Here is a 57,671-nt window from a genome sequence, read left to right as displayed (position 1 = left end):
TGGGGTCCTTTGACGCCATCAAAGAGATTTTCCTTTAACTTCTATTTTTTTAAATCTTTGAGATAGGCCGTTGTCCTCAAAAAAGGAACATACATCAGATCGCTTGTGATGATGTGATCGACCAGCCAGTTTCGCATCTGCCGGATCACTTCATAGTTCAGGTTGTCCTTATCCTCTGTGACCTGACGGCGCAGACTGATGGTGTTTTTAATGAACTTTCGATGTTCCTTTGCATGGGTATCAATCTCCGGATAACCCGCTTTCCTGAGGTACTCCTCTTCTTTGCTGAAAAAATAACGGCTGTATTCGTTTATCTCTGCAACCATATTTGAACACTCTTTGGCGTCCTTATTCTTCAGTTTCAAGTCGATCAAAACATTCAAAAGCGCAAACATTTTTTTCTGAAGCTCATCTATCTCAGGGATATCAACGCTGAGTTTCTCATCCCACTCTATTTTATCTAACTTTTCCATAGGGTTCTCCTGTTCGTCGAATTAATCATCATTATTTTTGCAAAGAAAAAGGGTTAAAATCAGCGCGATCGAAATCATCACAGCAACGGCAACGGTCATTTTCAACCCGCTATCCCCAAACCGTGGATAAACCACAAAGGGAACAAACCACAGGTAAAGAAAAATGTGAAGAGCCCCTATGCCCACGAACCTCAGGACAACTCTTTTTTTCATTGTCAAAGTCGCTCCAGAAGCCTGTTGTGAATATTATCAAACCCGCCATTTGACATAATAAGCATTAAATCACCCGTAACACCCATTTTAACAAGAAAATCCACAAGGGTGTCGGTATCGTCAAACAGCAAGGCCTGTGTACCCCGTTCACAAATATCTGCAACCAGTTTTTCAGGAGAAAGCCTTTCTTCAACGGGGATTTTTCCCATGGCAGAAGGTCGGCAAATACAGACCAGGTCAGCGTCGTCAAAGGCCTGTGGATAAATGGTTTGAAAAACCTTACGCATGCTTGAATTGGTTCTGGGTTCGAACACGGCAATAATCCGGCCCTGGGTGTAAAACGGACGGACGGCCCGCAGGGTTTCCCTGACAGCCGTCGGGTGATGGGCAAAATCATCCATAACGGTGATACCACGTTTAACCCCCCTCACCTCCTGGCGTCTTTTAACACCTGAAAAGCTGACAAGGGCCCGGGCCAGCACATCAACAGGAATGTTGATCTGTCGTGCAACAGCAATCACGGCAAGGGCATTCATCACATTGTGATCTCCCATGAGGGGGATGGCAAACCGAAGAATCTTTCCCTCTGGGTCCTTGATTCTGAAAACGCTCGTTCCTTGCTCAACCTTAAGGTCAATACACTGCCACTCGCCTGGGCCATGGCCATAGCGCTGGATCCGGTTATTTGCATGGGCAAGAATCTCCTTGAGGTTCATGTCGTCCCCCCAGGCAATGGTCATGCTTTCAGGTAAAAGCCCCTTGACAAAGGCGGCGAAGATCTGCCTGACATGGTCCAGGTCCCTGAAGATATCTGCATGGTCAAACTCAACCCCGGTCATAATGGTAAAACAGGGGGCATAATGCATGAATTTCGGTCCCTTATCAAAAAAGGCTGTATCATATTCATCCCCCTCGATAACGATATAATCACCCCCACCAATTCGGTAATTACTGTTGAAATCAGTCACGATTCCACCGATCATGAACGAAGGGTCAAGCCCTGCCTGATTCAGGACATGGGCCATGAGGGACGAGGTGGTGGTTTTGCCGTGGGTGCCGGTCACAAGGATGATCTTTTTATCTTTGGCAACAAAATAATTCAATGCCTGGGGCATGGAGCAAAACGCAATTCCCCTCTCCATTGCAGCAACAGCCTCTGGATTGGATCTGAAAACCGCATTTCCCACAATCACAAGATCGGTTTCCGGGTCAAGGTTGGCCCCATCAAACCCCTTTAAAAGGGTCACCCCCTTTGCCTCAAGGAAATCACTCATGGGCGGATAAACATTATGGTCCGAACCTGTCACCTCATATCCCAGATCTTTGAGCATGCAGGCAAGTGCCCCCATGCCCGTACCACAGGCGGCGATCATGTGAATCTTTCTTACCGTTGCCGGGATAAAATTATTTTCAAGCCCCATATCAGACAAGACCTGCCATGACATCGGCAGCAGCAGCTATTGTTGCATCGATTTCATCGTTGGTGTGGGCAGCAGAGACAAACAGCGCCTCAAACTGGGACGGAGCAAGATAGATCCCCCTATCACGCATCCCCGTGTAAAATTTTGAGAAATTCACAAGGTCACTTGTTTTGGCCTCATCAAAATTGGTGACCGTTGCCCGGGTGAAAAACATGCCTGCCATGGACCCGACATGGCTTGCGGTGAAATCAATCCCAGCCTTTTCAGCAGCCGTCCGCAAACCTGTCACAAGCCGCTCTGTTTTGGCATCCAGGGACTCGTAGAAGCCTGTTTTCTTAAGCGCTTCCAGGGTTGCAATTCCTGCGGCCATGGCCAATGGGTTGCCGGAAAGCGTGCCTGCCTGGTAAACAGGTCCCGCAGGAGCAATTTGGTCCATGATTTCCCGGCGACCGCCATAGGCGCCTACCGGAAGACCGCCACCGATGATCTTTCCAAAACAGGTCAGGTCCGGTGTGATTCCAAACAATCCCTGGCCAGACCCTTTGGCCACCCTGAACCCTGTCATCACCTCATCAAAAATCAGCAACGCACCATGCTTTGTACAAAGCGTTCGAAGGGTTTCATGGAACCCCTTGACCGGTGGTACCATTCCCATATTTCCGGCAACCGGTTCCACAATAATTGCGGCAACCCGATCTCCCTTTTCCGCCATGACACGCTTGACCGCTTCACCATCGTTATAGGTAATGCTGAGGGTATGGGCACTCACAGACTCTGGAATTCCAGGACTTCCGGGTATATTGAGGGTTGCAACACCAGAACCTGCCGCAACAAGCAGCGTGTCGGCATGGCCATGGTAACCTCCGTCAAACTTAATGATGATATCCCGGCCCGTGTACCCCCTGGCAAGCCTTACAGCACTCATGGTGGCCTCGGTTCCAGAGTTGACCATTCTTACTTTTTCAACCGATGGAACAGCCTCAACAACAAGCTGGGATAGCCTGGTTTCAAGAGCCGTTGGTGCACCAAAGCTGGTTCCAGAAGCCAACGCCTCGATCAAAGCCTTGACAACATCAGGATGTCGGTGGCCAAGGATCATCGGTCCCCAGGAACCCACGTAATCAATATAGACATTGCCGTCGGCATCAATTATTTTACTGCCCTCGGCCTTTTGGATAAACAAAGGGCTTCCCCCCACTGACCCGCATGCCCTGACAGGTGAATTAACGCCGCCGGGAATAAACTTGGCAGCCTCTTTGAAGAGCGCTTCAGACCTGGTTGTTTCCATGGTATTTTGTCCTTAAAGTATAGTTTATAAACGTTAAAACAACCCTTATATTTACCAAACAGCCGATTTCAGGTCAATCTGTTTATTTTTTTTAAAAAAGATTTGACAGATGAAACTTTTGCTGGTAGTTTCGCCTTGTTTCTTGCTTCGGCAGGGCCGTTAGCTCAATTGGTAGAGCAACTGACTCTTAATCAGTAGGTCCGCGGTTCGATCCCGCGACGGCCCACCATTTAACAACAAGGCTCCCAGTGATTTTCACTGGGGGCCTTTTTTGTTTCTGTGTAAGACGCCTACCTGGGCACCCCAATTATATAGTATTGGCAACACCATAAGGTTTGTGATAATTAGCGAAATCAGCTTATTTGTTACGCCTTAATCATCTGCGATCCTTGAGATGTAGGGACAACTTGATTATAGCGTAACCTTGAGTCGTACAATCGTCAAAGCCTCAGCACTCTGACCTGGCCCTGATAGCCAGTTCTTTTTAACGGAATAAAAAAGAGGGGGGATAATGAGTTCTTTTTCACAGCCTCAAAAAAAGATGATCATAAAAGAAATTTTGCCCTATTCAAATTTGATAACCCTGGAAAAAGGAGAGGCACTTAAAATCAGGGACGAGTCTTCCCACGATTTATATTATATCGATTCAGGGAAAATGGATATTTCATATACACTGGATGGTACAAAAGTAATCGTTGCCGTGCTGGGGGAACAAGAGTTTTTTGGGGAAATTGGTTTTTTTGACGGGGTCTCCCGGGTAAGAAATATCACCGCCACAAAAAACACTCTGATAAAGGTTTTTTCCAGGGACCTGGTCACAAAAATGCAGCAGGAAAACTCAGACCTCTATGGCCGCTTTATCACCTTTCTTGCTGCAGCAGTGTGTAAAAAATTTCGCCGGATACTGGGAGAGACGGAACCCTTAAAAGCCTATGCCACCTCCCTTTCAACCGGGGCACAACAGTTTGTAGAATCACAGCCATTGCCCCCTGATTTTTTTAATATACAAGAGGGCAGGCACAGCAACTTACTTGTCGAAGAACTCAAAGCCAAGCTGTTCAATATCTCTCTACGGCTGCAAAAGGATGAATCAGACCAGATACCTGATGAGACCCTGTCTGAATTTAACTCAGTTATGGATACATTCTTTGATGCACTGGCCATTTTTAACACATCGTTGAAAACCTCTAAATATGAAAAACAGGTATGGGGCTACCTGTTTAAAGAAACTTTTCCATATTTCATGCGAGGGGCACTTGCGGAAAGAGCATATTTCAAACCCAATGGGTATGCAGGTGATTTCCAAATGATTGAAATGATGTACCGGAATAAACCCTGTGGGGATGGAAAAATCGGGAAATTAGTAGATGCCTGGCTGTTAAATCGTCCGCCTTGTGCAGCTGTTCGCGGTCGCAGACACTTTTTGGCCCAGAAGCTACTGGAATTCAGTGAGCAATATTTCTCAAACCTGGAAAAAATAAATATAATGAACCTTGCCTGCGGGCCCAGCAGAGAGCTGTTTGATTTCATCAAATCGTTTGACCGAAATGAAAGAATCAATGCCTTCTGTCTGGACATCGATCCTGAGGCATTACGTTATACCGACGAGCTGTCAAAAGAATTTAAGCACCAGGCATCCATCAATCTTTTAAAGGACAACCTGATCAAATGGGCATTGGGAACTTCTACCCAGACAATCGAACCGCAGAATATTATATATTCCGGTGGATTGTTTGACTACCTGAATGATGACCTTTTTTTGATGCTGGTCAATCGCTGCTATGAAAACTTAAACCCAGGTGGTATATTAATGGTCGGCAATTTCAGGGACAATCCCGACAGACTCTTTATGGATCACCTGCTTGAATGGCAACTGATCTATAGAGAAGCCGAGGATCTGTCCGTACTTTTTGAAAAAAGCCTGTTCAAACGAAAAGCTGAAATAATGGCTGAAGATAAAGTTGGCATACAATTATTTGCGGTGGTTTTCAAAGATTAATACCTGGGAAATGAATGACACCTGAGCACCAAGGAGATTTTGAACAGGAAATACAGCGACTGTTCCATAAAAGGTTGTATCTGCTTTTCTGGGTAGCTATTGTTTTTTTTCCACTTTTTTCGGTTCTTGATTATGTTGTGGTCAAAAATCATTTTCGGCTGTTTTTCACCATACGGATCGCTACCGCCCTGTTTTTTTTAATACTGGTTGGTATACTGTCCACACCAAAGTGGAAAAGATATCCTTTCCCTATTGCCGTCACAGGGTTGATCTTCAGTGGAGCCGCTATCTCCATTATGGTTGTTAAAACCGGCGGGTATGTTTCCTTTTATTATGTCGGCATGATATGCCTTTTGGTTGCTTTTACATCCATCCTGCCCTTAAACCTATATCAATCCATTGGTTCCTGTGTACTGATGAACCTGACCTATATTATACCTGTATTGATATTTGGTCAGTCTGGACCTGGGGATGGCCTGATATTTTTCAATAACAACTTTTTCTTTATCTTCTTTATGGCCGTCAGTGTTGTGAAAAGTTATAAAGATTATGAGTCCCGGCGAGAAGAGTTCCGTCTTCGAAAAGACCTGAATTACTATGCCGGTAACCTTGAACTGGAAGTCCAGCGGAGGATAAAAAAGCAGGAAGAATCTGAACTCAAATACAAGGAATTGTATGAGAACATCATGGACAGTCTTGTTGTCATGGATACAAGCGGCAAGGTCCTTATTGCGAACCCCAAATTTTACCAGCTTATTGGAGAAAAAAAGCAGACCAAACAAGGCCTTAGTTTTTTAGATTTTGTCCACCCGGCGGACCTGCAAAATGTCCGGGATGTATTGCTCAGTAAACTGCCCATCCAGACAGAAATAAAACAATTCCATTTCAGAATAATAAACAATGAAAATCATATTTTCGATATTGAATGCAGCGCGAAAAAATTACAAAAAAAAGATGGAATTATTGGATTTCAGCTTGTTTTAAGAGATGTGACTGTCAGAAAAAAATTGGAAAAAGATCTGATCGGCTCTTTTAAAACCCTTAAAAACACCAGGGCTGCAACAATCATGGGGCTGGCAAAATTGACCGAGTACCGGGATCATGAAACCGGAAACCACTTAGAAAGAATCCAGAAATATGCCAGGCTGTTAGCAGAAGAATTGAGTAAAAAGCCTGATTTTCAAAACGATATAAGCCCAAAATACGTAGAGGATATCACCCTGTCTTCCATTCTCCATGATATCGGGAAAGTCGGTATCCCGGATTCAATTCTTCTTAAACCCGGAAGGCTGACCTCTGACGAATTTGAAATTATAAAACAGCATTGCCGATACGGAGGGGATGCCCTTAAAACGGTTGAGACCAAGATTGATGGAGAATCCTTTCTTACCCTTGGCCGGGAAATCGCCTATTTTCATCATGAAAAATGGGACGGCACAGGCTATCCCAGCGGAAAGAAAAACTTGCAAATCCCTTTGTCAGCAAGAATAATCTCTGTGTGCGATGTCTATGACGCATTAACTTCGAAACGTATTTATAAAGAAGCATACTCCCACGACACTGCTGTTCAAATCATACAAAAAAAGAAGGGTAAACATTTTGATCCAAGGGTAATCGATGTTTTTATCGAAAAAGCCCATAAGTTTGACCGGATCAGAAAACAAGTTAACCTGTTTCCGACCCATAAACCAGCTACCAAAAGTATAAAGTCCTGGGCAAAAAATTCTTGATTTCCCATCTTGAAATCCCGAATGGGAATAAAATGGCTACTGTTGCAAACAAATCCGTAATCAAGGAATCCATGTCAAAATAGGCAGTTAATTTCTCTCCAGGTCCTGTCCAATACTCCATGATTGTCGACACATGGACAGGACCACTTCATCTATGAACGTGTTAAAAATATCATTGTTCTCACTTATGATCATTGCTTGACAAACAGACTGCTCTTCAAGTATAAAAAAGAACGATCGTTCGTTTTTTATGTGTTGTCCTGGGTGTTGTTTTAATTTCCGAGCCCCTTACCATCGGAACCCCCGGGAAACGTTTACAACGCACCGGCCCGATGGCCCGAAGCGCAACCCAAGGAGGCAGTTTCCATGAACACCCGACATTACCCGTCCTGGCCCAAAAGGCTTCCCAAAACCCTGATCTGTCCTGAGGTTCCTTTGTATGATTATCTCGAGGTCTCGGCCAGACGCTACCCTGACCACACGGCCATCAATTACTATGGTAACAAAATTTCCTATGCCCAGCTCTGGTCGGAATCCTGCTGCCTGGCCGGAGCCCTTGTTGCCATGGGGGTAAAAAAAGGGGACCGGGTGGCCATATACATGCAGAACTCTCCCCAGTTCATCATCTCCTTTTTCGGCATTCTCAGGGCCAATGCCGTGGTGGTCCCCCTGAATCCCATGCTCATGTCCCGGGAACTGGCCATTCTTTTAGGTGATTGCGGTGCCCGGGTGGTCCTGGCAGGCCAGGAACTATGTCCCCAGATCAACGAGGTTCGGGATCTTTTGGACCTGTCCCAGGTGATTGCTGTATCCTATGGGGACTACCTTCCCCAGGAACCCTGCCTGCCAGTCCCGGATTTCATGACCCAGACATTGAACCTTGGGGAAGGCATGGTCAGCTGGCAAAAAATTATGGCAAACCCATCTGCGCCACCTGCCCCGGATATTTCCCCGGACAATGTCTGCCTCATACCGTACACGGCAGGTTCCACGGGCATTCCCAAGGGCTGCATGCACACCCACAAAACAGTGGGTGCCAACACAATCAGTTCCTTTCACTGGATGAACTTCACGGCCTCCACGGTTTCACTATGTGTGCTGCCCCTCTTCCATGTCACAGGTCTGATCAACTCGCTGCTTGCACCGATGTTTGGCGGAGGCACCCTGGTGCTCCTGACCCGATGGGACCGGACCGCGGCCCTGGATGCCATTGAAACCCTGGGGTGCAATTGTGTGGTGGCCATCTCCACCATGATTGTGGACCTTCTGGCTGCACCGGATGTAAACAGCCGTGATCTGAGTTCCCTAGGGGCCGTGGCCGGGGGCGGTGCTCCCCTTCCCGCCGCAGTGGGCGAAAAACTCAAGGCCCTCACCGGACTGACCTATGTCGAAGGTTACGGCATGACCGAAACCATCTCCCAGACCCATTTTAATCCGCCGGACCGGGCAAAACTCGGCAGCATCGGAGTACCTGATTTTGGTGTGGATGCGCGGATTATCGATGTTGACGACAACGGGGAACTTCCCCCGGGAAAGGAAGGTGAACTGATCATCAACGGACCCGAAGTGTTCAAGGGATACTGGAACAAACCCCGTGAGACAGAAGAGTCTTTTCTGGAACTTGACGGCAAACAATTTTTCCGCACCGGAGATATCTGCCGCATGGACGAGGAGGGCTATTTTTTCATCGTGGATCGATGCAAGCGAATGATCAATGCTGCCGGGTTCAAGGTATGGCCCGCAGAGGTGGAAAGCCTTCTCTATGGCCATCCAGATGTCCTGGAGGCATGCGTGGTCGGGGTTCCGGATCCGGTGCGTGTTGAAAACGTCAAGGCCTTTATCGTTCCCCAAAAGGGCCGGAAAAAGACCATCTCCACCCAGGAGATCATGGCCTGGGCAAAGGAGAGGATGTCCGCCTATAAATATCCCCGCATCATTGACTTTGTTGATTCACTGCCCAAGAGCGGGGCAGGCAAGATCCTCTGGAGAGAATTGCAGGAAAAAGAACAGCGATAACAGGTCGTTGTTGCTGAAGATAATGGGGCCGCTTGCATTGTGATACCAGCAATACCCCAGGGAATCCAAAAAATCAAAGGGCTCAGCCAAATCCGGCTGAGCCCTTATGTTCAATGGTGCCTGGGACGAGAATCGAACTCGTACAGAGATAATCTCCGAGGGATTTTAAGTCCCTTGTGTCTACCTATTCCACCACCCAGGCAAAACTGTATCTTAATATAGTATCTCCAAAGAATTTGCAAGGAGAAATCCAGTTGACTTTTATCATTCCACCTGAATCAATTTTGATATTTTTTTCGTTAATTGTTTCGTGCATTGATTCTTTGGATGCAATATGATTATATTCAAAAGGTTGCTGGCGTAAAAAAAATAGGGCCTGCGAAAATCAAGCGGTCTCCATTGTTTCAAATTTACGTGGAGGAGCAATGCAATATTACGATCCCCCCGCCACACAAAAAACATTCCTCTGGGTTGTTCTTTTTATACTATTTGTTCCACCACCTGATCTGTCAGGATTTGAAACAAATTTTTCAAAGGAAGAGAAAGTCATCATTTCCAATGGACTGGGACTGACCGCAATCACCACATGGGGCATTTTAAACTGGGATTATTTTAAAAACGATCCCCACAGGGCAGACGAAGGATGGTTTGAAGAAGATAGTAAGCATGGCGGAGCTGACAAGCTTGGCCACTTTTATTTTTCTTACACCTTCGCCCATCTCCTATCCGCATTCTATGAGAATAGCGGCTATAATACCAGACAAGGGGCCCTTTTAGGCTCTCTGTCTTCTTTTGCCATGGTTTCCTGGATGGAAATCGGAGACTCGTTCAGCAGCTACGGATTTTCCCATGAAGATTGCATCATGAATTTGATCGGTACCACAACCGCATATTTTTTCTATACCCGTCCAGAGTTATCAGAAAAAATCGATTTCAGGATTGAGTACCTGCCTGAATTTGATCAAGCCGATTTTACCACGGACTATGAGCACCAGCGAATGATTATGGCCGTTAAATTTAATGGATTTGACTTTGCCCGGAACAATCGCTTGAAATATTTAGAACTCCACCTGGGATATTACACACGGGGATACCCGGACAGAAAAGACAGGGAGCGATCAGTGTACCTGGGAATAGGCATGAACATACCCAGGCTTTTTAAACAATTCTCTATGCCAAGGGCAGCAAAACTGTTCAACTACGTTCAGATGCCCTGGACCTATGTCAAGATCGACAAGGATCTGAACAAATGAGTGCCTGCCAGAGGTAGTGCACGGTATGAGCGACCTCCATGTCGGGAATTGTCCGGGCCAACCCGTGGGTCAACTGCATGATGCAGGCTGGACAACCCGTTGCAAGCCTTGTCGGCACCTTGTCCATGGCGGCAATATTGTTCGTTTTTTTGTCCAGAATCTGCCGGGAGACGTCTGTATGGCTCAGCCCATAGGTGCCGCCAAGGCCGCAGCAACTACCGGCATCGGGCATTTCGGCATAATGGTCACAAACGGCCTTTAAAAGGGCCCTTGGCTGGGTTGTAACCCCCTGCCCCCGTCCCAGGTGACAGGGATCATGGTAGGTCAGGGTATGGGGTATTTTATGCTTTATCTTTGATTTTATCGTATCGATTCCGATCCAGTCTGCCAGGTACTGGCTGATGTCCATTGTGCGGCAGGACAGAGCTTTAGCCTGTTTTTCAAAGGGTGTTTGCAAAAGGATCCTTGGGTAGTGCTGTTTCAGCATCAACCCGCCGGATGAACAGATAGTGACGATGGGGTAGTCCATGAATTCTGAATCTGAAAGCACCTGAACATTATTGACAACAAGGGTTTCAAGGGATCTTAAATCCCCATGGGCCTGGACCGGCGCGCCGCAGCATCCCTGGTGTGACAGGACAATCACCCCCACGTCAAGGGCGTTGAGAAGTTCCACTGTTTTCCGGGGGATGTCATCAAAGATGTAATTGCCGGCACACCCCACAAACAACACCACCTTTTGCCGTTTGTCCGCCCCATAGACCCTGTCCTGACTGCCAATAAACGGTCGTTTGGCAAGGGGCGGCAGGGTTGGATAGTTCAGCCGGGCAAGTTTAAGGCGCAACCCGCTGTTTTCTGGAAGAGCGGCCGTGCAGACCGACTGGACAGCCCGGGCACCGGCAGCCCCCAGGTCTTGATATTTTCTGTCGGTTCCCAGGGCCTTGAACGCCAGGGCCTTTACTTTTGGAAGGCCTCGAAGAGAAGCCACATAGGCCCGGCTTTTGAGAACGACCTCGACCATGTCCACGTGGCCTGCACAATTTTCAACACAGGCCATGCACAGCAGGCAATTGTCAAACGATGACTGGACCCTGTCGGTCAGCTCAAGGTCTCCGTCTGCCAGGGCCTTGGCCAGGGCCAGGCGCCCCCTTGCAACACTTCGCTCAACCCCTTCAACACCATAAACTGGACAAACCATGCGGCACTCGCCACAGGCGGCACATTTCAAATATTCCCTGTTTATGGTTTCAATAAACGCTTGCTGGATTTTTTTTTTCATCTGTTTAAAGGACAATCCCTCTAATCCAACCCATAGGCTGAATTCCAAACTTTTTCTGGAAAGACTTTGCCTGGATTGAGCAGCCCCTTGGGATCGACCATTTGTTTGAGCTTCATTGCAAAGTTAAGGGTGGCGTCATCCAGGTTAAGCCCCAGATACTCTTTTTTGGCAGTGCCAATGCCGTGTTCTGCGGCAATCCTGCCACCCAGTTTCACCGTTTCAGAAAAGATCAGACCCTTGACCGTCCGGGCCCGTTCAGCGGTCAAGGGTGCCTCTTGTTCAGATGCGCTCAAATGGATATTACCGTCGGCATAATGGCCAAAACACAAAATCCGCAGATTCTCCTTTTGGGCCAGATCCTGGAGTTTTTCCAGCATCAGGGGAATGGATGCCGGGGGAACGGAAATATCTTCTTCCAGCCATTTGGGGCACAACCCCATGATGGCTCCGTGGATCGAGCGTCTTACCTGCCACAGGCTCTCACGTTCTTTGGCCGTCTGGGCCAGGCGGAAACTGAGCATGTTGGATTCTCTGCAAATATCAAGAATCGTCTGTGCATCCTTTTCCACAACCTGGGCTGATCCATCGACCTCGATCAACAGCATGGCTTTAGTTGACCCATGGATCTGATGTTCGCATCCGTGGAGCGGGTCCACGTCCAGGACCGCCTTTAAACAGGCTGCGTCGATGAACTCCAGGGTACAGGGAACAACCCCGCTTTTTAACACCTGTGGGACCACCCGGCCCGCATCCTGAATGCTGCCAAAACAGACGGCCAGGGTTTTAACAGTCTCAGGCAGGGTCACAAGTTTGACAATGGCCTGGGTAATGATACCAAAGGTGCCTTCTGACCCCACAAACAGCTCAGTCATGGAATAGCCTGCAACGTCCTTGATGCATTTGGAACCCAGCTTGATCAAATCGCCATTGGGCAACACGACCTCAAGTCCCAGCACATATTGTTTGGTGACCCCGTATTTTGCGGCCCGCATACCCCCTGCGTTTTCAGCGATATTGCCACCAATGGTGGAAAACGCCTGGCTTGCAGGGTCGGGCGGATAAAACAGCCCGGCCTTGGCCGCAGCTGCCTGGAGAAGGGCGGTTACCACCCCGGTTTCCACCACGGCACACAGGTTGTCGGTGTCAAGCTCGATGATTTTATTCATCCGTTCAAGCACCATGACAATGCCGCCGTGGGCCGGAACAGCACCCCCGGTAAGACCTGACCCTGCCCCCCTTGGCACTACAGGTATTCCATGTTCATGGGCATAGGCCATGACAGCGCACACCTGATCTGTACACAGGGGGAAAACCACGGCATCGGGCAATGCCCGCTGTTTACTTGCATCAAACGAATAGGTCCACAAATCTTCCAGGGAGAACAGACAATTATCCCTGCCCAAAAGAGCCGTCAGGTCACGCTCTAACTCTGTTTGCCGACATTGTTTCATCCCATGCCCCCATCCAGCTCCAGAACCGGTTCTATTTTATTCTTTATCATCTCTATTCTTTACCATCACCGGGCGTCCTGGCCAAAATCAAACCCGGGCACGGCAAGTCGTTGCTGCACAAAGTGAAGCCCCAGGCTCAAGGTACCCACCAGCACAAGGTAGATCAGCGCCACAAGAATGTAAGTCTGAATGGGGGCAAAATTCTGGCTGGATAAAATCTTGGCCCGACTCATGAGGTCCGGTACAGCAATGAGAAAAACAATGGCCGTGTATTTTACCATGGCAATAAATTCATTGGACCAGGCCGGTATCACAAGGCGCAATGCCTGGGGAAGGATAATATGCCGGATGCCCTGGAGTTTACTCATGCCGATCCCCCTTGCCGCCCTCATCTGACCCTTTGAAACGGCCTGAATGGCCCCACGGAAATATTCACACTGGTAGGCGGCACTGTTGCATCCAAGGGTAAGAAAGGCCGCTGTCATGCGGGAAAAAGAGATGCCCAGCTCGGGCAATCCATAGTAAACCACAAAGAGCTGTACCAAAAGGGGTGTTCCCCGGAAAAGGGTCAGGTAGGCCGAACAAAATGGCTGCAACAGCTTACCACCATAGACCCGCACAAGGGAGAGGGGCAGTCCGATAAGAATACCGATAAGCAGGGCACCGGCCGTAAGTTTCAGGGTAATCACGGTTCCCTGGAGCATTTCAGGCAGGGCCATGGCGGCATATGCCAAAAATTCGTTCATTGGGCTTGCCCTGGATTGATCAGCGACAAAAACGCCCGGGTTCGCTCGGAATCGGGATTGTTGAACAGCTGATCCGGGGTGCCCTGCTCTTCAATATGTCCATTTTCCATGAAGATCACCCGGTCCGCAACCTCCCTTGCAAACCCCATCTCATGGGAGACAATCACCATGGTCATGCCATCGGCTGCCAGCCGCTGCATCACGGTCAGCACCTCTCCCGTGAGTTCAGGGTCCAGGGCCGAGGTGGGCTCGTCAAACAGCATGACCTTGGGGTTCATGCCAAGGGCCCTGGCAATGCCCACCCGCTGTTTTTGCCCGCCGGACAGCTGGGCCGGGTATTTGTCCTGGTGGTCTGCCATGCCCACCCGGGCAAGCTCTTCCATGGCCTTTTGTCGAGCATCTCCAGCGGGAACGCCCAGCACCTTGACCATGCCGATGGCCACATTGTTGATCACGCTCAGGTGGTTGAACAGATTAAACTCCTGGAAAACCATTCCCATCTGCTGGCGGACCCTGTCCTCATCAACATTGGGGGCGGTAATCTCTTCTTCCTCCAGAAAAATCTGACCGGAATCGGGCCGGTGCAAGAGGTTGAGACACTGGAGCATGGTACTCTTGCCAGTACCGCTGCTGCCGATAACCACAATCACTTCTGAAGGGGCGACGTCAAAGCTGACGCCCTTGATCACCGCCATTTTACCAAAGGATTTGTGCAGATTTTTTATGCGTAGTACTGGTTTAATCATTGGTTGTTTGTTTCCGTTTTGTATTCCCCATCGATTTTTGGGAGGCAGTCCTGTATCTGTCAGAAGCTGACGGCAAACCGTTGTTCAATCGCCTCAAGCACCTTGCTCAACACAAGGGTCAAAAGGATGTAAAAAAGGGCAGCCGTGCCAAAAGCCAGCAACGGCTCCATGGTGCTGGCGCTTGCATACTGGGCCCTTCGCAAAAGCTCAGGCACCCCAATGACAAACACCAGGGACGAATCCTTTAACACCAGGGAGACTTCATTAATAAGTGAGGGGATGGCTATTCTCATGGCCTGGGGCATAATGATGCAACGAATGGCCTTGGCCCGGCCCATGCCGATGCCCCGGGCTGCCGTCATCTGACCCTGGGGCACGGATAAAATGGCCCCCCTGAAGATTTCCGTCTGGTAGGCGCCGCTTGCAAACCCAAGGGCCAGGGCCCCTGACATGAACGGTGAGAGATCAACGAATTCTGAAACGACAAAATAGAGAATAAAAATAATCACAACCACAGGGATTGCCCGCACCACAATGCTGTAGCTTGTGGCAATCGTCCTTGCGGTAACACCACCATACACCCTTAGAACAGCCATGATTGCACCGATGCAGCAACCCATGAAAAGCGCAATAAGAGTTACACACAGGGTAACCCCCAGGCCCGGCAGCAGAAACTGCATCATTTTAAAAAAAGATTCCATGGTTGGCAGGTTACAGCAGCTTATACTTGTCCATCAGTTTTTTCAATGATCCGTCCGCCTTGAGGGCTTCAATGGCCTTGTTGATTTCGGACAAAAGCGCGGTGTTGCCCTTGGTTACAGCAAGACTCTGGCCTGCAGAAACGGTTTCCGTTGTGATCAGGGCAATCTTGAGGCTGTTCTTCTCGGCAAGGGAAATGGCAGGATCAGCAATGATGTGCAGCACATCCACACGGCCAGCCTTGACGTCCATGGCTGCGTTGTCCACCCGTTCGTAGGAAAAATAATTCTCAGCGGCAAGCTTCCCTGTTTTGACCAGGTTATCCTGGATCCATTTCTCCTGGATCGTCCCGGTCTGAGAGGCGACCTTATATCCTGCAATGTCATAAACAGACTTAATCTGAATGTCGGAATCAGCCTTTACCAGGAGTGCGTCTTTGATGTCATGGTAGGTGATGGAAAAATCCACCTTTTTCCTGCGCTCATCACTTGCCTGCATGGCGGCAATGACCACATCAATTTTTTTGTTCTGCAATCCTGCGATCAGGGTATCAAACCCCATGTCAACAATCTTGACCTTTTTACCAATCTTGTCGCCAATGGCACGGACCAGATCCATATCAAAACCGACAAATGCCCCAGTGGCATCGGTGAACTCATAGGGCGGATAATCCGCCGAGGTTCCCACCACAATGGTATCACCTGCGTTGGCAACACTTGTCATGCACAGCCCCAGCATCAACAAAAAACCAAAAATCTGCTTCATTTTCAATCTCCTTTAAATTTTAGTTCAAGTAAAAGCAACAACACCCAAAGCCTGATGCCAAAACTCACCTTTCTTCAGGCCAGCACCCGGTCAAACGCCGCCAGGAACAACAGATTATCCTCCCTTGTTCCCAGGGACATTCTAAAATACTGGGACACCCCAAAGGCCGTTCCCGGACGGACAATCAACCCCTTGGGCAGCAGCAGCTTGAATATATCCTGCCCGTTTTTATTCAAATCTTCTGGAATTTTCACAAACAGAAAGTTTCCCTGGGATTCAGGCACTTCAAAGCCGCGCTTGCAAAGCTCGGTGCGCATGAACTCCCGCTCTTTGACCACAAGGGCTACATGGTTTGCCGCAAATGTCTGTTCATCAAGCATATATTCTGCGGCAACAAGGGCCTGGGTATTGACATTGAAGGGCAGCTTGACATTGTTCACAAGCTCAATAACCCCGGGATCTGCAACCAGGTATCCAATGCGGAACCCCGCCAGACCATAGGCCTTGGAAAAGGTTCTCAGGCCCATGACCCTGGGATCTTTGCCCAGGTAATCCTCGGTGCGTACTGCCTGGTCATCCGTGACAAACTCGGCATAGGCCTCGTCCAGAACCACGATAATATTTTGGGGAAGCCGGGCCAGAAAGGCGTCCAACTCACGCTTTTTCAGGATATCCCCCGTGGGGTTTGACGGAGAGCAGAGCCAGACAAGCTTGACCCCGCTGTTTTTGTCACACGCCTCGAGCACGGCATCCAGATCAATCCGATAATTATTAAGGGGTAGACAGATTTCAGTTGCGCCCATGAGCCGTGTGGCCACACTGTAGGCATCAAAAATAGGCGTTGGAATAATGGCCGTGTCTCCGTGGTTTAAAAAGATCTGGGCGATCAGCCGAATTCCCTCTTCCGCACCATTGGCAAAGATCAGATTCTCTTCCCCAACCCCGAGCTTAATTGCCGTCTTTGCCCGCAAACGACGGCACAGGGCATCAGGATAGCGGTTGCCCGTGGTCACGGCCTTTGCAAGGGCCTGACCAAGCCCCGAAGGCAGATCAAACGGGCATTCATTGGATGAAAGCTTGATCACCTTGCCAAGTCCATAGGCCTCCTGAACCTCTAAAATGGGTTTACCCGGAATATAGGGAAGCATGTCTGCGACATTTTCCCTGGCAAGGTCTTTAAAATCAAATAATTGTTCCATGGCCACCATTTTTACAACCCCTTAAATTTTTACAGTTTTCCACCAGCATCAAAGATAAAGAGTTAAATATACACTTATTTGGGAGGTGATGTCCACAATATTTTATATGACCCACATGTCCTGGCAGACACAACGAAACTTGAACCTTGAACCTTCAACAGCAGAGGCGACCGGGAGGAGATTTTGCCCGTAGCGGATTAAACGGCAGCGGTCAGCATGGACGCTGAAGGAGCTGCCGTTTCCCTCGGAGCAGCCCAGGACGGGCTGCGAGACTGAGCGAAGGGCAAAACCTCCTTTCGGTCGCCGGAATGATACGAATTTCGTATACCCCCATGGCCGAAGCATGGTATCTGATCAGGCCGTGCCATTTATACCAGGTTACCGGAGGCATCAAAGGCCAGGGGAGAGGATTCAGAGGTTATGGTTATATCTGGATTGTTGACCAGGCCGACAAGACACCCCTCTGAAACCCTCATATGATCAAGGTGAAGCGTGTTTTGAATATGAACGATGCGCACATCTTCAGGGGTATAAGGGCCAATGGTCATCAGGGCTGCAACAACCGCCTCTTTTTCCGTGGCCAGGGTCATGGGTATCCGGCAGTCTTCAGGGCAGGAAGCAGTGATGGCATTGATGGCAGTGGCCTGCATGTCAATCATTTCAACAAGCCTGGGTGTGGTGACATGGACCATGCCAAGACCCGAGGCATTCCCCTTTGTGGCCCGGGTAAGGCTTCTGGCAAAAATGCGTGTGATTTTCGGCCAGGGTCGGTTGGCACTCCACACACAACTGCCCCTGCCGCCCACCACGTTGGGGTCCATGCCCGCACCACTGATATCCTTTCCCATTTCATCCACGATCAAAAGATCAATCTCATCCAGAGGAAGCCGGGGTAACAGGCTGCGTGCCTTTTTCAGCAAATCTATTTCCATCGCTTCGATCTTTGCCGGAATCGCCATCTGAATGTCACAGGTCTGGTGGTCCTGATTTTCCACCAGGGCCACACCAAACAAAAATTTTGTTTTTGTCAAAAGCCTGCGACCGGCCGTAATGATCATATCGTAAAAATCTCTTCCAACGGCTGTCTGGTGATAAAAATCAGCCCCCTTCTGGTTACCAAGTCCGATGACGAGCATTTTAATAATCCCGCTCTCAACGGGTCCGGTAAAATCCGTGTGGGGCTTTACCCGGTTGATCAGCACAATGCCGTCGGCCCCGTGGGCCAGCCGGTCTATATACAGGGGAATTCCATCCGCCTCACCCATTGACACCACATCCATGGTCACCTCCACAGGGGCACCGACACTTTCCCTGGTGATGCCCAGCTGGGCAAGCACTGCCACCTGGCCCTGGGCCGTTGCCCCTCCGTGGGAACCCATGGCCGAGGTGATAAAGGGCCGGGCACCGGCATCCTTTAACTTTGCCACAACAGCCCGGACAATTTCAGGCAGGTTTGACAACCCGCGACTGCCCACACCCACGGCTATCCGGGCCCCAGGTGCCAGGGCAAGGGTCCCTTTTATCCGTTGCCACTGCCCGTCCACAGCCCGTGTCACATCAATGCCAGGGGGAACGTCAAACCCCTGGCGAATCTGGTACATGCCGGGAAACTTAATCCCTTTCGGAACCGGTATCTTAACCACTGTTTCTCCCCATAAATCTTTATATGCACACTTGAAAACAACCGCTTTTACTGATAGATATGCAGAAACGATAACCCCTGGAACAAGGAGAAGGCAATGAAATTAATTGTCATGGCAAATGGTGAGGAGGTTGACCGTTAGCCAGCCCATGGTCGAGCAGACCTCCCTGCCACCAGTAACGGCAATATACACCGCCTTTCTCTGCGTCCTGTTTGGCGCCAATGCCGTTGCCATCAAAATCAGCCTGGTGGGACTTGGTATCTATACCACGGCCGCCCTGAGGTTCTCTATAGCGACCCTTGTCATCTGGGCATGGGCCTTTTCGACCCAAAAGCCCCTGAAAATAACAGCCATTCAATTCTTAAAGCTGGTTCCCTCCGGCGTCATCTTTTTCTGCCAGCTCGCTCTCTTTTACACAGGACTGAGCAAGACAACCGCCTCCCACGGCACCCTGATCTCCAACGCCCTTCCCTTTATTATCATGGTGCTTGCCCATTTTTTTATTCCAGGCGAGACCATTACCTGGAAAAAAACAACCGGGCTTCTCATTGGTTTCATCGGTGTTGTTGTCCTGTTTTCCGATAAGGTGACCCTGACAGGGCATGGGCTGGAAGGCGATATGATCGTGCTTGCGGCTGTTCTGTTCTGGGGTTGCAACGCGGTTTATGTCAAACGAATCATCCACGATTTCCATCCCGTACAGATCACACTTTACCCCATGGCAATTGCCCTGCCCTTGCTCATTATCGGCAGTTTATTCGTCGACAATGAAAGGGTTCGATTCCTCAACCCGGACATCATCAGCGCAATGGTGTATCAAGCACTTGTAACGGCAAGTTTTGCCTTTATCGCCTGGAACACCCTGGTAAAACGCTACGGCACAACCCTGCTCCACTCGTTTGTTTTTATCATGCCCCTTTCCGGCGTATTTTTCGGCGTCCTCCTGCTCAATGAACCGCTCACGGCAAACCTGATGGTTTCAATCGCCCTTGTTACAACAGGCCTTATCGTGGTCAACAAAAACGGAATAAAACGCCCGGTGGAACAGCCTGCAAAACAGGAGGGTTAATTAGTGGCTGACCGGAAACCTGTGTTTGGGCGGTTCGAAGAGGAGCTGTGCTCACAAAATTGCCCATATGCAAGGCGCAAAAAATTCTGAAACCGGAGCGTACTACTGTACGTGAGGCCAATCTTATAATTTGGCAGGATTTTGCAGCAACGCCGCAGATGGGTGATTTTTCGTTCAAACACTAGTTGAACACCCCGGGGTTCACCAGATGTGTCACTGAACCCTTAGTGTAAAATTCAATAATATTTTCTGCCGCAAGCCGTGACATGGCATCCCTTGCCTCCATGGTGGCCGATCCCACATGGGGCAGCACGCAAACCGTATCCATGGACAAGAGTGGATTGTCCGCTGCCATGGGTTCAGGGTCTGTAACATCAAGCCCTGCACCCCAGATCTCTTTTGCAACAAGGGCCTCAATCAAATCCAACTCCTGGTGAATCGCCCCCCTTGCCGTATTGATAAAAATAGCGGTGGATTTCATCCGTTCAAAGGCGGTTCGGTCAAAGAGGTGGCGGGTGTCATCGCTCAACACAGAGTGGACAGACAAAACATCGCTTTGGGCCAGTAACTCGTCAAAGCTCACCCATACGGCGCCAAGTTGTTTTTCCGCGGTCCGGTTCCGATTACGGCTGTGGTAGATCACGGACATGCCATAGGCGTTTTTGCACCGTTGGGCCATTTTTTCCCCAATGCGGCCAAGACCGAAGATACCCAGGGTTTTTCCCGTCAACTCCATGCCAAGATTTGCCTTTGGCTCAAAATAGCCCCATTCCCCCTTAAGAATGGTTTTATGAAGAAAAAACATTTTCCTTGCCGTTGCAATCATCAGCCCGAAAGCAATGTCAGCCGTTGCCTCGCTCATGACATCCGGGGTGTTTGCCACGGGAATGCCAAGGCGTGTGGCCGTATCCACATCGATATTGTCAAACCCCACGGCAAACTGGGAAATCAGCTCCAAATGACGGCAATGTTCGAGGAACGCCCTGTTGATCCCATCGCCAACCGTGCACAAGATTACCTGGTGCCCCGTTGAACGTTCAACAAGCTCTGTAAAAGCCATGGGCCGGTCGCTTGATCGAAGGGTCAGATCAAACCCCGCCAGTTCGAGCAATTTTAAGCCGACCTCTGGAAATTTTCGTGTCACCAATATCTTTTTTTTCTTATTTATTTTTGTTTTATCCATAATTTTCCTCTAATTTTGCCACTGGGGTTGAAGCATCTCTTCGCTCTGCATGGCATCCTGGGTTTCCTGAAAAGGCGATTTTTCCAGTTCAAAGGTATCAAATTTAAATTTATCACCCATTGTTGACACGGCATGGGGCACTTTGACCGCTGTTTGGCTGCTTATACGGGAAAGGATTTCGTTGATCTGATTGAGATCTGCCTCCCCAAGCGCTGTTTTAGCGGCTTTTTTCAATTTTTCAACGGCCTCAGAAAGTTTGCCCTGGCCGTAGAGGGTCATGCCGTGGTGGTACAGGACAACGCCATTTTTCGGATCCTTTTCTTCAACCGAGGCAAGAAGCCCGGCAGCCTGGGAAAAGGCTCCTTTTTTGTAGTATGCCCAAGCAAGGGTATCGGAAATGGCCGGATCACCCGGACTTAGTTCATAGGCCTTTCGGGCAAAATCCAGGGCAAGGTTCAGGTCAGACTCGGTTTCAAGATAAAGCCAGGCAAGGTTGCCAAGGATGGCAGGAGAATCGGGCAGTTTCTTTTCAGCCCGCTCCATCACAGCCAGGGCTTCCAGGGGTTTATCGGTTTTAAGATAGATACCAGCCAGACCTGTCCAGGCGTCTACAAAACATGGAATCGTTGAGGTACAAGCCTCCAGAGTGGAAATAGCATCCAATATCCTGCCCTGGGAGATATAAAGATCAGCAAGGCCTACATGAACCTCCCCAAGGGGCTTTCCAGGCAGAATTGCCCTTTTAAAATGATCTTCTGCCGTTGCAAACCGTTTGGCCCTGACATCCACCAGGGCAGCAACATAATGGTAATAGGGATTGTCACGGTTTTTATCCAAAAGGCGGGCCATTAAACCATCGGCCGCCTTTAGATCGCCCTGACCCATTAAAAGGGAGGCATAGCGATGGATCACATCAACAAGCCTGGGATTTTTGTCAAGGACCTTTGTGTAACACGCAATGGCCAGGGACTTCATGTTCATGGCCTCGGCGGTTATGCCAAGCAAATAAAGGGATGCCGGGTCTTCAGGGCGAATTAAAAGGGCCGAGGTAAATGCAACCCTGGCCTTTTCATAGGATTCAAGGGCCAAAAGGTTTAAACCTGTCAATCGATGGGCCCGGCAGTTTTCAGGCGCTTTTTCCTTTAGGCGGTTCAAGTAGTCAAGACCCAGGGAATATTTCCCTTTTTTATACAGGATCGACGCCATCAACAGCAGGGCCTGGGGCTGATCAGGATAGAAATAAAGAGCGTCTTCAAGGCTGTTTTCACCCAGCTGATTCTGGCCCCCCATGAGATAGGCAACACTTAACAGATAATGGGCCCAGAAAAATCCCGGTGAAAGATCAACCGCCGACTTAAAATGGGTGGCAGCATACACATAGTTACCCTTAAAAAGCCAGTACTTGCCCTGGAGCATTTCAAAATCAGGATCAGGCTTCTGGAGAAGTTGTCCCATGTCGCTGATAACTTGTTCGGCATTATTCAATTTGTTCAAAGAGATGTAAATGTCCCCAACCATTTTCTTAAAATAGAGGTTGGCCGGATCATCCGCAACAAGGGCGGCAAAAACAGTCTCTGCCCGTTCAAGGGCATGGGTGGAGCGATAAAACCGGGCCAGCCGAACTTTGAGATCAAGGTCCTTGGGTTCCTTTTTGAGCGCCTCGACCAAACACGCCTCGGCATCTTCATCCCTGCCCGACACAAAAAAATAATCCGCCATCTGGACAAGGACCCGGGGGCTTTGCATCCCAGTCTTGTCAGCAATGGCAAAAAGGGTATCGGCCTCCTGACGCTTTCCAAGCATCACAAGACAGGTGGCAAGCTTTATCAAGGAACGGGGGGAACCGTTGGACAGGTCCACGGCATTGCGGTAAAACTTCTCTGCTTGTTCCATATGATTGCCCAGAACAGCCATATCCCCGAGAAGAATCTCCACCTCAGGATTGAAGGGCACCTTGGTTTTCAACAGGGCGCATCGGTTTTCAGCAGAGGCAAACTCACCATTTAAAAGGCTTAGCCGAACCAGTTCAAAATGAATATCAACAGCCCCTAGGTCCAACTCAACGGCCCGTTCAAAGGTTTTTTCTGCCCGATCAAACTTTGCCAGCCGCAAATATGCATTGCCGATTTTCCCCATGATTATGGGGTCGTTTGACCCCTGACCCAGGGCCTTTTCCCATTCAACAATGGCCTGTTTGTAATCCCTTTGGGCAAAGTAGAGATCCCCAGTTTGCTCAAAGGATGAGGTTATGGTTTGTCTGAGCAAAAAAAACCAGGCCAGAAACAAAACCGCCGCTAATAGGAAAAAAACCTTTTTATTTGCCATGGCGAACCTGCAGGGAAAGAAGGTAACCAAAGAGAAATAGAAATGTCCCATAAAGGACAGCCTCCAACCGGTGGGTGAGACAGTAGGAAGAGGCATTCAGAAAAAGGGCAAATATCCAGGGCAGATCCTTTGTATTAGAAGCAGATCCCAGGGGGACCACTCCCTGGGTGGTTGGTGTACTGTTATGGTTCTCCCCTGGGGGGGAGGCATTGGGTGGAATGCTTTTTGAAGAACCTTTACCCCCTGCAGGCACACCGCCTGTGGTAAAACCAAGGGGAGGTAAATTCACAAGGGCCGATTGCGATTTATTCAGTGCATGCCCCTCAAAAAAAATTCCACCCAGCCGCGTGTCAAGCCTTTTTTTTTGGTCATCCAGACTATTCCCCCCACCCTTCCCAGGGGGTGGCCTTGGGGAATCCAGGTAGGGAATGGAAACGCTTTTCAACAACGCATCAGCCCTTTTCTGAAGGGCGTTGTACTCATCAATCAAAAGCTTGAGTCTCATATTGGCAACCATGAGCCGATCAAGGGCCTCCATGGATGAGACAGGCGTCTTCACCAGAAGGGTCAGGGGGATATCCAGATTGATGGTATCAACGGGAACAAAAAAAGGGTTGGGGGGGACGACAACCCCTTCAGATCCAGCTGCAATACCATCATACACGGCAAGGCTGCCCGATGATTCCAAGGAATTAAAATCGGTTCTCGTGGAAAATGGCCGACACTCCCGGCCCCCATCAAACCACGCTCCAGCAGTTCCCGGCAGAACTATAAAAAAAACCAGAATCATGGTACAAAACGGTTTAAGCGTCACAATATTGAATCTTTTTTCTAATTTGTTTTTTGTTTGACAAAAATATCAGTAACACATAATAAAAGTGATAAACGATAGTTATCATTTTTACAAAAAAAAACAAAGCATTTCATAAATTGTTGACTTGGAGGATACATGCCTCAGAAGCTCAAAAGCATTTTAATCATCATTGCAATCATATTTTTGGTTACAGGCTGCAAAACAGACCAGGAAAAAAAGATCAGCCATATAGAAGGCGGCGAACAATACTTTTCCGACAAAGAATACAAAAAGGCTGAAATCGAGTTCCGCAACGCCCTTCAACTTTCGCCCGACGACCCCCAGGTCTGGTCCCTTCTCGGCAAAACCCTGATGAAACTTGGAAACCCAAGGGAGGCATTCCAGGCCTATACCAAGGTTGAGACCCATGATCCTGACAACAAGGACGCCCTGGTAAAACTTGCAAGCTTTTTTATTCTTGGCAAAGACCTGGAAAAGGCAAAGGAAAAAATCGAACATGTGCTTAAGCTTGATCCAGACAACACAGATGCCCTTTTCCTGAAGGCCCAGATCCTTACCCAGGAAAAAGATGTTGACACGGCATCCACCCTTCTTGAACGAATCATCGATAAAAAACCGGACCACATCAATGCCCTCCAGGCCCTTGCCAGGATTAAAATGTTCAAACAGGAGTTTGAACAGGCAGAAGCCCTGCTGGTCAAGGCGGTTGATGTGGACACCGCAGCCATTCAGCCAAGATTGGCACTTGTGACCTTTCTTATTGCCAAAAAAAGGTTCAAGGACGCCGAAGCTCAACTGTTGGCGGCAGTTGAAAAAAACTCAGAAAATTCCGACGTCAGGATCATCCTTGGCAATTTTTATTTCAGAAAGAGAAACAACCCATCAGCCGAGGCTGCCTACCTTAAGGCGGTTGAACTTGCCCCAAAGGCCATGAAACCCTATATGACGGCGGCCGGTTTTTATGACATCACAAACAGCCGAGACAAGGCCCTGGATATGTACCAAAAGGCCCTGGCCATACAGCCCGACAACATTGCTGTGAAAACCACCCTTGCACGCTTCCAATATAAGGAACAACAGGTCGATGCTGCCGAGGCCCTGGTGGCTGAGATGCTCAAACAACGGCCCAAATTCAGGCAGGCAAGGATGCTTAAAAGCGAAATCCTTGTTTCCAAAAAACAATTCAGCCAGGCCCTGATGCTGCTCCAGGACCTTGAAAAAGAAGACCCCAAGGATGCCAGGGTTCTTTACTTCCAGGGCCTTTGCCAGATCGGTCTTCAGGAAAACGACATGGCAAGGGCTGCCGTTGCAAGGGCTGTGGAACTCAACCCCGGCTACCTCAAGGCCCATCTCCTCCTGGCTGACATCTATTTCCATGAACGGTCGTTTGACCTTGCCCAGGCCCAAGCCGCTGAAGTGCTGAAGCTCAATCCCTCCAACTACAGGGCTGCCATGATTTCTGCCAAATCCCATATGAACACGGGCAAAATTCAAAAGGCAGAGGCTGGCTTTAAAACCCTGATCGCGCTTGACCCTGAAAACCCTGCCGGATATTATCAAATGGGTTTTTTAAAATCAGCCCTCAAACAGTATGACGTGGCAGAGAGCTATCTTAACCAGGCAATGGACATGAACAACATGCTTTTGGATGTGTTCACGCTTCTGCTAAAGAATTATACCAACCAGAACAAATTGGACACGGCTCATGCCCTCTGCCAAAAGCAACTGGAACGTGCAAAGGATAAACCACAAATCCTGGCTATTATCAACTACCTTGAGGGCAGCCTCTACCTTGCTCAAAAAGAAACGAACAAGGCCAAGGATGCCTATTATAGGGCAATTGAGGCTAATCCAGATTATCTTGAGCCTTATGGTGCCATTGCCAGAATAGCCCTTGCTGAACAGGACAGGGAAAAGGCCGTCATCCAATACCTCACCCTGCTTGAAAAAAATCCTAACCTTCCCGCTCCCCACATGATGCTGGGTTCTATCTATGAGACAGATAAATCTTTTGATAAGGCGGAGGCGCATTATCGAAAAGCTCTTGAAATCAACCCGGAGTACGCCCCTGCCGCTAACAACCTAGCCTATCACCTGGCCGAAAGAACGGACAAATTTGACCAGGCCCTCGCCCTCGCCAGGATCGCTAAGAAGAAACTGCCCAATGATCCCGGCGTCATGGATACCCTGGGCTATGTGTATTACAAAAAAGGATTGTACGGCAATGCTGTAAGCGAACTCCTGGACAGTCTTGAAAAAATCCCTGACGCCCCCGTGGTCCATTATCACCTTGGCCTGACCTACCTTAAAAAAGGGGACAAGGCCCTTGCCGTAACGCAACTTGAAAAGGCACTTGAGTTAAACAAAGATTTTGACGGCTCAGACCATGCAATGGCAATTTTAAAAAAGATAAAGAACTAATGGCTCTATTCAACGTTAAAAACAATGGCTCTTTGCCATTTCGAGTGGGTAATAATATGAGTCATATCGATGAGGAATGACAATTCCAACTCCCAGAGTTTGAGTGAGATGTCGCGCTCCCATCGCCGTCGCTGGTCACCAAAAAGCATGAAAAATAAGAGCTGTCGAGGCTGCGAGCTTGTGAACACCCGAAGGGCTGGACCATTATAGCTCTGCCTTTTCATGCTACGATATCAAACCAAGGCAAAATACCCTTGGGTATACAGCCGTACTTAAACACATGAAACGGCAAAGAGTCTAAATATTGTTACTTCTCGGGAAATTTATCCAAATTTGATGCTTAAATTGTAGTAAAAGAACGTCTTGTCATTGGGAACCAATGTACCCTTATATAAGGCACGCAGAAAAAAATAATTCCACAACCGTCACTCATATCCAGTGATATCAACAGCCCATTTTTCAATGCCGGGAATTCGAATCAAAAATTGTTCCAGTTTTGCCATAGCTTTTTTGGTCAACGTAACTCCTTTGGCATAACTACCATGTATCATTTTTACCACGGGGGTCTTACCCCTCCAGAGCATTGTTCTACATAATCCAAGGACTTTGTCAACACTATCAAAAATCTCTCCATTCCAATGCTTTTCTAATGCGCCCCAAATTATTTCGATTGGATTGTATTTACTATGATATGGTGGATAGTAAGCCAAACTGATACTAACGGAGTTGCTTTTTGCGAATTCGATCAATCGTTTTATCCATTGGCTTCTATGACTGTTATTTTCGGGTCCATTGTCAAGATTAACCACAATGGTATGGGGATCGAATCTATCTTTTAGAGATAGCCAAAGATTTTCTAATACGTCGATCATAAAATCAGGGGTTATAAAGCTTTTTGTGAAATACATATAATTCTCATCTAATGAAGGGTGTTGAAATCGGTTCTGTTTTTAACACATTATCAAGACACCTTGTCTTTTTGATCGGAATTTTTTTATTTTTTTGCCCACGCGGATCGTAATATGAACTATTTTTGTTCTTTTCCCCTTGCAAAAGCATTGTCAGAGTTACATTTGAAAAACATTAGACAATAACAGGGCAAGCCAGCAAACCGGTTTAAAAATCTTTCAAATTTCCAGGTACGTGCAAAGGCGCCGTCTTGCCACATGGGTTATGGGCAGGGTATGCTTCCTGCCATGATAGGGTCTCACGTGACCATCGATGTAGGAAAACCCCAAAATATCCTTGTCTTGCTCTACCCATGCGCGGCTTAGGGTTTCCATAAACTTGCCTGATTTATTGCGCAAACCAAGCTCATTGAGTTTTCTTCTTAGCGTCTTGACCTCGGGGCAGCGGTCAAGGCCAAGTATTATTCCAAAATCTCCGGGATTCCCGTTCTTTAATTGTTCCGGGTTTTTCATCCTCAAGAGTGCCATGAATGCAAAGGTTAAAAAAATCGATTGTAAGCCGTAATATGCCTTTTTCAGGGAGCCGTACACTTTTTTGCCGGTATCAAGATAACTCAGGCCCGCCAAAAACGGCAACGCCAGAAGAACACCAGCGTAGTGAACGCCTTCATTGGGTGAAAATTCGGGCAACGCCTCTGTCAGATCGCCCTTACGTGCCAGCAACCGTTCTTCCTCTCTTTTAGTCGCAATACCGGCATTACAATTGATGTCTTCCTGGGATCGCCTGGCCGGTCCTTTTAATTTTACGCTATCTTTAGTCTGATCGGGTTTGGTGACCTTCCTTACAATGAGGCCTTGTTTTATGGCCCTGCGGATGCAACCATCGCTGACCCCAACTTCATCAGCAGCAACAGCCAGTGTAGATCCTTTATCCAGAAGGCTTTTGACAATCTGCTGTTTCTCTTTAGTTAATTTGTAGGGACTACGATTTGGCCGATTATCAATGAAGCCTTCAGGTCCCTTCTCTTTATAAATATTAAAATTTCTCAATACCGTCGTTCGGTTTAGATCAAGGGCTTTTGACACTTCAGTAACGCTTGCAAGCTTTAGGGAAACAAGAATACCCTGGGCCAATCTTTTGGCGAATTTATCATTTTTTTGAAAAGCGAAAACAGGTCCGGTGGCTGAGAAAAAAACAACCTGGTCATCATCACTATCCATTGCTATTTTTTCATTGATCGGAGTGGTGTTTTTTGAGCAATATGGGATGTAGGTTTGAAGCATCGTTTTCTCCTTTTTTGATGCTTTTTAAGCTACCACATTTACACCCGAAAGTCAAGCAAAACCCTTTAAAATAAGGCTTCTTCAAGCTTAATGTCAGGAGCTCTGAATTTGGTTCGGGTTTCATTGAAAAATAATTTCAATTCTGGAGTTAAATGGTCAATTGGTAATAGACCTTGCAAATGAGTATGGTCGGACATGGTCCCTCGCTTTTTAATTTAAGTTTCCATGTTGATCATAAACTATAATCGAGATAATGTCCAGCACCATGGGTGCTTGAACATGTTAGAGCCTTTTTATGTGGATATATTTATTTCTGCGTCCCTAAGATATTTAATTCATAAAAATATGAAAAAAATTACACAATTTATATGAATTAAATATCCTTTTTTCCAAATCTCAGAGATCAACAACCATGCCCTTTCATTAATGAAATATGAAAAACTACAAACACCACTGTTGAAATCAGAATAATACTAAACAACTTTGACTATACCTTCCTTATGAAAAGGCTTTTTCGGTAAATAAAAGAGTCGTCAGGGTCATAAAACGAAAAAATTATGAGATTTTGACATTTAATACCAGCGAGTTAGCTCAACCCACTCCTCTATCAAACATCACCTAACTATCCTCCCATAATACCCATGATACCATTAAGCTGGTGCGGCCCACCCCCATATTCCTTTAGGCTCCAGACCATCTTACGCCACCAATCTTTTCAAAGAAAAGATAAACCATCAGGCCTACTAATGGGTTTGGGAAGCATTTCATTAATGGATTGAAGCAAGTACTTTATCCGCTGGTAATTTTCTTGTACAAACGCCTTTGTTCCAATAACACATAAATCTGAACAATAACAGACTCTTGAGAGAGAACGATCAACCCTGACAATCTTGAATGCCTATTTGAAATCATGTAAAAAAGGCAATTGATAAGACTTTTTTAATTTTCAACGACAACACTTTTAAAACACCATCACCAGCCCCCATAGGCCGGTGACGTTTATTATAATATCTTGAAAAATTCAAGTTTAATCTCCCGTAATAATCTTAAAGACTGGAAAATTTTTTATTCTAAAAAAATAGAATACTGGCATCTTATTTGCAATGCATCTCGTATAGAAGAAAATAAACATATAACTTATTTAAATGTAGGAGGTGATTCGTAAAATTAGCAAGTTTAAGGTTTTCTCAAAGTAACTTTAATTAACTTTAATTTAGTGAGGTGTTTTAAATGAAGAAATTAGTAAACTTTTTATTAATATTAGCTGTATGCGCAATAATTGCACCTGCTGCGAATGCACTTCCATACTTAGAGTATGGAAACAATCGTCTCTATTACAATAATTACGAAACCGTTTACCGTGCTGATAGCCAAGGAAACTATTACGAATTAGATTATACTAATCCAACTGATATACCAGTACTTACGATAGGTGATATATTTGTGGGAATTTTAGAAGTCCAAAACATTAAAGTCGGTTCTGAGCCTTCACATTGGTCCTTTGATCCAGGCGTAGATGAACTTACTGGTATTTTTGCACAGCAAATAACAAACATTGAAACAGCAACTTTTGATTATGGTCCATTCACTGGAATTCAAGGGAACAAAATCACACTTGGTTTAGCACAAACTGACACATTCACTACGCTTAATAATGATACATTTACAACTGGTTTGAATGGCCAAGAAGCTTTTAAACTTTATTCTGATGATTCTACTGCTTTCAATACTAATGGTACAATTGCTGAAGATATTCTTACTGCGACTGATGGTAATGAATGGATCACATTAGGTATGGTTGAATCTACAGATTATGCTTACACTTTTATTACACCGCAGGGAACAGGACTTGATCAATTTATTGGGAAGTCATATTTAGGTTTGTCTGTAATGGATTATTATGCTACAGGTATGACCTTCCCACTGTTAACCGATCCAGAAGTTGGAATCCCTGTTCAATTCTATGCTAATAGTGAACTGGAAGGTAATGATGACTATATAGGAGATGGTACAGATATAGATCTTGTCTCGCCTTGGGTATTTGAAAGCAATGACCCAGCTCATTTGAATGCAATCCCGGAACCAACGACCATGCTTCTTTTTGGTGTAGGCCTTCTTGGTCTTTCTGCCATTGGAAGAAAAAAAAGAAAATAGCTTGATATAGTTATTAAATAGTTATAAAAGGGAGAGATGAGGTTTCCATCTCTCCTTTTTGTATTTATTATAACAGTATCATATAGATGACTATGAAGCTTTCAAACTGTAAAATATTAGTACTTCCGTATACTCACACTCTTTCACATCTGAGTAGACCACTTGAGATTTCAAAACGACTCTCTTCACAGGGCTACAAAATTTCATTTGGAGGCGACAGCAGTAAAATACATTTTATTAAAGATGAAGGTTTTGAGGTGCATTCAGCATATGAACCAGATCCTAACATCCTTTTTAATAATATCAGGAATAGGAAACTCAACTTTGTTGATAACGATACATTAGACCTGATGATTGAAAGCGATTTGAGGCTTTTTGAAAAATTAAAGCCAGATATTGTCATAACTGATGGCAGATTCTCCGCCATGATATCCACCCAGATAGCAGGCTTAAAACATGCTGCCATTGTAAATGCTTCATCCACTGCATATCGGGCAATCCCATATTTCCCTTTATTTAATGGCCTTACTGACGACAAACACCCTATAAATAGTTTTTTCTCCAATTTATTGAATCCGCTAAATCTCAAATTTGAAATATTCTTTTTTGATAATATGATGAGAATATTTAAAAGATTATCAAAAAAATACCAACTAAAACGTGAGGTTACTGCCACAAATTGTCTTTGCGGTGTTAATTTAACACTGATGGCGGATATTCCGGAATTTTTTCCTACAAAAAATCTGCCTTCCAATTATCACTATATAGGACCTGTTACATGGAAAGCCCCAAAATCAAAAATTCTTCCTGACTGGTGGCCAATTGATAAAGGAGAAAAAAAGCTATCCTATATAACAATGGGAACGACTGGTGAATCAGGATTATTTGAAAAAATTTATGACACATTTAAGGTTGCAGAAAATATGATAAGTGTTATTACTACCGGCGAGCAGACCGATAAAATAAAATCCATTCCAGGAAAAATTTATGTGACTGACTTTATGGATGGTGACACTATCATGGAAAAGGCGGATCTTGTTGTTTGCCATGGTGGTAATGGGACAATATATCAGGCGCTCACCTTTGGCAAACCAATCATCGGTATCCCCACCATCCCTGACCAGGATTTCAATATGAGAATGGTCGAAAATCTACATGTAGGAAAAAAAATAAGCATGAATGATATGTTAGCAAATCCGGTCCATCTGGAAAATGAAATCAGAATAATAACATCAGGTAACTCTGATATGGAAATAGCATTATCAAAAATTAACAAACAATTGGGACAAATCAATGGTGCATTTACAGGCTCACAAATAATATCTAATTTTATTGAAAAACAATTATAGCATTTGCTTTTTTACATAATCTATTGGAAAGTGCATTTAAAAATTATACAACGCTTCTATATAGACTCTGTCATTTTCATTAAAAACACCAAAACTTCCATCTGTTTCTCCGTAAAAGATATCTGCACCAAGAACTAATTTAAGTCTATTATTATGATTATAGGTAATCTTGGGGCGGAAAAGATAATTTTTTTTATCAAGGCTTGAGACAAAAAAAAGTTCAGGTTCGATCAGATTTTCAAAAAACCCTGTTTTCAGCCAGATAGAAAAAGATGTTGTAATTTCTTTTTGTATCATACTGTTTTGATAATCAAGGATGATACTTTGCATCAACTGGAAGTTTGTCTCCAAAGCGTTAAAAAAGGTGTAATCAACACCAAGGAGCCAGTCAAGTGAATCACTCGTTTCAATCCCATCCAGGTCTGAAGCAACAGACGATTGAAAAAACATTTTGTTACTGTAAATAAACTCTCCTTTAAGAATGGCATCCCACACCGCTTTAGAAAAAGTGGAACCAATCCTGTGAACTCTTTCATATTTGGGTGAATATGTTATGGTGACTGGATGTTGCAAACCTAATGCATTTAATGAAATCGCCCTGTAATTCACAGGAAAGTTATACATATCATATAAATAAAATAGGGACATGTCCCAACCATCGGTTAGGATGGAGGCTCTAAACCCCAACTCACTGTTGTCAAGACTGTTCGCTGGCTCTGACAGGTCGTTGATAACAATATCGGCATTCTGGCTGTAAAGCGGTTTGGAAAAATCAAATTCAGATCCTGATTTTCCAAACTCGTTAAATTCAGGAAAAGGAATAAATATCATTTGAAAGTAACCACTACTATAATAGTACTCCATATTTGCAGCAAACACAGGAATTCTTACCTGATCTAAATCAGGCAAAATATATTCTCTCAAATCTTTGGGATTTACAACATCGGCAAAAAACAATCCAACTGCCTGGCCCCAGACAATCTGCTGATTACCAAGCCGGAAATCAAAATTTCCAAAACCAAAGTCAAGGTAAGCATCTCTTATGTCAACATTGGTCCTTTGATCGTTTTCAACCGTGTTATTATAATTATCATTTAAATCAAAAACCGCATCATAAGAAAACCTGGAACCCATGGTATAGGATAAATTACCCGATAAGGCCCCGGATGCTTTTAGGTTGAGTATGTTTTTAATCTTTGAGAATCGATGTGGCTTACAGATTCGGTATGCTGTCTCATTTCTAAGATCACCATCTATTGATAATTTAGAAGGTTCACCAATGAAAGATGGCTGTTCACCTATTGTCTCTTCATTGGGTATGATATCGGGTATGGCATTGGCCCCCTCTTCCGATACATTAAATAATGCATCCAGATTCTCATCAGAATCATTTTCAAAAGCACCTCCCTGTTTCCCAAAAATTACTCCAGACTCTGGCAATTGAATTGACAAAATGAGAACCATACCCTTAATTAATGCTTTTTTATCAACATGGATATGGGTGACGATCTTTTGATCAACTACGATCCTAACCCTATCGTGCATGAACTGTGAAATTCTAATTTTTGATATATATTTTGAGTTTGCTTCAATGACATCATGAATCTTAGGGAAATAGCAGTTTTTAACATCGATGACAAATCGATCAGGATTTTGAAAATTACAAGTCACATAATCTGAGGCGTTGCTCAACCACAATTCTATGGATTCGACTCTGAACGTTTGACGATATTTTACACTAAGAAGTTTGGTTAAAGGAAGGGCCAAACAAAAATTTACATTACATGTCAATATCAAGGCGATTAAAAGAATTGCATAACCGGTATATTTTTTGGCTGTTTTGGCAAACATGTATAAATTGAAACCCGTTGGTTAATACTTCAATTTTTTCATATAATTCTTTGTAAATATCTTATCGGAAAAGGTATCCAGGATCATGTTGTCATAATCAATAACGGTTCTTTGCCCCTTGACAAGTGGATTATCAAGAACTAATCGAGTAGGTCGCATTTTATCAAGAATTAATTTGTAATTTGTGTAGTAACATATTTTCAACAGTTTCCCTGAAAAGGCATAAAACTCACCTTTTAAAGGATAATAAGTATCTTTCATCACCCAGAGTTTTACTTTATGATAAGTCACCTTTTCATTTTTTGCTGTCAGTTCCAAAAGATAAAAAGTTTTTCCTTTGATTGTCACAATATCTATTAATTCAGGATCATAATCTCCAGAAAAGTTTGCTCGTGCGACATCACCATTGGCTGCCTCGCCAAAAAGGCGCTGCTGTAAAGAAATTCTAAGAGGTTTTGAGATAGTCTGTAAAAAAACCCACAGATCATATCTCAACATCAAAAGAGACGTGCCTTTATCAACTTCAGGAGATAATGTTTTAATAATTGTGTTGTCCTGTCCTTTCATGAGTATTTCGTAAATTGCAATTTTATCCTTTTTGTTTGGTTTTTGACTTGTTATTTTTGCCATCACACTGTAATCCGCTTGCGGACTTCTTATTTCATCGGCGTATTGCAGTATTTGTTGAGGTGTTATATTTTCAGATAAAACAGGGCCGGCGTAAAAGAAAAGACTAAAGGCAAAAAAACTAAAAAAAATCCAATAAAATTTTTCCATAAAAATACTCCCTAATAATCTAATAATGTCTTAGTGCATCCGTAATAACAAGATTTGAGGCTTTAAATGCAGGATAAAAAGATGAGAACAGCGATGCAACGACCGATATTATCATTGATGAAACCAATAGGTCAGGTACAACTTTAATGAAGGCTGTCCACCCGACTGTTGCTCCGGGTGGTGGGGGCATCGGGATTCCAAAAAAGGAAATAATCCATGCCGTAATTATCCCGAGCACGATACCCGAGATTCCTCCCAGAACGCCAAGAATTAAACCCTCTGCTAAAAAGAGTTTCATGATATCAATTTTTTTGTACCCCATTGACATTATTGTACCAATTTCCCTAGTTCTTTCCCAAATTGCCATATTAATGGTATTAAAAATACTTAAAATAACAATAATAGTAATAATCAGTTTTAGTATAAAAAATTGTCTGCCATACAATTCAACAGTTTTGTTGTAAAAATCTGCCAGTTGATTCCACGTCCTTATTTCGAGTTCTGCATCCATCGACTGGATGGTTTTTAAAATTTCTTCTTTAGCCTGCTCAGTATTTTCCGTCTTATCAAGCATTACAACCAAAGTTTGAATCCCCTCTGTTCTGATAAGCTTTTGAGCAGTATCAATAGAAAGTCTTAAAGCGCGGTCATCAAATTCTTTTGAGGCAGTAAAAAAGATACCTTTGACAATCAGATCAAACGCATTGATTGATCCCCCAACTGTGTTTGTTAGTAATACAATAGAATCCCCCGGTTTTACACCAAGATTTTTGGCCAAACCTCTGCCTAAAATCACATCAAATTTGTCACCGGGTGTCAGGTTTGATCCTTCCTGGATATTAAGTCCAGAAGCTTCACGTTTTATATTTTCTATTTTATTAAGTGTCGTTTCACCTTGAGGATTAACACCTTGGCAATAAGCAGAAACAGTATTTTCTCCAGTGCTGATCATCCCTGAGAACATAATTCTTGGTGTAACGAGTTCGACATTATCCAAGGATGCGATCTTGTTCATTACGACATCAGCCTCTTCAATTAAATAGTCAAATGGTGCGGATGAACCGTGATCATTATACCCTTTGCGATAAATTTGAATATGTCCTAAGTGACTGTGAATAGCAGCCTCCCTCATCAGCATAAACGTGTCTTCAAAGAAACCGCCAGCAATGATAATTGAGACAGAACCAAATGCAATGGCTGCAAGGGTAATGATGGTTCTGATTCTATTTCTAAAAACGTTTCTTATGGCGAGTTTTATACTGATGGGTAGTTTCATTTTATTTACCTGTCAAAGTCCCTTCTGCCTTTCTCTCTTCTGAGATTCTCAGAAGAAAAAGTTTTTTTTTGATTCGTGCGGCGGTCAAAACAATTGTAATCAACGATCCGGCCATCTGTGATTCGGATAATACGAGATGCCATCTGCATGACTTTAGGGTCATGGGTAGAAAATATAAACAGGGTCTTATGATCTTCATTGATGCTTTTCATAATATTCAAAACATCTTCACCTGTCTTCTGATCCAGGTTGGCAGTGGGTTCATCCGCAAGGATAATCCGGGGTTCAGTCACCAGGGCCCTTGCTATGGCCACTCTCTGTCTCTGCCCCCCACTCAGCTCATCCGGTCGATGTTTCATATATGTTTCAAGACCAACGTCTTTTAAGGAAGCACTCACACGATCAAAACGTTCATTTTTATTTTTTATCGTTTTCAACAAAGGGTACTCTACATTTTCATAGGCAGACAAAACAGGGATTAGATTAAAGGTCTGAAAGATAAAGGATAATTTTGCCATTCTGATATCTGCAAGCCGGTTGGATGACAGGCCAGTCACAACCTCTCCGTCTATTTTGATGAGCCCTTCTGTTGGTTGATCAATACAGCCGATCAGATTGAGCAGCGTTGTTTTTCCACTTCCAGAGGGTCCGGCTATGGCGAGGAACTCACCCTCAAACACATCTATGGTTATCTCACTTAATGCCTGGACTTTAGTTTTGCCCAGCAAAAAAGTTTTTGAAACTTGTTCGGTTTGAACAACCGTTTTCATAATTTTGCCACCATTATCTATATTATCATCTATTTTTTTACAATCATGGCTGGGGTTTCCATTCGCAGCGTTCTACATTTAATCGGCTCACCATAACCAAACCTGAACAGCATCACCTGGCTCTCCTTTTTAAAATCAAAACCTGCAAAAAGTGAAGAATATTTTTTTTCAATCCCTTCAAGAACCTTTTGATGCTTTCTTTGAAACTCATCCTTTCCATTTAATATCCAGCGAAGATAAAACAGGGTAACAGCAGTCATGGGCTGCATATCGAGTCCCTGGGAAGTCAAGGTAAGCCAGGTCCGTTCCAGGGCCTGACCGCCTTTCAAGAAATCTTTGTCCTCCTGACCGTCAACGGTAAAAAGTGCGACGCCGGATGAATCAAGTATCCCTTTATAAGACTGGACTGCCACCATTCTGCCCAAACCTGTCTTGTTCACAATGTTCATGACAGCCCAGAGTCTTGTGGCTTTAAGAAATAATTCCCCAGCTACGCCCGCCTCAAGATTTTTTAATGGAAATCCGTCTTTTTTTGCCAAAGCGTCGTGATCAGTAAACCGGATCATCTCCATGAGATGTTCATGCAAAGGACGGTGCTCAGTTCTTATTTGGTCTACCTGGTAAATTATTTTTGCAAGTTTCTTCAGATCATCGGGTTTGGTAATAAAGTGAAGTTTTGCCCCGGGAATCGAATCGATGGTTTTGTGTAACGACTCAAGTACTGAATCTGGGACAAATTTTCTGTTGTATGGCTTTCTATTGGTATGTCTTTTCCAGATTTCATCAGCCAACTTGTCCTTTGGGCATTCTTCCTGGGTGAGAGACACCGCAGCCATCAGATCACTATTGGAAGAATCAGGCAAATATTTTATTTCAGCCTGAAGTCCAAAGGCTGATGCTGCAATTCTCATATTTTCAAGTACGCACCCACAGGAAATAATAGAGGCAATTTGCCTGACATTAAAAAAAGACCGATCTTTATCCCTGTTAAGATAGAGAAATATCTGATTTTCATTGGATGCAAAGCGCCAAGGCTGGGCATTGTCTCCTGAAGGGGCCTGGATACCGGCCCTGAGAATATAATCAATAACCGGTTGAGGGACAATCGTTGCTTGACTTTCATATTCAGGACGTTCAGGTTCCGGGGTATAAAATTTAATTTTATTTCGTTCCAGCAGGTAGTTAACCACTTTAAGCTTAACTTTCTGAACAGGATTTTTGTTTCCCCTAACAAGGGTTCCCCTTTTAAGCTTCTGAAGAAATGGATCATATTGGACATAAGAAGGAACAGTCCTGACCTTTCCCTTTTTTAAAATAATCTTGACGGCCTCTGTGCCGGCCATGCCCGAACAGATCTGACAGGCAAGATTCAATGAAGGTCCTGCCTTTAAATCAAGGTCCACCTTCTTGAAATCCATATATTTCACATGGGTGGGCCGGGGGGCGAGTCCCAGGGCAAAAGAAAGATACTTTTCCTTGTCCTGCATACCCTTGGTAATATTGAAATATTCATCAAATCCCATGCCCCCGGGATCAAAAACCAGCATGGCAGAGCTATATCCCATTGGGCCCGCCGTGATTACAAAGATACCCTTTTCCGCAGCCTTTTTAAAGAGCATTCGTCGAACTTCAAACTCAAAAAAATCCAGTCCATCAAGAACCACATCAACCCCATCCAGGAAACGATCCAAATTGGTTTCATTGATACCCTCGGGAAAGAGATCCATCTCAAGAAAGGGATTGATGGAAAGAGCCTGTTTTTTCATCACCTCAAGTTTGGGTCTGCCGAATTCAGGCACCCGGGCACCAAACTGACGGTTCACGTTCACCGGCTCAAACCGGTCAAAGTCTGCAATAGCGAATCTGCCAATGCCGGTTCTTACCATGGTTATGAGATGCCCCCCCCCCACACCGCCCATACCGGGTATGGCAACTTTCGCCTGGGCCAGCATTTTTTGTTCCTGATCCGTAAAAAGACCGATATTCCTCGAAAATGCCTGGGCAAAATACTCCTCCTTTGATCTAATACCAAAGGAGCGAAGCACCTCACTCATTGAACCAATATCCATTATTATAATTCTCCCTGAATTCCGTAAAAACAAATCCCATTGGGAATGGTATGTATGGTGCTAAAAAAACAATCTATAGTGGGTCATGGTTTTGATCATAAGGTCCTAATTTTCAACCCGGGTAAAAAAACTTGACAAAAACAGGTGAACGCTCCTAAATTAAACTATCTGTATCTGTAACCAATTTATTCCTTGCAGTCAATTTAAAAACAAGGTCTGTTCACTATGATCAAAAATACACTCACCTACGGGAAATTCAGATTCGGGGTCGTTGACGACGATGATGTGAAAAAAGATACATTCAGAATGAGATATGAAGTCTATGCCGAGGAGTTCGGATTTGAACGAAAAGAGGACCACCCTGACGGCCTTGAAACGGATGAATATGAAGACAACTCCATCCATTTTGCCTGTTTAAACGATACCGACTCTGTTGTGGGAACCATCCGCCTGGTGCTTGATTCTGACAAGGGCTTTCCCATTGAGCATGCCGTTAAAACCACCTTTATTGGTGAGAAACCAGACAGAAGCAAAATAGCAGAGATATCCCGGCTGACGGTAAGCAAGGACTTAAGACGCAGGAAAGAAGACGGGATGTATGGCGTGGAGTCCTATCTTAAGGAAAAGGAGGGGGGGATACTTCCAGACGATGGGCCCATCCCAGAAGAGATGCTGGGAAGGAAAAACCCCATTATTGTACTGGGGTTATACCAGGCTATGTACCAGGAAAGCCGAAGGCGAGGGTTGAGCCACTGGTATATGATTACTGAAACAAAGCTCTTTTTTGCCCTTAAAAAATATGGATTCCTTTTTCATCAGATCGGGGAACCTGTGCAATATCATGGGGAAAGAATCCCCTACCTTGGTATCATTGAAACGGTGGAAAAGGATCTGATCAAAAACGACCCTGATATGCTTAAAATAATGCTCTCTGGACTTGAACCGGAATATTACCCTTCCTATTTTCCTGCCGAACCCGGCAAGTCATAGATTCGTAAACCAAGGAATCATTCAACAGGCTTCTCACCAAATCCTTATTAAAAATGCTGGTTGTTTTGGGTAAAACAATGGACGAAGATTCTTTTTCGAAAAAGAAACGGTGAAGGTTTTTTTCTCTGGGCATATGCCCGTACACCTTTCGGTATCGCTCCTCAACTGTTGTCAAATCCAGCCGCATGGCAACAGCGGGATTGTTTCTAACATACCCATACTGATCCACACGCCCAATTTCCTCAAACAGGAGAAGATCCGAATAAACCCATCGATACTTGGGATGAACAGTTATGACCATGTCATGGGCATTTAAGTAATCAAAGGCGTATTTCTGAACCATACGATTGCCCAGCATGGGGATATTCATATTGTTTTGTCGATGATCCGGGTCCGATGCCAGGGCACCGATCTCCACCATCATCCGCCCCTGGGACCTCAGACAGTCCAGCTCCCGCCTAAATGCCTGATCCATGGGAAGTCCCTGTTCCTCACAATCGGGAAACATGCTGACGGTATAAATGGGAACTTCCCGGCTCTTGACCTTGTACATCCCCAGAAAAACCCGGGAAAGGGGATTCCCATGATAGGGGGTGATGCGAAGGGCCGAGGGTTGAGGGTCCATGTATCCTGCCTGGACATACACATCATGCACCAGTCGAAAAGCCTTTATATAATCATCAAAGCTGTCTGCACACCTGAAAATAGTATTGTCAAGATTTAATCGAACCGGCGGTATAATCTGCCGTATCAATTGACGCCTTATGGGTGAGGGAAGAAGTCGTAAAGCATTCCTTTTAAGCTTCCGAAAATATTGTGTAACCATATTTATTTAAAACCTGCTATAACCAAACACATACTTTTATGAATAAGAACCATTTCTGATTGTTTAACTTGAGAAGTTATAATCCAACGCATTCACAAAAGCAAGCAGGGCCTTTCACGGGGGAGTCGACAGCTCCTAAATAATCCCAAATAATTTTAAAAACATTCCAAGAACACCGAGGATGAGAATATTTATGGCAATGGGAAACGTCTATTGCGGGAATCAGACTTGCCACCAAAAGATCAATGATCTGCTTTTTAATAAGACACATACATTATCTGGTTAAGAAAAAAGCCTTTTAAACAGCGCCTGTTTCGCCTCAGGATCACCATGGACCAGCCTGATTCCCTTGGGTCTTTTTTCCATGGCATTGACCCAGTTGACCAGATCCTTTTGATCGGCATGGGCAGAATAACCGGTCAACTCGTGCACCCGGGCTTTGATATTTATCCTTTTGCCCTCGAGTCGGACATATCCGCCCCGGGTTTTCGAATACCGAACGATATCCCTGCCCGGCGTGCCCTGGGCCTGATACCCCACAAAAAGAAGGTCATTTCGTCGATCTTCAAGCCCCTTTTTGAGATGATTAACAATCCTGCCCCCCGTGCACATGCCGCTTCCGGCAAGGATGACTGCTGGCCCCTTGATATCCGTCAACTGGGCATGGCTCCCATGGTTTTCCACTGCATAGAGATTTTTAAAATCAATGGGATGATCCCCGGCATCCAGCAGGGCCTTTGCCTCCCCGTCCCAGTATTCGGAGAGTTTGGAATAGATGTTCGTAATTTGCAGTCCAAGGGGCGAATCCACAAACACCGGGATTTTTTCTGCCTGCTCCCATCCACCAAAGATCCGGTCCATCTCATAAATCAACTCCTGGCACCGGCCCAGGGCAAACACCGGAACAAACACCTTGCCATTGTCAGACAGGGCCTTTAAAAGAATTCGCCCAAGGCGCCCTACCCTCTCCTTTCTATCCCCATGGAGGCGATCCCCATAGGTGGATTCCAGGATCAAGAGATCACAGGGATCCGAGATATCAGGAGCTGGAAGAATCGGGGTATCTGGCGGGCCAAGATCGCCTGAAAACACAACCGACCATGGCGGGTCACTGGATTCAAACCGGATGAAACAGGATCCCAGTATATGTCCTGCATTGCCAAGCTTAAACCGGATACCAGCCTTGAGGTCAAAAGTCCTGCCATATTCAAATCCCCAGGCAAGGTCTTCAAGACTGGCTTTTATTTTTTCAATCTGGCTGGGGTTCCTGTCGGAAAAGCCCATGGCATCCTCAAGCATGGGAAAAAGAATCTCCAGAGTGGGATGGGTGCAGATGATCACCCCCTTGAACCCCTTATCGATAAGATCCGGCACTTGGCCGATGTGATCCACGTGGGCATGGGTGAGAAAGAGGTAATCAATGTCACAGGGCTGTACGGGCCAGCGTTCCATGGGAACGGCAGTGTCATTGCCCTGGACAGCGCCGCAGTCTACCATGATGTTCAGGCCGTTTGCCTGGAGAAGATGACAGGAACCAGTGACGCAGTCTGCGCCTCCTAAATGGGTTATCTGCATCTGCCTGCCTCCTGGGTAAATGCTTTATTTATTTTTATACTTCTTTACTGTGTCCAACTTTGACAATCCAAATGGTACGTGTGCCCATAATTTAAACAGGAAAATACCGATGACAGCACCCACGGTATTCAAATAGATATCGATAAGGCCGCCATATCTACCAGGCACAAAAGTTTGATGCACTTCATCAAGGCTTCCATACAAGATGGTAATAAAAAGGGCCAACACCACCCCTTTGGCAGTATTGACCCTTAATCGTGAAAATGACCTGAACCACAGAAAAGCCAAACAGGCATATAATGGAATATGGAGCAGATTCTGAAGGTTTGGATTTAAATCAGTCAGGAATTTGATATCATGTGGTCCGCCATCCATGGGTATGGAGGATTCTGCAAATATCAAGACCATGAGCAGGAGCGGCAAGCGAGCTGCCCGATAAAAATTCATGCATGCCATTTCATAAAATTGAATCTCTCAATCCCCCAAGTCATTTATTTCAATCCCCCGGTTTTCTAATTCAACACGAATTTGATCTGCTGCCTCCCAGTCTTTTCCTTTACGCAGGGCGTTCCTTCTATCCATCAAAACCTGTGTGTCTTGCTCGAGAAAAGGCGGATCAAAGGAAAAAACATTCAAAACAGCATCTATTTTTTTAAAAGCATTGATGATATTTTCAGCAGCCTGAGCTGTCATCTCCATTTTCTGGATCAGATTATTTCCCTTTCGAACCGTCTTAAAAATCGAAGCCAAAGCAACTGAAATATTCAAATCATCATCCATTGCTTTTGTAAATTCGTCAATAGTATCCTGGGCAAGATCTTCCACAACAGAATCGTTATCAGCATTCTCCACATTCAAGAGTGCCTGGATAAAATCATCCACCCGCTTTAAGGATTTTCTTTTGGCCAGCAATCGTTCCCTTGAAAAAGGAAGAGACCTCTGATAATTGCTTGACAACAGCCAATAACGAAGCTCTCTTTCTGAAAAACCCATTTTAAGAACAAACTCAACTGTTAAAAATCGTTTTTTTTCATCAACTTCCTTATCTTCAAACATCACCGGCCCACAATGCATCCAATAATTTGCCAACAATTTACCAGTGACAGCTTCAGCAATGGCAATCTCATTTTCATGGTGGGGAAAAATAAGATGCCGGGCACTTGTGTGTATGTCAAAATTTTCAGACAAGTACTTCATGGCCATGGCCGGGCATTGGATATGCCATGATGGCCTGACATTTCCCCACTTTGTTGAATAATAAATACCTTTTTTAAGCTCGTTGAGTTTCACACGCTTGAGCAATGTAAAATCCCGGGGATCCTCCTTCTCATAATCATCCAGATCAACCGTTGTTCCCAAATTCATTTTATCAAGATCTACACCTGATAATCTTCCATAGGATGGAAGCTTTGAAACATCAAAGTAAACGGATCTTAATTTTTCATACCCAAACCCGTTTTCAATAATTTTATCTGCAAGACTTATCATCTCTTCAACATGGAGGCTTGCCAATGGATATTTTGTGGCATCTCGGATGCCAAGTAAATCCAGATCTTTTTTAAATTGAATAATATTTTCTTCTGTAAATAAATCCATATCCATATGGGCTTTTTCCGATGCTTCAATGATCTTATCATCAAGATCAGTGATATTCATCACATGGTTGACTTTATAGCCACTAAATTCAAGATATCGACAAAGTAAATCAGAAAAAACAAACCGTCGCGCTTCTCCCAGATGAATCCTGCCATGAACGGTGGGTCCACAAGAATAAATACCGATGCTTTCGCTTTTATTGGGTTTAAACAACTCTTTTTTCTGGGTCAACGTATTAAGGACCTTGAGGGTGCCTCTTCGGATTTTTGGCAAAAAAAGAGCAGTACTAAGGTATCTCTCACCACTATCTGGAAAGACAACAACAATGGTTCCCCTGTCAATCCTCTTTGCGACGGCAATGGCCCCAGCCATTGCTGCGCCACTGCTCATGCCCACAAGAAGACCTTCTTTTCTGGCCAATTGACGTGCTGTCTCAAAAGCCTCTTCGTCACCGATATTAATGATGGTATCAATACGTTTTTTATCATAAATCCCAGGCGGATAGGATTCCTTCATATTCTTCAAGCCTTGAATTTTATGCCCCTGAAACGGTTCAACCCCAACGATTTCAATTAAAGGATTGACCTCTTTCATCCGCCTGGAAGTCCCCATCAAGGTACCCCCGGTTCCTAAGGCCGCCACAAAAACAGAAACTTTCCCACCCGTTTGCTCCAAAATTTCATTGGCGGTCCCATGGTAATGGGCCTTCCAATTTGCATCATTGTTGTATTGATCCACATTAAAATAGAGGTCAGGATTTTCCCGGGCCATGCGATAGGCCTCTTCAATGGCACCATCACTTCCCAAACGGCTGGGGGTCAAAACGATCTCAGCCCCCCTTGCCTCCAGAATCTTCTGCCTTTCAATACTGGCTGATTCAGACATGGTTAGAACCAGCTTATACCCCTTAATCGAACAGACCAGGGCAAGCCCAATCCCTGTATTCCCACTGGTGGCCTCAATGACAATTTTGCCCGGATAAAGCTTAAAGTGGACCCCATGTCAAGACCGATTCTCCCTTTTTTTAAGCTACATTTAAAATTTAATTTGCCAACCCAAATGCCTTTTTTATGCGTGAGCTTTGACCTCCTTTGACCATTTTAAAAGAAGTCTTTAAATTTTTATTTTTCCCTGGTATCTTTCCCTGCCAGCTCGGAGGATAAGGCCATGCTGGGAAGCAACCTGAGCGCCGCAGTTGGTGACTGAAGTATAGGGGCAGTGAGGTTACACCACGCACTGCCCTTTCCATACTTTGGTCCTTTAAGCGTTAAATCCCGGGGGGCTTGGGGGGCTGGCCTCCCAAATCTAATCAGATAGAATTCCTTTTATTTCATTTCATTAGCCATACAATAGATTGACTCAGGGGTCTTGTATTCTAATGCCTGGTGAAGCCTCTTTTTGTTATAAAAATTCAAATAAGTTTTTAATGAGCTTTGTGCGTCTTTCATGCTCTGGTAGCTTTTTAAATAAACCTCTTCATATTTAACCGTTCGCCAAAGGCGCTCCACAAAAATATTATCGAGTGCTCTGCCCTTTGAATCCATACTGACCTTGATTTTGTGGTCTGTCAGAACCTTCAAAAAATTTGTCGCTGTGTACTGGCAGCCTTGGTCTGTGTTGAAAATCTCAGGTTCAGCGATACTTAAGGCTTCTTCCAGGACTTCCACACAAAAGGTGTTTTCAAGGGTGTTACTGAGTCGCCAGGACAAGACATATCTGCTGAACCAGTCTATAACCGCCGTTAAGTATACGAAACCATTACCAATTCGAATGTAAGTTATGTCTGTACTCCACACATGATTGATTCTTGCAATGTTTACACCCCTCAATAAATATGGATAGACTTTATGTGCTTCATTCCTCCTGGTTAATTTGGGCTTGGGATAGATGGCTTCAATCCTCATCTTTTTCATCAGTCCTTGAACCCGCTTGCGATTTACTGGATGTCCTTCCTGCTTCAACCAGGCCACTAGCCTTCGGCTCCCATAAAAAGGGGTTATTGTATGCTGTTTGTCAATTAGATCCATTAATAAAAGCGTGTAAGGATCTATTGGCCTTGGTTGGTAATAAAGGGCTCCTTTTGAAACTTGCAGCAATTCACATTGCCGGTTAATGCTGATATCTGAGTGGGTTATATCTATCAGGTGCCTTCTATCAGCTACTAATTGCCTCAACCTTTTTTTTTAGATAGTCATTCTCTACTTCGAGTTGACCGATCTTCATGTATAAGCCTGCAATCAAATTTTCATCATCATTTTTGTTCTTTTTTGTCTTTGAAAGAAGTTCTGGCAACCCTTCTATTGCCTCTTTTTTCCATTTGGTAAGCATTGAGCGATGAACTTGATATCTGGATGATAATTCAGCCACGGTTTCTTGTTCTCGAATCATATCAATTGCCATTTTTGCCTTAAGTTTTCCGCTGTAACTCTTTCTCATGGACCTCCTGTTTCGGTATAAATTTGAACCTGGCTTTAGCACTTGTTGTGTCTCTTAGCAACTGGTTCAAATTATGGGGTCCATTATAGCTCACCACTCTTTTCAGCCTGCTCTATCATATAAAGAGCGGCCCTGTCTTTAATCGAACCGCCTGGATTAAGATATTCGAGTTTGGCTAAAATTTTAACTTCGGGATTATCATTAAACCGTTTGACTTCAACTAAAGGGGTATTTCCTATCAAGCCTAAAAGCGAATTCTGCATATTTTTCCCCATGAATTAATCCCTACCTTCTATTTTCGTTTTCTGACAAAACGAATCACCATAATCATAAAAAAAATTGAGAAAAGCCCGCAAATCAAGACCAATTGCTTGTCCACTCCTTTATCTGGAACCGGCAATACCGCCTCTATCCTGGGGATCTCCACATCATCAAAATCTGTTTTAACATGCCAGGGGACATAGGCCCTGGGCCCAACATCTTTAAGCCTGGAGTTTTTAGAATCGATCTTCATCTGGGCCGTTCCAAAATCCTTCAGATCGGGATAAACCCCATAAATTCCCTCAATTTCCCGGGTGGGCAATTTGGGTTTGTCCTGGGAGTTGAACCGATACCAGGCATTGCGTGAAAAAACAAAACTTTTCGGTGCTGTGCGAGGTCCCACATTAAAAAAGGTTCTTATGCGCTCATCAGTAACAACAAGATTTGCCTCAAAATGACCTTTCTGGCTGGGCTTGAAAAGCTTATTTTTTGTCTCCTGAAGAATCCGGCCGACATATTTTTCAGGAAGATAAAAAATATTATGATGAACATGGGTGTCCTGACTTGTCACCCAAGCCACCTGTGCGCTTCCACCAATAAACCGGTTCCCGGCAATTATCACATTTTTTGCCTCATAATCAACCAGCTGTGGTCTAAAATAGGCTGTTCCCGTGCTGCCACCAATATTAATCACCCGTTCACCGCAGTTTATAAAAACAGTTTCCTGAACAAGTATGTTATGTGAGCCCCCCTTGATCTGAATTGCATTCTTGGTTCGGTATCCTGGGGTTCCCAGGAATTGGCAAGCCTGGATAATACCCTGGTGGCACCCAACCAGATCAATACCAGATCCCCCCCACCCTTCAATATGGCAATCTCTGACGATAAAGTCATCCACACCGGACATTTTTATGGCATCATAATTTCCCTTTGGACCAATTTCTTTGATGGAAATATTTTCGATTATAATGTTGTTGGATGGTTCCTCAAGATTACCACCGTCATCCATATTGATTCCATTGCCAGTGAAATCGCTGATGCGTAAATTTTTCAATTTTAGATAGGCCACATTGCTAAGTTTGACGGCTTCTCCTCTGCCACTGAATACCGGCAGATCATCAGGATCCTTACCTGCAATAACAATGGGGTTTCTTTTTGTTCCCTGGAGCCCCCAGGCCCGAAACCCGCCGTTATATATGCCGGGCTCGATGAGAAGTTCATCGCCTGCTTTTAAATCACGAACAGCATCTCTAAGGTCTTTAATATTAGATACAACCTTAACTTTTCTTTCAGCTAAAGGCTCAACATCCGTATTCTTGGACGTTTTATCAGACCTTTCATCATTTCTTTCCACGACATGACACATGACGAGAATTCGATCCTCAGACGAACCATCCGACACATTAAACAAAAGCCTTGTATCACCTTTCTGGCTCAAGTCAGGTTTCCACTGAAAAAGTGAACCCGTCATTTGAGCATTTCCTGGAAGGTTGCGGCATTTAAAAGAAAGCTTATCACCGTCCTTATCCGTGGCAGCCAAATCCATTTGATTATTTTCATCTACATAAACGATACATGCCTTATTTTCTTTAAAAACAGGAGAAGAATTATCGGCCGTAAACTCATAACACCCAGAATCATTTTTTTCAGGGATACGGGAGTGACCTGAAATATCTTTTTCTAATTTTACATTTAACCCAAAATCTATTGCCGGAGAATTATTTAAAATATCAAAGTCAAACAGCCGGGGTTCTTTGTAATATTGAATAGAAACATTTTTAAATTTGGGGTCAGCAAATAAATTATCTCGAACCAGAGGTCTTTCTTTTTCTATTCTTTCCAGTTTATATGCATTTTCACCCACATGAACAACTTCTCTGCCTTTCTGGCGGTAAAATATATTTTTCTCCATGAGCGTTGTCGCGATAAAATTTTCTTGGAAGATGTGAACAGGGTAGCCAAACTGAGTAGAAATGATATTGTTTTTAATTATCGTGCCCAATATATTGAATCTGCCAGAGCTGTCCTTTAAAAGAATTCCGGCATGATCCTTTGGCTCTTCAACGCCTGTTGGGCTGTAATTTCCCACCCAGATGGTGTTATTGAATATATGGTTATTAGAAAAAGCCCCCCCCCATTTGGCATTATAGCCGTATAACTGGATTCCCATCTTGGAATTATTAAAAATCAAATTGTTGCGTACGATGGAATTTGAAGCACCATTTTCAAGGGAAATCCCGCCCCCAGTTTGATTTGAATGGCAGATATTATTTTCAATTATCAGTCGATCAACAATACCATTATGCTGGATACAAAAACGGCCATTATAAACCCTGGCTCCACGATACAGCAAATTGTTTTTAATTAAAATATCACCATTGGGCAAACTATCGTCACTTGTTCCCAAATATATATTATGGGAACTTGTATCATGAATTACGCTGTCTTCAACAACCAGGTTATGAATATTAACCATGGCCCGCACGCCACTTTTTGTATTTTTAACCTCTATGTTCTTTATCTTGATATCATGCACCCGGGTCCAGTCATATTGGGTGGTTCCATTCAGATAGACACCATTTCCGTTTCCAAAATTTGATGGATTATCAAAAATAATGCCCTGGATGTTAATATGAGATCCGCCTTTTATTGATATGGCTGCAGAATTGCCAGAACCCCCACAATCCTCAAACCAAACCGCTTCTCCCGGATAAGCCATGAATGTAACAGGTTCATCTTTCGTTCCATTCATATTCTTCAGGCTGATCTGTTCTCGATAGATTCCACCCCGGTAAATAATTGTATCACCCGGTTTAATTTGGCTGCGAACTTTAGCCCATGAAAAAAAAGGCTTTTGAATATCATCAATCAAACCCGTGTCATCGTTTCCTCTGGAAGAGATATAAATGATGCGCTTGGAACCATATCCTTTACTTTTTAAAAAATTTGTTAAAGACGGGTAACCTTTAAGCACAGAGTCCGGTGTATTGATTGCCGGATCATTATCATCTGCATCAGGCCCTAAAACGTATTCCGTTCCAACACCATACCCATCGCCATCAGCATCGATATAAAAAATGTTATTTCCGGCAATAGCGTACCCAGAGACAAAAAAGAGAATCACCAATTCCAATAGCAGCAACAAAGGGTTTCTTGAAAAAAACATCCTAAAGCCTCTATTCATTGATTCACCCCCTTGGAAATGAGATGAAACAACTTCTTGAAGTCCTTTGGACGTGTCTGTTTCAGCTTTGCCCATTTTAATCGAGAGAGAATCGGCTTAATCGTTCCCACAAAAAAAGCTTCTCTTTTGTATTTTTTTTGTGTAACGCCTTTTTCAAGAAGACGATTCACCTTATTAGTACAATTTCTACCCCAGCGGGTTTTCTCGATTGAAACCAGGTTGCCGTCATCAATCACCGGTATCTGTTCCACATTAAAAACAGAAGTAGAATCCAGTTCAGCCAAAAGGATGCATCCTGTACGCTCAAACTTGTTCCAGGTCAGATACTCTCCATTTTCCCAGTACACGTGACTTGCAATAAAATTACCCAGGGAATACACAACTGGTACGCCATGGTAAAATTCCATACCTTGAAGCACATGGGGGTGATGCCCCAGAACCATGGATGCTCCGGCATTGACAAAAGTATGCGCCTGTTCAATCTGTAGCAACGAAGGAATCCGAAATCTCTCCATGCCCCAGTGGGGTGAAACAATAATATGGTCAACTGTCAATTTCAACGCTTCAATCATTCTGCAAATGGCATCTGTTTTAAGGGGGGCAACGCCACTTGCATCTTCTGTAGCAAAGCTGGAAGGCCCAGTTGAACGATCCACCACGCAAAGAAAGGCAATTTTCAAACCATTGACTTCTATAATAGGAACATTCAGGGCTTCCTCCAGGTTCAGTCCTGCCCCGCACCATTTAATTCCCATTTCTGTAAGCATAGCGCTGAGCTTAAGAAATCCTTCATCAAAACAGTCAAAGGTATGATTGTTACCAAGTGACACGATATCGATGCCGGAATCCTGAAGCGATCTCACCTGATGCTCGGTGGAAAGAACACGCGGTTCAGTAGGAATCATCTTTTTACCAGGAAGCGTACATTCAAGATTGGCAAAAACCACATCACAGGATTTGAACAAACTGACAATTTCAGGGGCGAGTGCTTCAATCCCGCGACCGGGACGATCACTTGACCGCGCAGTCAGCAAAAGGTCCCCGACCGCTGCAAATCGAATTTTTTTGGTATTTTGATTGTTCATATTAAATTTCTATGGACGTTTGATCCATGCGCCCATACTTCCTCCCAATGCAAAACAATAAATATCCGTGGCCGATGGTGTGCGTGACGACAGAAAAAGCTGCCCACCTTCCTGTAGGAGACCAAGGGTAGCACAGAAAATTGCGGCAAACCATATCCCAGTTTTTGGATTCTCAAACCACCTGTATCGTACTCTTAAAACATATACCAGTATTCCCAACAAAAAAAGGCTCTGCATAAAAAGCCTTGCGTGGTTAAGCGTTGCCCCCATGGCATAATCGTACAGGGGTAATAACTTTATGGGGGACGAAAATACATTCTGAATCCGATCCTGATTCCAGGCAAAATCAAATGGAAACCAGGCAAGGTAAAACAGATACAAAAATAAAAAACAGATAGCAATATCCATTTTTTTTCTGACAGACATTCTTTCTTCGAAAGCCCAGCCAGTCAAAACTGCTGCAAGACAACCAGCCCAGCTGGTCATGGGGTTTGCAATATTAAATGATCTGGATACGATAAACCATTTACCCATCTCCAGAAAAAGGGAAAACAATGCCACAAAAAAAGCTGCGTATAAAAACGTTTTAAACTCATTTTTGTGTTTTATGCAACCGGCAAAAAGTAGTGTCAAAAACAAATATACAAAAAATCGCTGAACCAGCCACCAATGCCATGGATGGATTAAAAATCCTTGAACAACATCAAAATGCGAATCTCCAAAACTTTGCCAGACCTGTTTAAGCAACAGTGTGGGCAAATATGGCGAAAACGCATCTGCCATGAGAAGCCCTGCAAATATCAAGACTGCAATAATAACAGGTCTGGATTCCCAACTTTGCCTGAGCCACCGAATTCCACTGATCCATAATGCCTTACCGTAAAGCACACCCATGGCAGAACCAACGCCGCCGCTAATGGTATTCAGACATAAATCAGAAGCACTTGAAATTCTAGAGACAATAAAGGTTTGTGAAAGTTCAACACCAAGGCTGATGATTGAACAGACCATGCCGGATGTTATCATGGACAATAACATCCCCCTGTTATCAAGTCTTAATCGAACAGCAATTATCCACCCCAATGGGACGTACAGAGCAAGGTTACTGACAATATCTGACCCGCTGATACGTGCATCAGGATTCAAGGGCCAATGGTTCAAGAAAGATCCCAAATAGGTAGTAAATTTTTCCGCATCAAATGAAAAATCAAAGGGCATCAGGCTGGCATAGACCAGCAACACAGCATAGGAGAGTCCAACAGTCGATAGAAGTTTCAGGTGCATTTCTACTCACAAAAAAAATTATTGGACATCAAAAGGCGTAATCCACATTTAAAAAATGAAAAGGAGTGATCAAGTGCCAGTGCTTGAAATGTAGGTTTTTTTGACAATATCTTGCCCCCTTTCTAAGCCGAACAAAAGTGCAATAATGCAAGCCTGACCCCATATGAAAGTACGTAATGGGTGTGAGCCAAAACCGCATATCCGAAATTATCGGAAATACCATTTTTGGTAATTTCGATAATTTGCTCTCCCAGGGCCATGTTATGGGATACACTGTAAAAATTTTTCCCGATCCCGAAGGAGACGGAGATTATATTGCTGAGATCGAAGAACTCAAAGGATGCTCCGCATTTGGAAAAACCCCGGAAGAAGCTTTGTGGGAAGTTGAAACTGCAAAACGACTATGGATTGAAACAGCAAAAAAACACGGAAAACCAATTCCAAAACCAAAAATTCAAAAAGCCAATAAACCTAAAAAGAGATTTAATGTGATGTTTCCCGAGTCTCTATTAAAAGATATAGACGAATACAGAGGAAAACACGGATTAAAAAGGTCAGAACTGCTTGCAACTGCTGCTGAAAAGTTTATCTCCTCATCTCGCTAAGGACCGCAGATGAAATAAAGTGACCCGAAATTGCGCAGGACTTTGGCTCATATACAAGGCGCATCAAAGGTGCAATAGCTGACCTATTGGGCCTTTGGTGCAACGAGGTAGATGGGCCAAAGAGCAAGGAATTTCGTTCACTTTATAAAATTTGCGGTCCTAAGGCTCATTGAACCTTAAAAGGCGTGTAAAGGGGATCACCAATCAACACCATCTGCCAGGATAAATATGGCAATGACAAGGTATAACACTCCACCAGGGAAAGGTGCCCTTCAGCCAACAGACCAAAAAACATCTCCGGAACAGGAAAAGATTGTAAATAAGGCTCTCCCACTGGTCCCAATGTGGCAGCAACACCGTTGTCAATCATTTTTTTGCACCATACCTGGCTCTTTTCATTTTTCAGGGTACTGCATTCAGAACTGGCAATATGGTATCCCACTGCTCCCGGTACCCATTTAAATGCGTCGATGTACTGATGATGACTATACCATCCGCAATAAAGGGCCGCATCCGGGCAATCACCCGGCTGAAAAAGCGTTTGATTGTCATCCACCACAACTTTCAACTGTTTTTTATCTCTAAGCCCCCTGGCTGCATGATGGATGGATCTGTCATCAGAATCAAACGAGGAACGATAGTCTTTTTTTGATATGGCCAGAATACGATCTGAAAGTATTTTCAACTCCTTTTGTATCCTCCCACGTTTTTCAGCATCCTTCTTTGGAATTTTCTCCGCTTCTTTGCCCAAAGCATATCGTTTTTCCTTAAGACTCTTTACCAGATTTTTTTGATCCTGGGACATTTCCGGTGGAGAGACTTTAAGGGGAAGCCCATAGGTGGTTACCAGGCAACGTACTTTTTTAAACCCATGGGTTTCATTTAACAAACGACGGACGGGTATAACAACCTTTTGTTGAAACGCTTCCCTGGTACACCATTCTTTATCTGTTATCCACAGTTTGATCAGATTTTCCTCTGGTATGCTGCGTTCTTTCATATAATATTTCGCAATGCCCATGCTTCCAGAGGCATTCATATTGGCTAAAACAACAATTTCGTCAGCACCAAGGGCAAATGCATTTGTTGAAACCAATAAAAGTATTATAAGAATAAATTTACAAACACCTGAAAATCTTCTATTAGACATTATTGATTCCCGTTTTGTTTTGGATTGAATGAATAAAGGAGGGCGCTGATGAAGTTTGTGATAGCGGTTGACTGCGAAGGGCCAGCCTGTGTGGTGGGAAATCCTGGAAAAGCCTTGAGTGCCTCCAGTGATTTTATGTTTGCACGTAAGCAGGCGACTTTTGAAACAAATGCCGCAGCCAGTGCCTTGTTTGATGCAGGTGCCGATCAAGTAATCGTTTGGGACAGCCATGGCCAGGGAATCAATCTGCTAATCGACGATTTGGACCCCCGGTGCCAGATTCTTCTGGGCAAAGGATTTAGAAGCAGATTCCCAGGTCTTGATAAAACCTTTACCGGTGTCCTGATGATTGGCTACCATGCCATGGAGGGAACAAAAGATGCGGTGCTTGCCCACACCTACAGCTCTGACGCCTATAAAAACATCCGTGTAAACGGGCAAACTGTTGGAGAAATGGCACTTGACGCTTCCGTGGCAGGAGAGATGGATGTTCCTCTAATCTTTGTTGCAAGTGATAACCATGGCTGCGATGAAGCCTTAAAATCCATGCCATGGATTGAAACCATTGCCACTAAAATAGGATTGGGCAGGAACTGCGCCCTGAGCAAACATCCCCAAATGGCCCAAGCTGAAATTTATGCAGGGGTTCAGCGTGCAATAAAAAACATCAGTAGAATGGAACCCTTCAGGTTTAATCCCCCCATCCGGGTTGAAATCCAGTTCAAAACAATCCTCCAGTCTTTAAAAGCCATCGTATATCGCCGTCGTGGATGGAAACCTGTGGGCCCCAGGACCATTGAAAAGAAACTGGCCAGTATGCTGGACTGGAACTGTTAGGAAAAGAACTGCTATGAAAAAGATCTATTCCGAAAAAGTTCTTCTGCCACCTTACTGATCACCGGTCTGTATTTCCCGGATGGTGCAGGTTTGATATCATCAACAATCTCTACGATTATCTTGTCATCACTGTTTAATCGTTTCTGCACCTGGACTTTTACCTGGTCCATCCCGTTTTCAGGAAAATTATTATCCACAGCAAGATGAACACATATTTCACCCATTTTTTCCTGAATCACCTGGAATTTCACGATTCCCTTAACTGATCTGGCAATATAGATAAATGAATAGCCCACCACCCATTTGCCCTGGTTGGTAACGATGAATTCAACGGCCCGTCCGCCACTGATTTTAATTGAGGATAAAGACCTACCGCAGGCACACTTTTCATTTGACAGGGTAACAATATCACCCGTGCGATAGCGGATAATGGGAAAGGCCGCCCCCACAATATTGGTGACCACAAGCTCCCCTTCTCCCTTTGTGGGTTCAAGGGTTTCAGGATTGATGGTTTCAAGTATGACCTGCTCATCCATGCAGTGCATGGTCTGGTGTTCGCACTCATGTCCAATCAGGCCGCCCTCCCGCAAGCCAAAGGAATCATAAACCTTCACCCCGAATCCCTGGCTGATGATTTCCCGGTCCACATCCGACAGCATTTCACTGGTTGTCACAATCACATGGAGTCCTGCATCTTTAAGTTTTTTAAGATCCAGCCCCATTTCCTTGCACATGGCAACGGTTAAAACAAAGGTACTTGGATAACCAAAAATACATTTGGGCTTCCAGGCGAGCCAATGCTCAACATATTGCCTGACCCGATCCCTGGTCACTTCAAACCCATTGCTCAACCCATCATTGACCAGCCAGTCTCGAAAATGTTTTAGTTTATCCTGTTTGCTGAGTTCAACGGGAGAACCCCAGTAATACATCTCTTTTTCACCCCTGCGAATGCCAACCCATTCATGGCCCCTCATGCGGGCCGCATTGATGTGGGCTTCCCGGCTGGAAGAGGTATAAAACTCAAGGGCCTCATTGGTGGAACCGCTGGTCCTGACAAGCTGGAGACGTTTCCCCTCCCCCCTCCAGACCATATCCTCCCGCCGTTCACGCAAAGTGTCTTTTTCCAATAGGGGAAAGTGTTTAAGATCCCCAAGAGACCTTATATCACCCGGATGAATCTGGCTTGAATCCATTAATTGTTTCCAATAGGGCGTATGTTCATATGCAATGGCAATTAAGTTTTTCAACCTTTCAACACGCAGTGTTTCAAGCTGATCCTGTGACCACCACTGGGTTTTATTCAGCTCACTGAGGATTTTAAAACTTGGACGGCCCAGAAGCAACTCCTGCAATCGAAAAATATTTCTGGCAATAATAGGAATCATAATCCCCCTTCAAAACAATTTAAGCTAAAAAACATAAAAATTATTCAACCCCTGTATCACTTTCCGGGTCAATGCCCGGATCGGGCGGTTAATGGTGCAGGGTTCAACGGATATCGGTTTATAGCCCCCATTCTCAACCATCTGCCCAAGTTCGCTGAATGTGCGAGCCGGATACGTTTCTCCATGGGTGTTCAGCCATTGACAAAATTTCTCAAACCGCCTGGCTACAATCCTGTTCAGTTTTCCGCCGTTGTATTGTTTATCTTTGACCTTGAACAAACTGAAGCTGTGCAAAATAAGAACCGCATCCCCACCGGCATCACAAATCATTTGAACTGCATCCCGGCATTCTTCAAAGCAGGACCCCATTAAATCCACGGGTTTACTCGGGTACAACCCAGGCCAGTCCGGCTGCTGAAACCCAGACAATGCAACCTCAAGGACATCCCCATACCACTTGGAGCCATTATACCGATCACCGTCAGGAAAAAGGCATTGCCCCCCCACATAGGGAAAGGTATAACTGCTGTCTATCCAGATTCCTGTCTCCGGCAGAACTTTAAGTGTTTGTTCAGATGCCCCCATATTTCCGGCCCGAAAGGCAATGGGTTTTTTACCGGTCCATTGGGTTAAACGGTCAGCCCCTTCATGTATAATCTGCTTTTGCAGTTCAGGAGACAAATCTGCAATTTGATCCGTCTGTTTATAGGGTTTGCCTGACAAATAACACCCATAGTGATAATGGCCCGGGTGGATATGCAACTGAACATCCTGGCCATGGTCCACCAGGTATTGACAGATCGGCTCCGTCTCACCGGGATAGCCGAGCTCATCATTAAACGGCTCCAGGAAAAATGTGGCCTTTATGTCATAACGATTCAGGATATCGCAAATCAAAGGAAGACCATAGGCGTTATCCCCATACTGTCCCATCATACCCCTTGACGGGGGAATGGGTTTCAGGTTGGTCCCCCATGCGCCTCCCATGCTGCACTCCACATCAAAGGTTAAAAATACGCCTGGTTTCATGGTTTTAAGTCCTAATGTTTTGAATTCTGGGATTCAGGATTTCCAATAATGTCATGGCCCTGGGCACCTAATTTCTTACTCATCTGCATGAAATCCACCAGAAACGGTTTTGGATCTCTCCACATAAAAGAATCGTCCTTTGTCCATGGTCCACAATTCCATAAAAACTTAAGTATGGTCATGATTTTTCCAGTTCGTTTTTGACCCGGTGGTAATTGATCCCCTCGAATCATGCCGATCATCCAGTTGGCATC

Annotated in this window: 48 protein-coding genes and 2 tRNA genes (2 of these 50 only partly in view); 12 read left to right on the top strand and 38 right to left on the bottom strand. The window is 44.9% G+C overall.

All coding sequences use genetic code 11. The features are described 5' to 3' along the window. The 5 genes in view from HRM2_RS10165 to hemL are tightly spaced (at most 22 nt apart) and all read right to left on the bottom strand, a layout consistent with a single transcriptional unit that may run on beyond the window. On the bottom strand, positions 1–19 hold the beginning of the coding sequence (locus tag HRM2_RS10165; RefSeq protein ID WP_015903928.1) for a DEAD/DEAH box helicase. Its footprint begins 1,382 nt before the window's first position; 19 of the gene's 1,401 nt are visible here — the first part of the coding sequence; it begins with the start codon at positions 17–19; its stop codon lies off the left edge, out of view. Between the two features lie 22 nt (positions 20–41). Then, entirely contained in the window at positions 42–473 is a 432-nt protein-coding gene (locus HRM2_RS10160; RefSeq protein WP_015903927.1) for a bacteriohemerythrin, read from the bottom strand. 21 nt (positions 474–494) lie between these two features. Next, positions 495–686: a hypothetical protein gene (locus HRM2_RS10155; protein ID WP_015903926.1), complete on the bottom strand. Its 192-nt coding sequence runs from the start codon at positions 684–686 to the stop codon at positions 495–497. Between the two features lie 2 nt (positions 687–688). After that, the gene (gene mpl, locus HRM2_RS10150) at positions 689–2,107 is read right to left on the bottom strand and encodes a UDP-N-acetylmuramate:L-alanyl-gamma-D-glutamyl-meso-diaminopimelate ligase (RefSeq protein WP_015903925.1); all 1,419 of its coding nucleotides are present in this window, start codon (positions 2,105–2,107) and stop codon (positions 689–691) included. 1 nt (position 2,108) lies between these two features. Beyond that, positions 2,109–3,395, bottom strand: coding sequence for a glutamate-1-semialdehyde 2,1-aminomutase (gene hemL, locus HRM2_RS10145; RefSeq protein ID WP_015903924.1), 1,287 nt, complete (start codon positions 3,393–3,395; stop codon positions 2,109–2,111). A gap of 153 nt (positions 3,396–3,548) precedes the next feature. On the opposite strand from hemL, the gene HRM2_RS10140 reads away from it, so the two are divergent. The 4 genes from HRM2_RS10140 (at position 3,549) to HRM2_RS10125 (ending at position 9,140) form a co-directional block, all read left to right on the top strand. After that, positions 3,549–3,624 (top strand) — tRNA-Lys (locus HRM2_RS10140). A gap of 282 nt (positions 3,625–3,906) precedes the next feature. Next, on the top strand, positions 3,907–5,394 hold the full coding sequence (locus HRM2_RS10135) for a cyclic nucleotide-binding domain-containing protein (protein ID WP_015903923.1): 1,488 nt from the start codon (positions 3,907–3,909) through the stop codon (positions 5,392–5,394). Positions 5,395–5,408: 14 nt separating this feature from the next. Then, entirely contained in the window at positions 5,409–7,124 is a 1,716-nt protein-coding gene (locus HRM2_RS25160) for an HD domain-containing phosphohydrolase (RefSeq protein ID WP_015903922.1), read from the top strand. Positions 7,125–7,490: 366 nt separating this feature from the next. After that, positions 7,491–9,140, top strand: a complete 1,650-nt coding sequence (locus HRM2_RS10125; RefSeq protein WP_015903921.1) for a long-chain-fatty-acid--CoA ligase — start codon at positions 7,491–7,493, stop codon at positions 9,138–9,140. A gap of 114 nt (positions 9,141–9,254) precedes the next feature. On the opposite strand, the gene HRM2_RS10120 is transcribed toward HRM2_RS10125, so the two are convergent. After that, positions 9,255–9,342, bottom strand: a tRNA-Leu gene (locus HRM2_RS10120). Positions 9,343–9,565: 223 nt separating this feature from the next. Between HRM2_RS10120 and HRM2_RS10115 the strand changes: the two genes are divergently transcribed. Then, positions 9,566–10,393: a YfiM family protein gene (locus tag HRM2_RS10115; RefSeq protein WP_015903920.1), complete on the top strand. Its 828-nt coding sequence runs from the start codon at positions 9,566–9,568 to the stop codon at positions 10,391–10,393. On the opposite strand, the gene HRM2_RS10110 is transcribed toward HRM2_RS10115, so the two are convergent. The 8 genes from HRM2_RS10110 to HRM2_RS10075 all read right to left on the bottom strand — a co-directional run bounded on the left by HRM2_RS10110 (position 10,365) and on the right by HRM2_RS10075 (position 18,921). Next, complete coding sequence (locus tag HRM2_RS10110) at positions 10,365–11,672, bottom strand: (Fe-S)-binding protein (protein WP_015903919.1); 1,308 nt, start codon at positions 11,670–11,672, stop codon at positions 10,365–10,367. The genes HRM2_RS10115 and HRM2_RS10110 overlap by 29 nt on opposite strands. A gap of 20 nt (positions 11,673–11,692) precedes the next feature. Further along, positions 11,693–13,123 carry an FAD-binding oxidoreductase gene (locus tag HRM2_RS10105; protein WP_015903918.1) on the bottom strand — a complete coding sequence of 477 codons (1,431 nt, stop codon included), beginning with the start codon at positions 13,121–13,123 and terminating at the stop codon, positions 11,693–11,695. A 65-nt stretch (positions 13,124–13,188) separates the two neighbouring features. After that, entirely contained in the window at positions 13,189–13,869 is a 681-nt protein-coding gene (locus HRM2_RS10100) for an amino acid ABC transporter permease (protein WP_015903917.1), read from the bottom strand. Continuing rightward, positions 13,866–14,615: an amino acid ABC transporter ATP-binding protein gene (locus HRM2_RS10095; RefSeq protein ID WP_015903916.1), complete on the bottom strand. Its 750-nt coding sequence runs from the start codon at positions 14,613–14,615 to the stop codon at positions 13,866–13,868. Before HRM2_RS10095 ends, HRM2_RS10100 begins: the two co-directional genes overlap by 4 nt. A gap of 59 nt (positions 14,616–14,674) precedes the next feature. Further along, on the bottom strand, positions 14,675–15,316 hold the full coding sequence (locus HRM2_RS10090; RefSeq protein ID WP_015903915.1) for an amino acid ABC transporter permease: 642 nt from the start codon (positions 15,314–15,316) through the stop codon (positions 14,675–14,677). A 10-nt stretch (positions 15,317–15,326) separates the two neighbouring features. Beyond that, positions 15,327–16,079 (bottom strand): ABC transporter substrate-binding protein, encoded by a 753-nt coding sequence (locus HRM2_RS10085; protein WP_015903914.1) that lies wholly within the window; start codon positions 16,077–16,079, stop codon positions 15,327–15,329. A 74-nt stretch (positions 16,080–16,153) separates the two neighbouring features. Next, positions 16,154–17,278 (bottom strand): histidinol-phosphate transaminase, encoded by a 1,125-nt coding sequence (gene hisC, locus HRM2_RS10080; protein ID WP_148214598.1) that lies wholly within the window; start codon positions 17,276–17,278, stop codon positions 16,154–16,156. A 368-nt stretch (positions 17,279–17,646) separates the two neighbouring features. Continuing rightward, on the bottom strand, positions 17,647–18,921 hold the full coding sequence (locus HRM2_RS10075; protein WP_015903912.1) for a nickel pincer cofactor-dependent isomerase, group 22: 1,275 nt from the start codon (positions 18,919–18,921) through the stop codon (positions 17,647–17,649). Positions 18,922–19,039: 118 nt separating this feature from the next. Between HRM2_RS10075 and HRM2_RS10070 the strand changes: the two genes are divergently transcribed. Beyond that, positions 19,040–19,990, top strand: coding sequence for a DMT family transporter (locus HRM2_RS10070; RefSeq protein ID WP_015903911.1), 951 nt, complete (start codon positions 19,040–19,042; stop codon positions 19,988–19,990). 181 nt (positions 19,991–20,171) lie between these two features. Here HRM2_RS10070 and HRM2_RS10065 read toward each other — a convergent pair whose 3' ends face one another. Genes HRM2_RS10065 through HRM2_RS10055 form a run of 3 tightly spaced genes read right to left on the bottom strand, consistent with a single transcriptional unit; the run spans position 20,172 to position 24,312 of the window. Then, the gene (locus HRM2_RS10065; RefSeq protein ID WP_232364245.1) at positions 20,172–21,134 is read right to left on the bottom strand and encodes a 2-hydroxyacid dehydrogenase; all 963 of its coding nucleotides are present in this window, start codon (positions 21,132–21,134) and stop codon (positions 20,172–20,174) included. A 48-nt stretch (positions 21,135–21,182) separates the two neighbouring features. Next, the gene (locus HRM2_RS10060) at positions 21,183–23,498 is read right to left on the bottom strand and encodes a tetratricopeptide repeat protein (protein ID WP_041273192.1); all 2,316 of its coding nucleotides are present in this window, start codon (positions 23,496–23,498) and stop codon (positions 21,183–21,185) included. Then, positions 23,488–24,312 (bottom strand): hypothetical protein, encoded by an 825-nt coding sequence (locus HRM2_RS10055; protein ID WP_148214597.1) that lies wholly within the window; start codon positions 24,310–24,312, stop codon positions 23,488–23,490. Before HRM2_RS10055 ends, HRM2_RS10060 begins: the two co-directional genes overlap by 11 nt. 135 nt (positions 24,313–24,447) lie before the next feature. On the opposite strand from HRM2_RS10055, the gene HRM2_RS10050 reads away from it, so the two are divergent. Next, positions 24,448–26,733, top strand: coding sequence for a tetratricopeptide repeat protein (locus tag HRM2_RS10050; RefSeq protein WP_015903907.1), 2,286 nt, complete (start codon positions 24,448–24,450; stop codon positions 26,731–26,733). A gap of 425 nt (positions 26,734–27,158) precedes the next feature. Here HRM2_RS10050 and HRM2_RS10040 read toward each other — a convergent pair whose 3' ends face one another. Beyond that, positions 27,159–27,641, bottom strand: a complete 483-nt coding sequence (locus HRM2_RS10040) for an ISAzo13-like element transposase-related protein (RefSeq protein ID WP_015903905.1) — start codon at positions 27,639–27,641, stop codon at positions 27,159–27,161. A gap of 219 nt (positions 27,642–27,860) precedes the next feature. Next, on the bottom strand, positions 27,861–28,925 hold the full coding sequence (locus tag HRM2_RS10035; RefSeq protein ID WP_015903904.1) for a putative transposase: 1,065 nt from the start codon (positions 28,923–28,925) through the stop codon (positions 27,861–27,863). 1,230 nt (positions 28,926–30,155) lie between these two features. On the opposite strand from HRM2_RS10035, the gene HRM2_RS10030 reads away from it, so the two are divergent. After that, the gene (locus tag HRM2_RS10030) at positions 30,156–31,079 is read left to right on the top strand and encodes a PEP-CTERM sorting domain-containing protein (RefSeq protein ID WP_015903903.1); all 924 of its coding nucleotides are present in this window, start codon (positions 30,156–30,158) and stop codon (positions 31,077–31,079) included. A gap of 92 nt (positions 31,080–31,171) precedes the next feature. Next, complete coding sequence (locus HRM2_RS10025) at positions 31,172–32,428, top strand: glycosyltransferase (RefSeq protein ID WP_187149355.1); 1,257 nt, start codon at positions 31,172–31,174, stop codon at positions 32,426–32,428. 36 nt (positions 32,429–32,464) lie between these two features. Here HRM2_RS10025 and HRM2_RS10020 read toward each other — a convergent pair whose 3' ends face one another. From HRM2_RS10020 to HRM2_RS10000, 5 genes are read right to left on the bottom strand one after another with little or no spacing between them, the layout of a single operon-like run. Continuing rightward, entirely contained in the window at positions 32,465–34,279 is a 1,815-nt protein-coding gene (locus HRM2_RS10020; protein WP_015903901.1) for a DUF1302 family protein, read from the bottom strand. A 21-nt stretch (positions 34,280–34,300) separates the two neighbouring features. Then, the gene (locus HRM2_RS10015; protein ID WP_015903900.1) at positions 34,301–35,056 is read right to left on the bottom strand and encodes an outer membrane lipoprotein-sorting protein; all 756 of its coding nucleotides are present in this window, start codon (positions 35,054–35,056) and stop codon (positions 34,301–34,303) included. A gap of 19 nt (positions 35,057–35,075) precedes the next feature. Beyond that, positions 35,076–36,332 carry an ABC transporter permease gene (locus HRM2_RS10010; protein WP_015903899.1) on the bottom strand — a complete coding sequence of 419 codons (1,257 nt, stop codon included), beginning with the start codon at positions 36,330–36,332 and terminating at the stop codon, positions 35,076–35,078. 5 nt (positions 36,333–36,337) lie between these two features. Then, positions 36,338–37,102, bottom strand: a complete 765-nt coding sequence (locus tag HRM2_RS10005; RefSeq protein WP_015903898.1) for an ABC transporter ATP-binding protein — start codon at positions 37,100–37,102, stop codon at positions 36,338–36,340. Between the two features lie 29 nt (positions 37,103–37,131). Further along, on the bottom strand, positions 37,132–39,171 hold the full coding sequence (locus HRM2_RS10000) for a ThiF family adenylyltransferase (RefSeq protein ID WP_015903897.1): 2,040 nt from the start codon (positions 39,169–39,171) through the stop codon (positions 37,132–37,134). 225 nt (positions 39,172–39,396) lie between these two features. On the opposite strand from HRM2_RS10000, the gene HRM2_RS09995 reads away from it, so the two are divergent. After that, the gene (locus tag HRM2_RS09995) at positions 39,397–40,161 is read left to right on the top strand and encodes a PEP-CTERM/exosortase system-associated acyltransferase (protein ID WP_015903896.1); all 765 of its coding nucleotides are present in this window, start codon (positions 39,397–39,399) and stop codon (positions 40,159–40,161) included. Here HRM2_RS09995 and HRM2_RS09990 read toward each other — a convergent pair. The 10 genes from HRM2_RS09990 to HRM2_RS09945 all read right to left on the bottom strand — a co-directional run bounded on the left by HRM2_RS09990 (position 40,088) and on the right by HRM2_RS09945 (position 52,408). Continuing rightward, complete coding sequence (locus HRM2_RS09990) at positions 40,088–40,987, bottom strand: N-acyl amino acid synthase FeeM domain-containing protein (RefSeq protein ID WP_015903895.1); 900 nt, start codon at positions 40,985–40,987, stop codon at positions 40,088–40,090. The genes HRM2_RS09995 and HRM2_RS09990 overlap by 74 nt on opposite strands. Before the next feature lie 282 nt (positions 40,988–41,269). Continuing rightward, a complete protein-coding gene (locus tag HRM2_RS09985; RefSeq protein WP_015903894.1) occupies positions 41,270–42,562 on the bottom strand; it encodes an MBL fold metallo-hydrolase RNA specificity domain-containing protein in 1,293 nt (430 codons plus the stop codon). A 24-nt stretch (positions 42,563–42,586) separates the two neighbouring features. Further along, complete coding sequence (locus HRM2_RS25155; protein ID WP_015903893.1) at positions 42,587–43,009, bottom strand: VanZ family protein; 423 nt, start codon at positions 43,007–43,009, stop codon at positions 42,587–42,589. Between the two features lie 27 nt (positions 43,010–43,036). Further along, positions 43,037–45,127, bottom strand: coding sequence for a cysteine--tRNA ligase (cysS, locus tag HRM2_RS27380; protein WP_269719619.1), 2,091 nt, complete (start codon positions 45,125–45,127; stop codon positions 43,037–43,039). A gap of 356 nt (positions 45,128–45,483) precedes the next feature. Then, on the bottom strand, positions 45,484–46,332 hold the full coding sequence (locus HRM2_RS09970; RefSeq protein WP_015903891.1) for an IS3 family transposase: 849 nt from the start codon (positions 46,330–46,332) through the stop codon (positions 45,484–45,486). Beyond that, positions 46,313–46,594, bottom strand: a complete 282-nt coding sequence (locus HRM2_RS09965) for a transposase (protein ID WP_015903890.1) — start codon at positions 46,592–46,594, stop codon at positions 46,313–46,315. The genes HRM2_RS09970 and HRM2_RS09965 overlap by 20 nt, the downstream gene beginning before the upstream one ends. 83 nt (positions 46,595–46,677) lie before the next feature. Continuing rightward, entirely contained in the window at positions 46,678–46,869 is a 192-nt protein-coding gene (locus HRM2_RS09960; protein ID WP_015903889.1) for a pyridoxal-phosphate dependent enzyme, read from the bottom strand. A gap of 17 nt (positions 46,870–46,886) precedes the next feature. Continuing rightward, positions 46,887–50,114: a right-handed parallel beta-helix repeat-containing protein gene (locus HRM2_RS25150; protein ID WP_083776559.1), complete on the bottom strand. Its 3,228-nt coding sequence runs from the start codon at positions 50,112–50,114 to the stop codon at positions 46,887–46,889. Next, a complete protein-coding gene (locus HRM2_RS09950; RefSeq protein WP_015903887.1) occupies positions 50,036–51,124 on the bottom strand; it encodes a CapA family protein in 1,089 nt (362 codons plus the stop codon). The genes HRM2_RS25150 and HRM2_RS09950 overlap by 79 nt, the downstream gene beginning before the upstream one ends. A gap of 9 nt (positions 51,125–51,133) precedes the next feature. Next, the gene (locus HRM2_RS09945) at positions 51,134–52,408 is read right to left on the bottom strand and encodes a VanZ family protein (protein ID WP_015903886.1); all 1,275 of its coding nucleotides are present in this window, start codon (positions 52,406–52,408) and stop codon (positions 51,134–51,136) included. A 263-nt stretch (positions 52,409–52,671) separates the two neighbouring features. Here HRM2_RS09945 and HRM2_RS27375 point away from each other — a divergent pair, with 263 nt between their 5' ends. Further along, a complete protein-coding gene (locus HRM2_RS27375) occupies positions 52,672–53,013 on the top strand; it encodes a hypothetical protein (RefSeq protein ID WP_232364243.1) in 342 nt (113 codons plus the stop codon). A gap of 166 nt (positions 53,014–53,179) precedes the next feature. Here the strand turns inward: HRM2_RS27375 and HRM2_RS09935 are convergent, their stop codons facing one another. Beyond that, a complete protein-coding gene (locus tag HRM2_RS09935) occupies positions 53,180–54,109 on the bottom strand; it encodes a TIGR03790 family protein (RefSeq protein ID WP_049770432.1) in 930 nt (309 codons plus the stop codon). 102 nt (positions 54,110–54,211) lie between these two features. On the opposite strand from HRM2_RS09935, the gene HRM2_RS09930 reads away from it, so the two are divergent. After that, entirely contained in the window at positions 54,212–55,000 is a 789-nt protein-coding gene (locus tag HRM2_RS09930; protein ID WP_015903883.1) for a M55 family metallopeptidase, read from the top strand. 11 nt (positions 55,001–55,011) lie between these two features. On the opposite strand, the gene HRM2_RS09925 is transcribed toward HRM2_RS09930, so the two are convergent. The 3 genes in view from HRM2_RS09925 to HRM2_RS09915 are tightly spaced (at most 24 nt apart) and all read right to left on the bottom strand, a layout consistent with a single transcriptional unit that may run on beyond the window. Then, positions 55,012–56,388 carry a phenylacetate--CoA ligase family protein gene (locus HRM2_RS09925; protein WP_015903882.1) on the bottom strand — a complete coding sequence of 459 codons (1,377 nt, stop codon included), beginning with the start codon at positions 56,386–56,388 and terminating at the stop codon, positions 55,012–55,014. A 24-nt stretch (positions 56,389–56,412) separates the two neighbouring features. Then, positions 56,413–57,417 carry a polysaccharide deacetylase family protein gene (locus tag HRM2_RS09920; RefSeq protein ID WP_015903881.1) on the bottom strand — a complete coding sequence of 335 codons (1,005 nt, stop codon included), beginning with the start codon at positions 57,415–57,417 and terminating at the stop codon, positions 56,413–56,415. A gap of 11 nt (positions 57,418–57,428) precedes the next feature. Continuing rightward, a protein-coding gene (locus tag HRM2_RS09915) for an ATP-grasp domain-containing protein (RefSeq protein WP_015903880.1) crosses the window boundary here: on the bottom strand, positions 57,429–57,671 show its 3' portion. Its footprint extends 1,029 nt past the window's final position; 243 of the gene's 1,272 nt are visible here — the last part of the coding sequence; its start codon lies off the right edge, out of view — the gene reads right to left on this strand; its stop codon occupies positions 57,429–57,431.

Origin of the sequence: Desulforapulum autotrophicum HRM2, from assembly GCF_000020365.1 — a bacterium.
Taxonomy (GTDB): domain Bacteria; phylum Desulfobacterota; class Desulfobacteria; order Desulfobacterales; family Desulfobacteraceae; genus Desulforapulum; species Desulforapulum autotrophicum.
The sequence above is the reverse complement of the archived record's forward strand: the minus strand, read 5'-3'. Positions and strand labels throughout refer to the sequence as shown.

What these genes read in the sequence shown, in the direction of transcription:
- HRM2_RS10160 (WP_015903927.1), bottom strand. Translation starts at nt 473, where the DNA reads ATGGAAAAGTTAGATAAAATAGAGTGGGATGAGAAACTCAGCGTTGAT.
- HRM2_RS10155 (WP_015903926.1), bottom strand. Translation starts at nt 686, where the DNA reads ATGAAAAAAAGAGTTGTCCTGAGGTTCGTGGGCATAGGGGCTCTTCAC.
- mpl (WP_015903925.1), bottom strand. Translation starts at nt 2,107, where the DNA reads ATGGGGCTTGAAAATAATTTTATCCCGGCAACGGTAAGAAAGATTCAC.
- hemL (WP_015903924.1), bottom strand. Translation starts at nt 3,395, where the DNA reads ATGGAAACAACCAGGTCTGAAGCGCTCTTCAAAGAGGCTGCCAAGTTT.
- HRM2_RS10135 (WP_015903923.1), top strand. Translation starts at nt 3,907, where the DNA reads ATGAGTTCTTTTTCACAGCCTCAAAAAAAGATGATCATAAAAGAAATT.
- HRM2_RS25160 (WP_015903922.1), top strand. Translation starts at nt 5,409, where the DNA reads ATGACACCTGAGCACCAAGGAGATTTTGAACAGGAAATACAGCGACTG.
- HRM2_RS10125 (WP_015903921.1), top strand. Translation starts at nt 7,491, where the DNA reads ATGAACACCCGACATTACCCGTCCTGGCCCAAAAGGCTTCCCAAAACC.
- HRM2_RS10115 (WP_015903920.1), top strand. Translation starts at nt 9,566, where the DNA reads ATGCAATATTACGATCCCCCCGCCACACAAAAAACATTCCTCTGGGTT.
- HRM2_RS10110 (WP_015903919.1), bottom strand. Translation starts at nt 11,672, where the DNA reads ATGAAAAAAAAAATCCAGCAAGCGTTTATTGAAACCATAAACAGGGAA.
- HRM2_RS10105 (WP_015903918.1), bottom strand. Translation starts at nt 13,123, where the DNA reads ATGAAACAATGTCGGCAAACAGAGTTAGAGCGTGACCTGACGGCTCTT.
- HRM2_RS10100 (WP_015903917.1), bottom strand. Translation starts at nt 13,869, where the DNA reads ATGAACGAATTTTTGGCATATGCCGCCATGGCCCTGCCTGAAATGCTC.
- HRM2_RS10095 (WP_015903916.1), bottom strand. Translation starts at nt 14,615, where the DNA reads ATGATTAAACCAGTACTACGCATAAAAAATCTGCACAAATCCTTTGGT.
- HRM2_RS10090 (WP_015903915.1), bottom strand. Translation starts at nt 15,316, where the DNA reads ATGGAATCTTTTTTTAAAATGATGCAGTTTCTGCTGCCGGGCCTGGGG.
- HRM2_RS10085 (WP_015903914.1), bottom strand. Translation starts at nt 16,079, where the DNA reads ATGAAGCAGATTTTTGGTTTTTTGTTGATGCTGGGGCTGTGCATGACA.
- hisC (WP_148214598.1), bottom strand. Translation starts at nt 17,278, where the DNA reads ATGGAACAATTATTTGATTTTAAAGACCTTGCCAGGGAAAATGTCGCA.
- HRM2_RS10070 (WP_015903911.1), top strand. Translation starts at nt 19,040, where the DNA reads ATGGTGAGGAGGTTGACCGTTAGCCAGCCCATGGTCGAGCAGACCTCC.
- HRM2_RS10060 (WP_041273192.1), bottom strand. Translation starts at nt 23,498, where the DNA reads ATGGCAAATAAAAAGGTTTTTTTCCTATTAGCGGCGGTTTTGTTTCTG.
- HRM2_RS10050 (WP_015903907.1), top strand. Translation starts at nt 24,448, where the DNA reads ATGCCTCAGAAGCTCAAAAGCATTTTAATCATCATTGCAATCATATTT.
- HRM2_RS10040 (WP_015903905.1), bottom strand. Translation starts at nt 27,641, where the DNA reads ATGTATTTCACAAAAAGCTTTATAACCCCTGATTTTATGATCGACGTA.
- HRM2_RS10035 (WP_015903904.1), bottom strand. Translation starts at nt 28,925, where the DNA reads ATGCTTCAAACCTACATCCCATATTGCTCAAAAAACACCACTCCGATC.
- HRM2_RS10030 (WP_015903903.1), top strand. Translation starts at nt 30,156, where the DNA reads ATGAAGAAATTAGTAAACTTTTTATTAATATTAGCTGTATGCGCAATA.
- HRM2_RS10025 (WP_187149355.1), top strand. Translation starts at nt 31,172, where the DNA reads ATGAAGCTTTCAAACTGTAAAATATTAGTACTTCCGTATACTCACACT.
- HRM2_RS10020 (WP_015903901.1), bottom strand. Translation starts at nt 34,279, where the DNA reads ATGTTTGCCAAAACAGCCAAAAAATATACCGGTTATGCAATTCTTTTA.
- HRM2_RS10015 (WP_015903900.1), bottom strand. Translation starts at nt 35,056, where the DNA reads ATGGAAAAATTTTATTGGATTTTTTTTAGTTTTTTTGCCTTTAGTCTT.
- HRM2_RS10010 (WP_015903899.1), bottom strand. Translation starts at nt 36,332, where the DNA reads ATGAAACTACCCATCAGTATAAAACTCGCCATAAGAAACGTTTTTAGA.
- HRM2_RS10005 (WP_015903898.1), bottom strand. Translation starts at nt 37,102, where the DNA reads ATGAAAACGGTTGTTCAAACCGAACAAGTTTCAAAAACTTTTTTGCTG.
- HRM2_RS10000 (WP_015903897.1), bottom strand. Translation starts at nt 39,171, where the DNA reads ATGGATATTGGTTCAATGAGTGAGGTGCTTCGCTCCTTTGGTATTAGA.
- HRM2_RS09995 (WP_015903896.1), top strand. Translation starts at nt 39,397, where the DNA reads ATGATCAAAAATACACTCACCTACGGGAAATTCAGATTCGGGGTCGTT.
- HRM2_RS09990 (WP_015903895.1), bottom strand. Translation starts at nt 40,987, where the DNA reads ATGGTTACACAATATTTTCGGAAGCTTAAAAGGAATGCTTTACGACTT.
- HRM2_RS09985 (WP_015903894.1), bottom strand. Translation starts at nt 42,562, where the DNA reads ATGCAGATAACCCATTTAGGAGGCGCAGACTGCGTCACTGGTTCCTGT.
- HRM2_RS25155 (WP_015903893.1), bottom strand. Translation starts at nt 43,009, where the DNA reads ATGAATTTTTATCGGGCAGCTCGCTTGCCGCTCCTGCTCATGGTCTTG.
- HRM2_RS09965 (WP_015903890.1), bottom strand. Translation starts at nt 46,594, where the DNA reads ATGAGAAAGAGTTACAGCGGAAAACTTAAGGCAAAAATGGCAATTGAT.
- HRM2_RS09960 (WP_015903889.1), bottom strand. Translation starts at nt 46,869, where the DNA reads ATGGGGAAAAATATGCAGAATTCGCTTTTAGGCTTGATAGGAAATACC.
- HRM2_RS25150 (WP_083776559.1), bottom strand. Translation starts at nt 50,114, where the DNA reads ATGGGCAAAGCTGAAACAGACACGTCCAAAGGACTTCAAGAAGTTGTT.
- HRM2_RS09950 (WP_015903887.1), bottom strand. Translation starts at nt 51,124, where the DNA reads ATGAACAATCAAAATACCAAAAAAATTCGATTTGCAGCGGTCGGGGAC.
- HRM2_RS09945 (WP_015903886.1), bottom strand. Translation starts at nt 52,408, where the DNA reads ATGCACCTGAAACTTCTATCGACTGTTGGACTCTCCTATGCTGTGTTG.
- HRM2_RS27375 (WP_232364243.1), top strand. Translation starts at nt 52,672, where the DNA reads ATGGGATACACTGTAAAAATTTTTCCCGATCCCGAAGGAGACGGAGAT.
- HRM2_RS09930 (WP_015903883.1), top strand. Translation starts at nt 54,212, where the DNA reads ATGAAGTTTGTGATAGCGGTTGACTGCGAAGGGCCAGCCTGTGTGGTG.
- HRM2_RS09925 (WP_015903882.1), bottom strand. Translation starts at nt 56,388, where the DNA reads ATGATTCCTATTATTGCCAGAAATATTTTTCGATTGCAGGAGTTGCTT.
- HRM2_RS09920 (WP_015903881.1), bottom strand. Translation starts at nt 57,417, where the DNA reads ATGAAACCAGGCGTATTTTTAACCTTTGATGTGGAGTGCAGCATGGGA.